The organism is Escherichia sp. KS167_9B (genome assembly GCF_030295215.1).
Lineage (GTDB): Bacteria > Pseudomonadota > Gammaproteobacteria > Enterobacterales > Enterobacteriaceae > Escherichia > Escherichia coli_F.
Window position 1 is genome coordinate 1 of sequence record NZ_AP025754.1, and the last position, 57,671, is coordinate 57,671.

Sequence of the window (57,671 nt, forward strand, 5' to 3'; positions counted from 1 at the left end):
AGCTTTTCATTCTGACTGCAACGGGCAATATGTCTCTGTGTGGATTAAAAAAAGTGTCTCTGACAGCAGCTTCTGAACTGGTTACCTGCCGTGAGTAAATTAAAATTTTATTGACTTAGGTCACTAAATACTTTAACCAATATAGGCATAGCGCACAGACAGATAAAAATTACAGAGTACACAACATCCATGAAACGCATTAGCACCACCATTACCACCACCATCACCATTACCACAGGTAACGGTGCGGGCTGACGCGTACAGGAAACACAGAAAAAAGCCCGCACCTGACAGTGCGGGCTTTTTTTTCGACCAAAGGTAACGAGGTAACAACCATGCGAGTGTTGAAGTTCGGCGGTACATCAGTGGCAAATGCAGAACGTTTTCTGCGGGTTGCCGATATTCTGGAAAGCAATGCCAGGCAGGGGCAGGTGGCCACCGTCCTCTCTGCCCCCGCCAAAATCACCAACCACCTGGTGGCGATGATTGAAAAAACCATTAGCGGCCAGGATGCTTTACCCAATATCAGCGATGCCGAACGTATTTTTGCCGAACTTCTGACGGGACTCGCCGCCGCTCAGCCGGGATTCCCGCTGGCGCAGCTGAAAACTTTCGTCGACCAGGAATTTGCCCAAATTAAACATGTCCTGCATGGTATTAGTTTGTTAGGGCAGTGCCCGGATAGCATCAACGCGGCACTGATTTGCCGTGGCGAGAAAATGTCGATCGCCATTATGGCCGGCGTGTTAGAAGCGCGTGGTCACAACGTTACCGTAATCGATCCGGTCGAAAAACTGCTGGCAGTCGGTCATTACCTCGAATCTACCGTCGATATTGCTGAGTCCACCCGCCGTATTGCGGCAAGCCGCATTCCGGCTGACCACATGGTGCTGATGGCAGGTTTCACCGCCGGTAATGAAAAAGGCGAACTGGTGGTGCTTGGACGTAACGGTTCCGACTACTCCGCCGCGGTACTGGCTGCCTGTTTACGCGCCGATTGTTGCGAGATCTGGACGGACGTTGACGGGGTCTATACCTGCGACCCGCGTCAGGTGCCCGATGCGAGGTTGTTGAAGTCGATGTCCTACCAGGAAGCGATGGAGCTTTCCTACTTCGGCGCTAAAGTTCTTCACCCCCGCACCATTACCCCCATCGCCCAGTTCCAAATCCCTTGCCTGATTAAAAACACCGGAAATCCTCAAGCACCAGGTACGCTCATTGGCGCCAGCCGTGATGAAGACGAATTACCAGTCAAGGGCATTTCCAATCTGAATAACATGGCAATGTTTAGCGTTTCCGGTCCGGGAATGAAAGGGATGGTCGGCATGGCGGCGCGCGTCTTTGCAGCGATGTCACGCGCTCGCATTTCAGTGGTGCTGATTACGCAATCGTCTTCTGAATACAGTATCAGTTTCTGCGTTCCACAAAGCGACTGTGTGCGAGCTGAACGGGCGATGCAGGAAGAGTTCTATCTTGAACTGAAGGAAGGCTTGCTGGAGCCGCTGGCGGTGACGGAACGGCTAGCCATTATCTCGGTGGTAGGTGATGGTATGCGCACCTTGCGTGGGATCTCGGCGAAATTCTTTGCCGCGCTGGCCCGCGCCAATATCAACATTGTCGCCATTGCTCAGGGATCTTCTGAACGCTCAATCTCTGTCGTGGTAAATAACGATGATGCGACCACTGGCGTGCGCGTTACCCACCAGATGCTGTTCAATACCGATCAGGTTATCGAAGTGTTTGTGATTGGCGTCGGTGGTGTTGGCGGTGCGCTGCTGGAGCAACTGAAGCGCCAGCAAAGCTGGCTGAAGAATAAACATATCGACTTACGTGTCTGCGGCGTTGCCAACTCAAAGGCTCTGCTCACCAATGTGCATGGCCTTAATCTGGAGAACTGGCAGGAAGAACTGGCGCAAGCCAAAGAGCCGTTTAACCTCGGGCGCTTAATTCGCCTGGTGAAAGAATATCATTTGCTGAATCCGGTGATTGTCGACTGTACCTCCAGCCAGGCGGTGGCGGATCAGTATGCTGACTTCCTGCGCGAAGGTTTCCACGTGGTTACGCCAAACAAAAAGGCCAACACCTCGTCGATGGATTACTACCATCAGTTGCGTTATGCGGCGGAAAAATCGCGGCGTAAATTCCTCTATGACACTAACGTTGGGGCTGGATTACCGGTTATTGAGAACCTGCAAAATCTGCTCAACGCAGGTGATGAATTAATGAAGTTCTCCGGCATTCTTTCCGGTTCGCTTTCTTATATCTTCGGCAAGTTAGACGAAGGCATGAGTTTCTCCGAGGCGACCACGCTGGCGCGGGAAATGGGTTATACCGAACCGGACCCGCGAGATGATCTTTCTGGTATGGATGTGGCGCGTAAGCTATTGATTCTCGCCCGTGAAACGGGACGTGAACTGGAACTGGCGGATATTGAAATTGAACCTGTGCTGCCCGCAGAGTTTAACGCAGAGGGTGATGTTGCAGCTTTTATGGCGAATCTGTCACAGCTCGACGATCTCTTTGCCGCACGCGTGGCGAAGGCTCGTGATGAGGGCAAAGTTTTGCGCTATGTTGGCAATATTGATGAAGATGGCATCTGCCGCGTGAAGATTGCCGAAGTGGATGGCAATGATCCGCTGTTCAAAGTGAAAAATGGCGAAAACGCCCTGGCCTTCTATAGCCACTATTATCAGCCGCTGCCGTTGGTTCTGCGCGGATATGGCGCGGGCAATGACGTTACAGCTGCTGGTGTCTTTGCCGATCTGCTACGTACCCTCTCATGGAAGTTAGGAGTCTGACATGGTTAAAGTTTATGCCCCGGCTTCCAGTGCCAATATGAGCGTCGGGTTTGATGTGCTCGGGGCGGCGGTGACACCCGTTGATGGTGCATTGCTCGGAGATGTAGTCACGGTTGAGGCGGCAGAGACATTCAGTCTCAACAACCTTGGACGCTTTGCCGATAAGCTGCCGTCAGAACCACGGGAAAATATCGTTTATCAGTGCTGGGAGCGTTTTTGCCAGGAGCTGGGCAAGCAAATTCCAGTGGCAATGACGCTGGAAAAGAATATGCCGATCGGCTCGGGCTTAGGCTCCAGTGCCTGTTCGGTGGTCGCGGCGCTGATGGCGATGAATGAACACTGCGGCAAGCCGCTTAATGACACTCGTTTGCTGGCTTTGATGGGCGAGCTGGAAGGGCGTATCTCCGGCAGCATTCATTACGACAACGTGGCACCGTGTTTTCTTGGTGGTATGCAGTTGATGATCGAAGAAAACGACATCATCAGCCAGCAAGTGCCGGGGTTTGATGAGTGGCTGTGGGTGCTGGCATATCCGGGGATTAAAGTCTCGACGGCAGAAGCCCGGGCGATTTTACCGGCACAGTATCGCCGCCAGGATTGCATTGCGCACGGGCGACATCTGGCAGGCTTCATTCACGCCTGCTATTCCCGTCAACCTGAGCTTGCCGCGAAGTTGATGAAAGATGTTATCGCTGAACCTTACCGTGAACGTTTACTGCCTGGCTTCAAGCAGGCGCGGCAGGCGGTCGCGGAAATCGGCGCGGTAGCGAGCGGTATCTCCGGATCCGGGCCGACCTTGTTCGCTCTGTGTGACAAGCCGGATACCGCCCAGCGCGTTGCCGACTGGTTGGGTAAGAACTACCTGCAAAATCAGGAAGGTTTTGTTCATATTTGCCGGCTGGATACGGCGGGCGCACGAGTACTGGAAAACTAAATGAAACTCTACAATCTGAAAGATCACAACGAACAGGTCAGCTTTGCGCAAGCCGTAACTCAGGGGTTGGGCAAAAATCAGGGGCTGTTTTTCCCGCACGACCTGCCGGAATTCAGCCTGACTGAAATTGATGAGATGCTGAAGCTGGATTTTGTCACCCGCAGTGCGAAGATCCTCTCGGCGTTTATTGGTGATGAAATCCCGCAGGAAATCCTGGAAGAGCGCGTATGCGCGGCGTTTGCCTTCCCGGCTCCGGTCGCCAATGTTGAAAGCGATGTCGGTTGTCTGGAGTTGTTTCACGGGCCAACGCTGGCATTTAAAGATTTCGGCGGTCGCTTTATGGCACAAATGCTGACCCATATTGCGGGCGATAAGCCAGTGACCATTCTGACTGCGACCTCCGGTGATACCGGAGCGGCAGTGGCTCATGCTTTCTACGGTTTGCCGAATGTGAAAGTGGTTATCCTCTATCCACGAGGCAAAATCAGTCCACTGCAAGAAAAACTGTTCTGTACATTGGGCGGCAATATTGAAACTGTTGCCATCGACGGCGATTTCGATGCCTGTCAGGCGCTGGTGAAGCAGGCGTTTGATGATGAAGAACTGAAAGTGGCGCTGGGGCTAAACTCTGCTAACTCCATTAACATCAGCCGTTTGCTGGCGCAGATTTGCTACTACTTTGAAGCTGTTGCGCAGCTGCCGCAGGAAGCGCGCAACCAGCTGGTTGTCTCGGTGCCGAGCGGTAACTTCGGCGATTTGACTGCGGGCCTGCTGGCGAAATCTCTTGGCCTGCCGGTGAAGCGTTTTATCGCTGCCACTAACGTGAACGATACCGTGCCGCGTTTCCTGCACGACGGGCAGTGGTCCCCTAAAGCGACTCAGGCGACATTATCCAATGCGATGGACGTGAGTCAGCCGAACAACTGGCCGCGTGTGGAGGAGTTATTCCGCCGCAAAATCTGGCAACTGAAAGAGCTGGGTTATGCAGCCGTAGATGATGAAACCACGCAACAGACAATGCGTGAGTTAAAAGAACTGGGCTATACCTCGGAGCCGCACGCTGCCGTAGCTTATCGTGCGCTGCGTGACCAGTTGCATCCAGGCGAATATGGCTTGTTCCTCGGCACCGCGCATCCGGCGAAATTTAAAGAGAGCGTGGAAGCGATTCTCGGTGAAACATTGGATCTGCCAAAAGAGCTGGCAGAACGTGCTGATTTACCCTTGCTTTCGCATAATCTGCCCGCCGATTTTGCTGCGTTGCGTAAATTGATGATGAATCATCAGTAACATCTATTCATTATCTCAATCAGGCCGGGTTTGCTTTTATACAGCCCGGCTTTTTTATGAAGAAAATATGGAGAAAAACGACAGGAAAAAAGGAGAAATTCTCAATAAATGCGGTAACTTAGAGATTAGGATTGCGGAGAATAACAACCGCCGTTCTCATCGCGTAATCTCCGGATATCGACCCATAACGGGCAATGATAAAAGGAGTAACCTGTGAAAAAGATGCAATCTATCGTACTCGCACTTTCCCTGGTTCTGGTCGCTCCCATGGCAGCACAGGCTGCGGAAATTACGTTAGTCCCGTCAGTAAAATTACAGATAGGCGATCGTGATAATCGTGGCTATTACTGGGATGGCGGTCACTGGCGCGACCACGGCTGGTGGAAACAACATTATGAATGGCGAGGCAATCGCTGGCACCCACACGGACCGCCGCCACCGCCGCGCCACCATAAGAAAGCTCCTCATGATCATCACGGCGGTCATGGTCCAGGCAAACATCACCGCTAAATGACAAATGCTGGGTAACAATCCGGCATTCAGCGCCTGATGCGACGCTGGCGCGTCTTATCAGGCCTACGTTAATTCTGCAATATATTGAATCTGCATGCTTTTGTAGGCCGGATAAGGCGTTCACGCCGCATCCGGCATTTACTGCAAACTTAACGCTGCTCGTAGCGTTTAAACACCAGTTCGCCGTTGCTGGAGGAAGCTTCATCAAAGAAGTAACCTTCGCTATTAAAACCAGTCAGTTGCTCTGGTTTGGTCAGCCGATTTTCAATAATGAAACGACTCATCAGACCGCGTGCTTTCTTAGCGTAGAAGCTGATGATCTTAAATTTGCCGTTCTTCTCATCGAGGAACACTGGCTTGATAATCTCGGCATTCAATTTCTTCGGCTTCACCGATTTAAAATACTCATCTGACGCCAGATTAATCACCACATTATCGCCTTGTGCTGCGAGCGCCTCGTTCAGCTTGTTGGTGATGATATCTCCCCAGAATTGATACAGATCTTTCCCTCGGGCATTCTCAAGACGGATCCCCATTTCCAGACGATAAGGCTGCATTAAATCGAGCGGGCGCAGTACGCCATACAAGCCGGAAAGCATTCGCAAATGCTGTTGGGCAAAATCGAAATCATCTTCGCTGAAGGTTTCGGCCTGCAAGCCAGTATAGACATCACCTTTAAATGCCAGAATCGCTTGTCGGGCATTCTCTGGCGTGAAATCTGGCTGCCAGTCATGAAAGCGAGCGGCGTTGATACCCGCCAGTTTGTCGCTGATGCGCATCAGCGTGCTAATCTGCGGAGGCGTCAGTTTCCGCGCTTCATGGATCAACTGCTGGGAATTGTCTAACAGCTCCGGCAGCGTATAGCGCGTGGTGGGCAACGGGCTTTGGTAATCGAGCGTTTTCGCAGGTGAAATAAGAATCAGCATATCCAGTCCTTGCAGGAAATTTATGCCGACTTTAGCAAAAAAAGAGAATGAGTTGATCGATAGTTGTGATTACTCCTGCGAAACATCATCCCACGCGTCCGGAGAAAGCTGGCGACCAATATCCGGATAACGCAACGGATCAAACACCGGGCGCACGCCGAGTTTACGCTGGCGTAGATAATCACTGGCAATGGTATGAACCACAGGCGAGAGCAGTAATATGGCGGTCAAATTGGTAATAGCCATGCAGGCCATTATGATATCTGCCAGTTGCCACATCAGCGGAAGACTTAGCAAGGTGCCGCCGATGACCGTTGCGAAGGTGCAGATTCGCAGACACCAGATCGCTTTAGGGTTGTTCAGGCGTAAGAAGAAGAGATTGTTTTCGGCATAAATGTAGTTGGCAACGATGGAGCTGAAGGCAAACAGAATAACCACGAGGGTAACAAACTCCGCACCCCAGGAACCCATTAGCACCCGCATCGCCTTCTGGATAAGCTGAATACCTTCCAGTGGCATGTAGGTTGTGCCGTTACCCGCCAGTAATATCAGCATGGCGCTTGCCGTACAGATGACCAGGGTGTCGATAAAAATGCCAATCATCTGGACAATCCCTTGCGCTGCGGGATGCGGAGGCCAGGACGCAGCTGCCGCTGCCGCGTTTGGCGTCGACCCCATTCCCGCCTCATTGGAAAACATACTGCGCTGAAAACCGTTAGTAATCGCCTGGCTTAAGGTATATCCCGCCGCGCCGCCTGCCGCTTCCTGCCAGCCAAAAGCACTCTCAAAAATAGACCAAATGACGTGGGGAAGTTGCCCGATATTCATTACGCAAATTACCAGGCTGGTCAGTACCCAGATTATCGCCATCAACGGGACAAACCCCTGCATGAGCCGGGCGACGCCATGAAGACCGCGAGTGATTGCCAGCAGAGCAAAGACAGCAAGAATAATGCCTGTCACCAGCGGGGGAAAATCAAAAGAAAAACTCAGGGCTCGGGCAACGGCGTTCGCCTGAACTCCGCTGAAAATTATGCCGTAGGCGATGAGCAAAAAGAGGGCGAACAGAACGCCCATCCAGCGCATCCCCAGCCCGCGCGCCATATACCATGCCGGTCCGCCACGAAACTGCCCATTAACGTCACGTTCTTTATAAAGTTGTGCAAGGGAACATTCGGCAAACGAGGTCGCCATGCCGATAAACGCGGCAACCCACATCCAGAAGACGGCACCTGGTCCACCGGCGGTAATAGCCAGCGCAACGCCAGCCAGGTTGCCGCTACCCACGCGCGCCGCAAGACTGGTACACAATGACTGAAATGAGGTTAAACCGCCTGGCTGTGGATGAATGCTATTTTTAAGACTTTTGCCAAACTGGCGGATGTAGCGAAACTGCACAAATCCGGTGCGAAAAGTGAACCAACAACCTGCGCCGAAGAGCAGGTAAATCATTACCGATCCCCAAAGGACGCTGTTAATAAAGGAGAAAAAATCTGGCATGCATATCCCTCTTATTGCCGGTCGCGATGACTTTCCTGTGTAAACGTTACCAATTGTTTAAGAAGTATATACGCTACGAGGTAGTTGATAACTTCTGCGTAGCATACATGAGGTTTTGTATAAAAATGGCGGGCGATATCAACGCAGTGTCAGAAATCCGAAACAGTCTCGCCAGGCGATAACCGTCTTGTCGGCGGTTGCGCTGACGTTGCGTCGTGATATCATCAGGGCAGACCGGTTACATCCCCCTAACAAGCTGTTTAAAGAGAAATACTATCATGACGGACAAATTGACCTCCCTTCGTCAGTACACCACCGTAGTGGCCGACACTGGGGACATCGCGGCAATGAAGCTGTATCAACCGCAGGATGCCACAACCAACCCTTCTCTCATTCTTAACGCAGCGCAGATTCCGGAATATCGTAAGTTGATTGATGATGCTGTCGCCTGGGCGAAACAGCAGAGCAACGATCGCGCGCAGCAAATCGTGGACGCGACCGACAAACTGGCAGTAAATATTGGTCTGGAAATCCTGAAACTGGTTCCGGGCCGTATCTCAACTGAAGTTGATGCGCGTCTTTCCTATGACACCGAAGCGTCAATTGCGAAAGCAAAACGCCTGATCAAACTCTACAACGATGCAGGTATTAGCAACGATCGTATTCTGATCAAACTGGCTTCTACCTGGCAGGGTATCCGTGCTGCAGAACAGCTGGAAAAAGAAGGTATCAACTGTAACCTGACCCTGCTGTTCTCCTTCGCTCAGGCTCGTGCTTGTGCGGAAGCAGGCGTGTTCCTGATCTCGCCATTTGTTGGCCGTATTCTTGACTGGTACAAAGCGAATACTGATAAGAAAGAGTACGCTCCGGCAGAAGATCCGGGCGTGGTTTCTGTATCTGAAATCTACCAGTACTACAAAGAGCACGGTTATGAAACCGTGGTGATGGGCGCAAGCTTCCGTAACATCGGCGAAATTCTGGAACTGGCAGGCTGCGACCGTCTGACCATCGCACCGGCACTGCTGAAAGAGCTGGCTGAGAGCGAAGGGGCTGTCGAGCGTAAACTGTCTTACACCGGCGAAGTGAAAGCGCGTCCGGCGCGTATCACTGAGTCCGAGTTCCTGTGGCAGCACAACCAGGATCCAATGGCAGTAGATAAACTGGCAGAAGGTATCCGTAAGTTTGCTGTTGACCAGGAAAAACTGGAAAAAATGATCGGCGATCTGCTGTAATCATTCTTAGCGTGACCGGGAAGTCGGTCACGCTACCTCTTCTGAAGCCTGTCTGTCACTCCCTTCGCAGTGTATCATTCTGTTTAACGAGACTGTTTAAACGGAAAAATCTTAATGAATACTTTACGTATTGGCTTAGTTTCCATCTCTGATCGCGCATCCAGCGGCGTTTATCAGGATAAAGGCATCCCAGCGCTGGAAGAATGGCTGACATCGGCGCTAACCACGCCGTTTGAACTGGAAACCCGCTTAATCCCCGACGAGCAGGCGATCATCGAGCAAACGTTGTGTGAGCTGGTGGATGAAATGAGTTGCCATCTGGTGCTCACCACGGGCGGAACTGGCCCGGCGCGTCGTGACGTCACACCCGATGCGACGCTGGCAGTAGCGGACCGCGAGATGCCAGGCTTTGGTGAACAGATGCGCCAAATTAGCCTGCATTTTGTTCCAACCGCGATCCTTTCGCGCCAGGTGGGCGTGATTCGCAAACAAGCACTAATCCTTAACTTACCCGGTCAGCCGAAGTCTATTAAAGAGACGCTGGAAGGGGTGAAGGATGCTGAGGGTAACGTTGTGGTACACGGTATTTTTGCCAGCGTACCGTACTGCATTCAATTGCTGGAAGGGCCATACGTTGAAACGGCACCGGAAGTAGTTGCAGCATTCAGACCGAAGAGTGCAAGACGCGAAGTTAGCGAATAAAAAAATCCCCCCGAGCGGGGGGATCTCAAAACAATTAGTGGGATTCACCAATCGGCAGAACGGTGCGACCAAACTGCTCGTTCAGTACTTCACCCATCGCCAGATAGATTGCGCTGGCACCGCAGATCAGACCAATCCAGCCGGCAAAGTGGATGATCGCGGCATTACCGACAATGTTACCGATCGCCAGCAGGGCAAACAGCACGGTCAGGCTAAAGAAAACGAATTGCAGAACGCGTGCGCCTTTCAGCGTGCCGAAGAACATAAACAGCGTAAATACGCCCCACAGACCCAAGTATACACCAAGGAACTGTGCATTTGGCGCATCGGTCAGACCCAGTTTCGGCATCAGCAGAATCGCAACCAGCGTCAGCCAGAAAGAACCGTAAGAGGTGAATGCGGTTAAACCGAAAGTGTTGCCTTTTTTGTACTCCAGCAGACCAGCAAAAATTTGCGCGATGCCGCCGTAGAAAATGCCCATTGCAAGAATAATACCGTCAAGAGCGAAATAACCCACGTTGTGCAGGTTAAGCAGAATGGTGGTCATGCCGAAGCCCATCAGGCCCAGCGGTGCCGGATTAGCCAACTTAGTGTTGCCCATAATTCCTCAAAAATCATCATCGAATGAATGGTGAAATAATTTCCCTGAATAACTGTAGTGTTTTCAGGGCGCGGCATAATAATCAGCCAGTGGGGCAGTGTCTACGATCTTTTGAAGGGAAAATGAAAATTTTCCCCGGTTTCCGGTATCAGACCTGAGTGGCACTAACCATCCGACGCAGGCAGGCGATTTGCAGTACGGCTGGAATCGTCACGCGATAGGCGCTGCCGCTGACCGCTTTAACCCCATTTAGTGCCGCGCCTACAGGGCCTCCCAGCCCCGCGCCGCGCAGCAAACCATGCCCAAGTACGCTCATTGCTGCGTGGGTGCGTAAAATGCGGGTCAATTGGTTGGAAAGCAAATGCGACACGCCTTTTGCCAATAATTTGTCTTTCATCAGCAGCGGCAGCAGCTCTTCCAGCTCATTCACCCTGGCATCGACCGCGTGCAGAAACTCCTGCTTATGTTCCTCGTCCATTTTCTTCCAGGTATTACGCAGAAATTGTTCCAGTAACTGTTGCTCAATTTCAAACGTAGACATCTCTTTGTCGGCTTTCAGCTTCAATCGTTTTGAAACATCGAGCAAAATGGCCCGATACAATTTACCGTGTCCACGCAGTTTGTTGGCGATACTATCGCCACCAAAATGCTGTAATTCTCCGGCAATCAGCTGCCAGTTGCGGCGATGTTGCTCGGGATGTCCTTCCATCGATTTAAACAGTTCGTTGCGCATCAGTACGCTGGAGAGGCGAGTTTTGCCTTTTTCATTATGGGTGAGCAGCCGGGCGAAATTTGCCAATTGTTCCTCACTACAATGCTGGAGAAAATCCAGATCTGAATCATTCAGGTAATTAACATTCATTTTTTGTGGCTTCTATATTCTGGCGTTAGTCGTCGCCGATAATTTTCAGCGTGGCCATATCCGATGAGTTCACCGTATGGCCGGAAAAGGTGATTTTTGAGACGCAGCGTTTATTGTCGTTATCGCTGTTAATGTTGATCCAGTCAGTGGTTTGCCCTTCTTTTATTTCTGAAGGAATATTCAGGCTCTGACTGGCGCTACGGGCGGCTTTGAAATAAACCGATGCACCACTTAACTGTAAATCGCCATGGTCGGCAGTAAGTTGAATGCGTTTAACAATGCGACAAACAGGAAGTTTCAGCGCCAGATCGTTGGTTTCGTTACGCGGCATCGCAATGACGCCGAGGATTTTATGGTCGTTTGCCTGCGCTGTGCAGCAAAGCAACAGGCTAATTGCCAGGCTGGCGGAAATCGTAAAAACGGATTTCATAAGGATTCTCTTCGTAGGGAGGGGAAGGGGGAAGAATACCCACTAGTTTACTGCTGATGAAAAGAAGTTTCAGTCATGTAATCTTTTCTTTTTATTACAATTTTTTGGTGAATGCCTTGGTTGTGATTCATTCTTTATATGAATGAAATTACTGTCTGTTTCGTGTCTTGTTCTGGCATATCGCGAAATTTCTGCGCAAAAGCACAAAAAATTTTTGCATCTCCCCCTTGATGACGTGGGTTACGACCCCATTTAGTAGTCAACCGCAGTGAGTGAGTCTGCAAAAAAAATGAAATTGGGCTGTTGAAACCAAACGTTTCGCCCCTATTACAGACTCACAACCACATGATGACCGAATATATAGTGGAGACGTTTAGATGGGTAAAATAATTGGTATCGACCTGGGTACTACCAACTCTTGTGTAGCGATTATGGATGGCACCACTCCTCGTGTACTGGAGAACGCCGAAGGCGATCGCACCACGCCTTCTATCATTGCCTATACCCAGGATGGTGAAACTCTGGTTGGTCAGCCGGCTAAACGTCAGGCAGTGACAAACCCGCAAAACACCCTGTTTGCGATTAAACGCCTGATTGGCCGCCGCTTCCAGGACGAAGAAGTACAGCGTGATGTTTCCATCATGCCGTTCAAAATTATTGCTGCTGATAACGGCGACGCTTGGGTCGAAGTTAAAGGCCAGAAAATGGCACCGCCGCAGATTTCTGCTGAAGTGCTGAAAAAAATGAAGAAAACCGCGGAAGATTACCTGGGCGAACCGGTAACTGAAGCTGTTATTACCGTACCGGCATACTTTAACGATGCTCAGCGTCAGGCAACCAAAGACGCAGGCCGTATCGCTGGTCTGGAAGTAAAACGTATCATCAACGAACCGACCGCCGCTGCGCTGGCTTACGGTCTGGACAAAGGTACTGGCAACCGTACTATCGCGGTTTATGACCTGGGTGGTGGTACTTTCGATATTTCCATTATCGAAATCGACGAAGTTGACGGCGAAAAAACCTTCGAAGTTCTGGCAACCAACGGTGATACCCACCTGGGTGGTGAAGACTTCGACAGCCGTCTGATTAACTATCTGGTTGAAGAATTCAAGAAAGATCAGGGCATTGACCTGCGCAACGATCCGCTGGCAATGCAGCGCCTGAAAGAAGCGGCAGAAAAAGCGAAAATCGAACTTTCTTCCGCTCAGCAGACCGACGTTAACCTGCCGTATATCACTGCAGACGCGACCGGTCCGAAACACATGAACATCAAAGTGACTCGTGCGAAACTGGAAAGCCTTGTTGAAGACCTGGTAAACCGTTCCATTGAGCCGCTGAAAGTTGCACTGCAGGACGCTGGCCTGTCCGTATCTGATATCGACGACGTTATCCTCGTTGGTGGTCAGACTCGTATGCCAATGGTTCAGAAGAAAGTTGCTGAGTTCTTTGGTAAAGAGCCGCGTAAAGACGTTAACCCGGACGAAGCTGTAGCCATCGGTGCTGCTGTTCAGGGTGGTGTTCTGACTGGTGACGTAAAAGACGTACTGCTGCTGGACGTTACCCCGCTGTCTCTGGGTATCGAAACCATGGGCGGTGTGATGACGACGCTGATCGCGAAAAACACCACTATCCCGACCAAGCACAGCCAGGTGTTCTCTACCGCTGAAGACAACCAGTCTGCGGTAACCATCCACGTGCTGCAGGGTGAACGTAAACGTGCAGCTGATAACAAATCTCTGGGTCAGTTCAACCTGGATGGTATCAACCCGGCACCGCGCGGTATGCCGCAGATCGAAGTTACCTTCGATATCGATGCTGACGGTATCCTGCACGTTTCCGCGAAAGATAAAAACAGCGGTAAAGAGCAGAAGATCACCATCAAGGCTTCTTCTGGTCTGAACGAAGATGAAATCCAGAAAATGGTACGCGACGCAGAAGCTAACGCCGAAGCTGACCGTAAGTTTGAAGAGCTGGTACAGACTCGCAACCAGGGCGACCATCTGCTGCACAGCACCCGTAAGCAGGTTGAAGAAGCAGGCGACAAACTGCCGGCTGACGACAAAACTGCTATCGAGTCTGCGCTGACTGCACTGGAAACTGCTCTGAAAGGTGAAGACAAAGCCGCTATCGAAGCGAAAATGCAGGAACTGGCACAGGTTTCCCAGAAACTGATGGAAATCGCCCAGCAGCAACATGCCCAGCAGCAGACTGCCGGTGCTGATGCTTCTGCAAACAACGCGAAAGATGACGATGTTGTCGACGCTGAATTTGAAGAAGTCAAAGACAAAAAATAATCGCCCTATAAACGGGTAATTATACTGACACGGGCGAAGGGGAATTTCCTCTCCGCCCGTGCATTCATCTAGGGGCAAATCAAAAAAGATGGCTAAGCAAGATTATTACGAGATTTTAGGCGTTTCCAAAACAGCGGAAGAGCGTGAAATCAAAAAGGCCTACAAACGCCTGGCCATGAAATACCACCCGGACCGTAACCAGGGTGACAAAGAGGCCGAGGCGAAATTTAAAGAGATCAAGGAAGCTTATGAAGTTCTGACCGACTCGCAAAAACGTGCGGCATACGATCAGTATGGTCATGCTGCGTTTGAGCAAGGCGGCATGGGCGGCGGCGGTTTTGGCGGCGGCGCAGACTTCAGCGATATTTTTGGTGACGTTTTCGGCGATATTTTTGGCGGCGGACGTGGTCGTCAACGTGCGGCGCGCGGTGCTGATTTACGCTATAACATGGAGCTCACCCTCGAAGAAGCTGTACGTGGCGTGACCAAAGAGATCCGCATTCCGACTCTGGAAGAGTGTGACGTTTGCCACGGTAGCGGTGCAAAACCAGGTACACAGCCGCAGACCTGTCCGACCTGTCATGGCTCTGGTCAGGTGCAGATGCGCCAGGGCTTCTTCGCTGTACAGCAGACCTGTCCACACTGTCAGGGCCGCGGTACGCTGATCAAAGATCCGTGCAACAAATGTCATGGTCATGGTCGTGTTGAGCGCAGCAAAACGCTGTCCGTTAAAATCCCGGCAGGAGTGGACACTGGAGACCGCATCCGTCTTGCGGGCGAAGGTGAAGCGGGCGAGCATGGCGCACCGGCAGGCGATCTATACGTTCAGGTTCAGGTTAAACAGCACCCGATTTTCGAGCGTGAAGGCAACAACCTGTATTGCGAAGTCCCGATCAACTTCGCTATGGCAGCGCTGGGTGGCGAAATCGAAGTACCGACCCTTGATGGTCGCGTCAAACTGAAAGTGCCTGGCGAAACCCAGACCGGTAAGCTGTTCCGTATGCGCGGTAAAGGCGTCAAGTCTGTTCGCGGCGGTGCGCAAGGTGACTTGCTGTGCCGCGTTGTCGTCGAAACACCGGTAGGTCTGAACGAGAAGCAGAAACAGCTGCTGCAAGAGCTGCAGGAAAGCTTCGGTGGCCCAACCGGTGAGCACAACAGCCCGCGTTCAAAGAGCTTCTTTGATGGTGTGAAGAAGTTTTTTGACGACCTGACTCGCTAACCTCCCCAAAAGCCTGCCTGTGGGCAGGCTTGGGTAAAAATAGGGTGCGTTGAAGATATGCGAGCACCTGTAAAGTGGCGGGGATCACTCCCCGCCGTTGCTCTTACTCGGATTCGTAAGCCGTGAAAACAGCAACCTCCGTCTGGCCAGTTCGGATGTGAACCTCACAGAGGTCTTTTCTCGTTACCAGCGCCGCCACTACGGCGGTGATACAGATGACGATCAGGGCGACAATCATCGCCTTATGCTGCTTCATTGCTCTCTTCTCCTTGACCTTACGGTCAGTAAGAGGCACTCTACATGTGTTCTGCATATAGGGGGCCTCGGGTTGATGGTAAAATATCACTCGGGGCTTTTCTCTATCTGCCGTTCAGCTAATGCCTGAGACAGACAGCCTCAAGCACCCGCCGCTATTATATCGCTCTCTTTAACCCATTCTGTTTTATCGATTCTAATCCTGAAGACGCCTCGCATTTTTGCGTAATTAATCTTTAGTACATTGTTTATTTTAACTCTTATGTGCGTTTTCATTTACAAAAGTTGAGATTATGAACAAGAGGTTTAAGTTATGCCTGAATGGTGAGTTATTACTGGAGAAAGTAATAGAAGATACAAAATATTCTTGTACAGAATTGAATTTTCTTTTTGTGAGGAAAAATGTTTATAAATCAATGAGTGATATTTAAAATCGACACACTTTTTGAAACACGATACCTCCACACCCGGGGGTAAAAGTAATCTGCGATCTCCATCACGCTTTGCCATTCACCTTTAAATATACTTTCTGAGTCGTTCTTAATCAAAATGAATTATCTGGTGTATTAATTCCTATGGAATCATAAAAACAATGAATGGAGAACATAATATATGTCTGCCAAAAGATGACTTCTTATTGCGTGTACCCTGATAACAGCTATCTATCATTTTCCTGCATATTCTTCATTAGAATATAAAGGAACCTTTGGTTCAATAAATGCGGGTTATGCAGACTGGAATAGTGGATTTGTAAACACTCACCGTGGTGAAGTATGGAAAGTGACTGCGGATTTTGGGGTAAATTTTAAAGAAGCAGAATTTTACTCATTTTATGAAAGTAATGTACTCAATCATGCTGTAGCAGGGAGAAATCATACGGTTTCAGCAATGACGCATGTCAGACTCTTTGACTCTGATATGACATTCTTTGGCAAAATTTATGGCCAATGGGATAACTCATGGGGTGACGATCTGGACATGTTTTATGGATTCGGTTATCTCGGCTGGAACGGCGAGTGGGGCTTTTTTAAACCGTATATTGGATTACATAATCAATCTGGTGACTACGTATCAGCTAAATATGGTCAAACGAATGGTTGGAATGGTTATGTTGTTGGCTGGACAGCAGTATTGCCATTTATGTTATTTGACGAAAAATTTGTTTTATCTAACTGGAATGAAATAGAACTGGACAGGAACGATGCTTACACGGAGCAGCAATTTGGCCGGAACGGATTAAATGGCGGTTTAACTATTGTCTGGAAGTTCTATCCTCGCTGGAAAGCCAGTGTGACGTGGCGTTATTTCGATAATAAGCTGGGCTACGATGGCTTTGGCGATCAAATGATTTATATGCTTGGTTATGATTTCTAATTTTTTATCAGGGAATAATTATGCAGAAAACGTTAATGGCCAGTTTGATCGGCCTTGCAGTTTGCACAGGGAATGCTTTTAGTCCTGCCTTAGCCGCAGAGGCTAAACAACCTAATTTAGTCATTATTATGGCGGATGATTTAGGTTATGGCGATTTAGCAACATATGGTCATCAGATCGTTAAAACACCTAATATCGACAGGCTTGCCCAGGAAGGGGTCAAATTTACTGACTACTATGCCCCCGCCCCTTTAAGTTCACCTTCACGCGCTGGGCTATTAACCGGCCGGATGCCATTTCGTACTGGAATTCGCTCATGGATTCCTTCAGGCAAAGATGTTGCCTTAGGGCGTAACGAACTCACGATTGCTAATCTACTCAAAGCGCAAGGGTACGACACGGCAATGATGGGTAAGCTGCATCTGAATGCAGGCGGCGATCGCACCGATCAGCCACAAGCACAAGATATGGGCTTTGATTACTCACTGGTTAATACGGCGGGTTTTGTTACCGACGCTACTCTGGATAATGCGAAGGAGCGTCCCCGTTTTGGCATGGTGTATCCGACGGGTTGGTTGCGTAACGGGCAACCCACACCTCGTGCCGATAAAATGAGTGGTGAGTATGTCAGTTCGGAAGTCGTTAACTGGTTGGATAACAAAAAGGATAGTAAGCCTTTCTTCCTTTATGTCGCTTTTACCGAAGTGCACAGTCCCCTGGCTTCGCCCAAAAAATACCTCGACATGTACTCACAATATATGAGCGACTATCAGAAACAGCATCCTGATTTATTTTATGGCGACTGGGCGGATAAACCCTGGCGTGGTGTGGGGGAATATTATGCCAACATCAGCTATCTGGATGCACAGGTTGGAAAAGTGCTGGATAAAATCAAAGCGATGGGTGAAGAAGATAACACAATCGTTATTTTTACCAGTGATAACGGTCCGGTAACGCGTGAAGCGCGCAAAGTGTATGAGCTGAATTTGGCAGGGGAAACGGATGGATTACGTGGTCGCAAGGATAATCTTTGGGAAGGCGGCATCCGTGTTCCGGCGATTATTAAATACGGAAAGCATCTTCCAAAGGGAATGGTTTCAGATACTCCCGTTTATGGTCTGGACTGGATGCCTACGCTGGCGAAAATGATGAACTTCAAATTACCGACGGACCGCACTTTTGATGGCGAATCGTTGGTTCCTGTCCTTGAGAACAAGGCGCTAAAACGTGAAAAGCCATTAATCTTCGGAATTGACATGCCATTCCAGGATGATCCAACCGACGAATGGGCGATACGTGATGGTGACTGGAAAATGATCATCGATCGTAACAATAAGCCAAAGTACCTATACAACCTCAAAACCGATCGTTTTGAGACCATTAATCAGATAGGTAAAAATCCAGACATTGAAAAACAAATGTATGGTAATTTCTTAAAGTATAAAGCCGATATTGATAATGATTCATTAATGAAAGCCAGAGGTGATAAACCAGAAGCAGTGACCTGGGGCTAACCTGATAATCATAATAAATGTAATGTATGCCATTTAGGGCTATGCCCGCCTGATTCAATGTTACACATTGAATCAGGTTCTTTTCTTTGACATATGACGATAATATCCGGGTATTCGCAGGGAGTGAATATGTTTACCAACGTAAATGTTGATTGTTGCAAAACACCAGGATGCAAAAACCTGGGGTTGTTGAATAGCCAGGATTATATTGCACAAGGCAAAAATATTTTATGTCGAGAATGCGGTTACTTGTTTCCTGTGATATCTGAACGATCTCTTAATATTTATCGTAATCGTGTTAATCATTCATGGCGAGGGTTGGTTTCACAATGTCCAGCTTGCGGAAGCACATCTCTGAAAAAGTATGGCTATTCAGCTCAGGGGCAGAGGAGAATGTATTGTCATCATTGTTCCGGAACTTTTATCACTCTGGATCATGTAAATACAACGCCGCGAAGAACACATTTAGCATTGATGATTGAGCAAGGCGCTTCACTTGCTGATATCCGTAAATTATTACTTCTGGTACACTGGCGCATCACGTACAACGCAAGGAGTTACTTACTATGCGACGTGATACTTTATTTGATATTGATTATGGTCGGGCGATATTACATCAAAACGATCCGGGGATGCTGGTGAAACCTGTTCTTCCGGCGTATCGCCATTTTGAACTGGTTAGAGTACTGACTGAAGCATATTCTATAAATATTCAACACTACCTTGATCACGAGTGCTTTATATTAGGCGGTTGTCTAATGGCTAATTTACAGCATATTCATCAAGGCCGGTGCCATATTTCATTTGTGAAAGAACGCGGCGAGAAAACGACTCATTATGATACGCCGCCGCGGTTGTTTTTGAGTGGTGGCGTGAGAAATAATGTCTGGCGTGCATTTTCCGCCCGTGATTATTCAATGGCTGTTTGTAACCTTACAGGAAACAAGAAAGCAAATGAAATGCGGTATTCGACGTTAGCAAGCGCGACTCGTTTTATCAACTTCCTGGAGTCTCATCCCTTTCTATCCTCATTAAACCGAATGTCGCCTGCCAATGTTGTCTCCACATTAGATATTTTCAAGCATCTCTGGAATAAACAGCTATAGCACAGTGCGATTTTATTATTACTTTTCCTAATTAATCCCTCAGAAATCCTCACCTTAAGCTATGATTATCAGGGCTTAGGGTCACTCGTGAGCGCTTACAGCCGTCAAAAACTCATCTCATCACTGATGACGCAAATCCTTCAATGGATCGTAAAAAACGAATTATTCCTACACTATAATCTGATTTTAACGAAGATTTGTGCGGGGTAAAATAGTAAAAACGATCTATTCACCTGAAAGAGAAATAAAAAGTGAAACATCTGCATCGATTCTTTAGCAGTGATGCCTCGGGAGGCATTATTCTTATCATTGCCGCTATCCTGGCGATGATTATGGCCAATAGCGGCGCAACCAGTGGATGGTATCACGACTTTCTGGAGACGCCGGTTCAGCTCCGGGTTGGTTCACTCGAAATCAACAAAAACATGCTGTTATGGATAAATGACGCGCTGATGGCGGTATTTTTCCTGTTAGTTGGTTTGGAAGTTAAACGTGAACTGATGCAAGGATCGCTAGCCAGCTTACGCCAGGCCGCATTTCCAGTTATCGCCGCTATTGGTGGGATGATTGTGCCGGCATTGCTCTATCTGGCCTTTAACTATGCCGATCCGATTACCCGCGAAGGGTGGGCGATCCCGGCGGCTACTGACATTGCCTTTGCACTTGGTGTGCTGGCGCTGTTGGGAAGTCGTGTTCCGTTAGCGCTGAAGATCTTTTTGATGGCTCTGGCTATTATCGACGATCTTGGGGCCATCATTATCATCGCATTGTTCTACACTAATGACTTATCGATGGCCTCTCTTGGCGTCGCGGCTGTAGCAATTGCGGTACTCGCGGTATTGAATCTGTGTGGTGTGCGCCGCACGGGTGTCTATATTCTGGTTGGCGTGGTGTTGTGGACTGCGGTGTTGAAATCGGGGGTTCACGCAACCCTGGCGGGGGTAATTGTCGGCTTCTTTATTCCTTTGAAAGAGAAGCATGGGCGTTCTCCAGCGAAGCGATTGGAGCATGTGTTGCACCCGTGGGTGGCGTATCTGATTTTACCGCTGTTTGCATTTGCTAATGCTGGCGTTTCACTGCAAGGCGTCACGCTGGATGGCTTGACCTCCATTCTGCCATTGGGGATCATCGCTGGCTTGCTGATTGGCAAACCGCTGGGGATTAGTCTGTTCTGCTGGTTGGCGCTGCGTTTGAAACTGGCGCATCTGCCTGAGGGAACGACTTATCAGCAAATTATGGCGGTGGGGATCCTGTGCGGTATCGGTTTTACTATGTCTATCTTTATTGCCAGCCTGGCCTTTGGTAGCGTAGATCCAGAACTGATTAACTGGGCGAAACTCGGTATCCTGGTCGGTTCTATCTCTTCGGCGGTAATTGGATACAGCTGGTTACGCGTTCGTTTGCGTCCATCAGTTTGACAGGACGGTTTACCGGGGAGCCATAAACGGCTCCCTTTTCATTGTTATCAGGGAGAGAAATGAGCATGTCTCATATCAATTACAACCACTTGTATTACTTCTGGCATGTCTATAAAGAAGGTTCCGTGGTTGGCGCAGCGGAGGCGCTTTATTTAACACCACAAACCATTACCGGACAGATTCGGGCGCTGGAAGAGCGCCTGCAAGGCAAATTATTTAAGCGCAAGGGACGTGGTCTCGAACCCAGCGAGCTGGGAGAGCTGGTCTATCGCTATGCCGATAAAATGTTTACCTTAAGCCAGGAAATGCTGGATATCGTGAACTATCGCAAAGAGTCCAATTTATTGTTTGACGTTGGCGTGGCTGATGCACTTTCCAAACGCCTGGTCAGTAGCGTACTTAACGCCGCAGTGGTAGAAGGCGAGCCGATTCATCTTCGCTGCTTCGAATCCACCCACGAAATGCTGCTGGAGCAATTAAGCCAGCATAAACTGGATATGATCATTTCCGACTGTCCGATAGATTCTACGCAGCAGGAAGGCCTGTTCTCCGTGAGAATTGGCGAATGTGGCGTGAGTTTCTGGTGTACAAATCCACCACCGGAAAAACCGTTCCCGGCTTGTCTGGAAGAACGGCGGCTTTTGATTCCTGGGCGACGTTCAATGTTAGGGCGCAAATTGCTTAACTGGTTTAACTCCCAGGGATTAAACGTAGAAATCCTTGGCGAGTTTGATGATGCCGCATTAATGAAAGCTTTTGGTGCGATGCACAATGCAATCTTCGTTGCTCCAACGCTTTATGCATATGACTTTTATGCCGATAAAACTGTCGTGGAAATTGGTCGCGTAGAAAATGTGATGGAAGAGTACCATGCCATTTTTGCTGAGCGGATGATTCAGCATCCAGCGGTACAGCGAATCTGCAATACGGATTATTCTGCGCTTTTTAGTCCAGCGGCGCGTTAATCGGCAACTCCCCCAAAGTTAAGGTGGGGGAGATAGATTAGTTGTATATAACCACAATTTTGACTCGGCTCATTATTTGCCCGCTTGAGACATTATTTCCATATGTACGCGGGCGAATAAAAAGAGGAATCTGATTACTTCCTTCATGGGGATGCTGAAAAGCATAGCTATTGCTTTTGCCATACAGGATTTCATTCGTATCATCATTCGAGAGTTGAAAGCCTACTTGACCAGCACCTTCCTCACTATTTTCTAACTCATTTTTTAATATGCTGCTCCCTGACTCCTGTATCGTCACTGGTTCAAAGTAATATTCAACTTCGCTGGGTTCAAAAACTAATTCACCTTGCTCGCCCTGGATGCAGTCAAATCTTATATGATGAAACTGATAATTTTCACTATTGATACGAGACAGTACAAATCGTCCAGTGTCGATGGATTTGTCTTCAAAACCACAAGTCATTAAGTTAACCTGTAAAATGGTATTTAAATTAAAGTTAAAGCGGACGCTGTTACAATTAGTATTACTCCCTATGCATGAGCTCACTTCAATTTCGAACAACAAAGGAAAAGGTGCCCCTGGAAAAATATCTGAGATATAAGAATTATCTGGTAACGAAGTAATAGAATATGGAATCGTGAAATTTATTGCAGATAAGATTTCTTCTAAATTATAAGATGATTTGCCGGGTAGTTCTATTTTTTTTACCGTTAGATTCAAAAGGAAAATTAATAATATAATGACGCCCCCCACTTTAAACCTTAAGGCGTTCAGTGTTAAAAAATGAACTTTAATGGCGTTGGTCGTATCTTGCAAATCCGCACACTCAATGATATTTCCAGTGTTTTCAATTTTTTCAACAGCGAGATTACCTTTCATATTAAGTGGTTTTAGAGTGTAAGTTCCACGTTGTTCACCGACATTAGTCAGTGTACAGGGAGCACTTTGTACAATAAAAGAATATAGACTCAAGGAGAGCAATAAAAGCCACTTCATAGTAAACTCCTTTTACTGACATATATATGTTTTATTTTCATCGATAACGTTTTTAAAAGTAATGGTACAAAATAAGTTCTGTTCATCGTTGAGAGCAATTTTTATGCCGGTGGATAAAGGTTGCATAATATTGGCAGAAAGGCTATTTTTTCTGCCAATATCATAAAAATCATCATATTCACTATGATGATTGTGTTTATCATTTTCGTAAAGATGGTCGCTGAATGTCCTGTAATCCTGCGAAGCATAACGCCAGGCGGCCACGCTAAAGCGAGTAGCCGTTTGCACTAGATATTTATTATAGGCGACCTGATAGCTTGTACCTTCGTGTATTTTATCATTATATAACTTACTACTCGATCGGGTAGCGTCAAAAGAAATAGCACCCAGCGGTGTATTCCAACCATTTCCTAACGTTATTGCATTATAGTTATCAGTTAAAATCGAACCGCCATACAGTGTCACAAGATTGTTGAGGCCATATAAATAATTTGCCTCAAGAAAGTCCTCCTGATTATTTACACCATATATCTTACTGCGTCCGGCGATAAAATCGAGATTTGAAACACCTGGTTGCAGCATGTTGGGCACGGAAGAGTAGGGCACCAAAAGGAACGAACACTACCATCCGCTTCTTTTATGCTGACATCGAGATCAGCGCCGCTGCCCGAAAGTTGCAAATCTGCGATAGTAAATGGTCCCGGGGGAACCTCTTTTTGGTAAATGATGTAGCCATTTTGCGTAACCGTTATCAAGGCATTACTTTGCGCAACACTTTGTACTAAAGGTGTAAAGTTCTGCATAGAATCAGGTAGCATTTGCATATCGCGAAATAAGCGTATTCCGCTAAATCGCAGAGAGTCGAATATGAGTGAGGATGTGTAATTTTCTCCTATCTGAACTGTGCTTAATATTTGCGACCAGCCACGTTCCAGGTAAAGAGTATTACTTTGCCATGTGCCTTTCATATCATCAGGCTTGCTATAGCTGGCATCAGAGTGTAATTGCCAACTAAATAAATTTAATCCGCTGTTAAAACGACCATAACTGGCTGTATTACTGTTATTATTACTGTCATAAGAGCGATACTGACTATAAATTATAGGAGGTATAAAAAGCATCAATGCCGCGATCCCAACTTTCCGGAGGAACGTCACCTCTTTCAAGTTCATTGATATACGCCTGTGGGATCGTTAAATTTAGTCGGTGTTCACTGATATTGACCACCATGAACCGCTTCATCCAGTGAAATACAATGATCTTCTGTATTGATCTTATCGGTCTTCACCCCCAGTTTGGTGAACAGCTCCTCAGGCAGACATGGTTTGGTTGGTGACTCTGGGACCATGATATCTTGTTTTCCACGCCACTGGTGGTTTACATAAATATCAAGTTCGTAGTTTCCTGGAAGCGGTTGTTTATTATCTAAATGATATTCAGAAACTTTTTCTCCTCTCATGCCGCCGATCATAAAGTGTGTATCAAAAGTTTCTTCAGCATAACCTGGAAAAGAATACAAAATAATAATTGCAGCGACCCATCGTGTCGTCCTTAACATGACTTTTACCTGTTATTTTGCAGCGATTTTACTATTGATATTATTCCCGTAATCATCAACTACCGTTAGTTCATACTCTGAGGCGTTGTTATTTTTTAATGTAATGTCGTTATTAGAAAATGGAGGTAGTAATATACTTTCATTATTAACTTTCACATTTTGGGCTTTGATAGTTGTAATCGTTATCCAGTTCGCTGTTTCATTGTTTATTGAGATGGCATTATCTTTCTTTTTGATATTTAATTGAGACAGGCTTTTTTTATCTACCGGCGCTACGCCTTCGGGATGCCAAAATAACTTTATACGGTTTTGTAATGCAAGTTTAATTTTGTTTTTTCCAGCATTTTGTGGGTTGTTTGGAGGGATGTCCATAACATTTAGATAAAATAAACTTTCTTTATTGTGAGGTAAGTTGTTTGGCATTTTTTTATTTTTAGTTGTTGGCCAGAACCTCCTGCTACACGACTTACTGGCGGAGTGAGAATAAATGGGACCTGAATTTTTTCTGGCGCGATAGTTGTGTTTCCATCATCGATCCATGCCTGAATCAAAGAGGCATTTTTGCTTTGATTCATTAACTGTACGAGAACTTCTCTGTTTTTTTCTGGATAGATAATACGCGTACCATAGATGACCACACCCGCATGAACAGGTAAAATAAAAAATGACATCAGCAATGCTGTTATAATTCTCATGTAATCACTCCGTAAATAATACCGGTAGCAGAGCTACCGGCATAAAAATTTTAATCTGCACTGATTTTAATCGTCACGGTTGACTCCACGGAACCTTTTGTTACAGGATCGGTACTTGTACGCTCATATTGTGCATTTATATTAAGAAAATATTGTCCAGAACCATTATCTTTCAGCGGTGTTTTTACACCTGGCAATATTCTTGTCATATTTCCATCACCGAGGAAAAAGGCAAAGCCAACGTTTTCAGCAGTTCCTTTATTCAACGTAAAGTTATTAGCATCAAACTCTGAGGCTAATACTTCGATATTTGGTGCTGTATTGCCATCACACTGAATTTCTAAGTCATGAGCGGTTGAACCGGTTTTTAAAGTATAGATTTCATTATTAATAAGTTGATTCATTGCACTGGTTACAACATCTTCGACAACAATATCGGTTGTTGAATCACCATTAACAAAGTAACACGTTGTATCAACAACTTCTCCTCTAATGGTTAGCGTTCCTTGATCGACATCCTTGGCGAAGGTTGTTACGCTGAATATCAACGTTGTCGCCACGAACGGAATAATATACTTTTTCATAAATCATTCTTAATTGACTAGTATGGAAGGTTACTCATTTTCAAACCTGATTATGTGATCAGGTTGTTAGTATTTATATTAATGTTTAAGTTTTTAAATTTTTGATGTGAAGTTGATGAAATGTTGAAAGTTTAATATTCTTCGTTGCTCGCTTCTTTATAAAAGTTCTGGGGTTCACTCATTAGAGTGAAGAGTAGGATATTTGAGTGCATGTTTCAGGTTTTTTTATTTCTCTGCAGTGAATTAATATACATCAGATGTAATTTTATTCTGAATAACATCTTTCTTTGGGGGGGGATCCTGATGAGGGATGTTTGTCATAAGGAACATACTTTCATTGATGCTCTGAAGGTATTTACTCATTTCCGGAGATGTTTTGTCGTAATCGTGCATATACTTACTCAATTCTTGATACACATCATTATTTAGCGTTACATTGTCGCGAACTAATGTTTGAACCAATGGAATCAAAATTTCGAAACGAGACGCTTTGTCATCAATACTTCCCAGTGTTTTGAATACTCCTGTATATATGTTACCTAAGTACTTATTGACAAGTTGAGTGGTCCATCGAACAGGCATAATATCTTCACAGAGAAGGTTTTTTATTTTTGTTTTAATGAAGAATACTCCAAATATATTACATTTTTTTAAGAAAAGATTATTTATTTCTCCATTGAAAAAGGTTGTGTTTGATAAGTCACTTTCAAAGCATGATATATTTGATAATATACAAGTGGAATAATAACCATATGTCAGGTTGCTCTTTTCTATCGTTAAGTTTGATAGCAATATTTTATGTATGTTAATATTTGGAGCAGTCAAGTACTGGATTTTTTGCTTGTTAAGTTCATAAATCTCCATGGATTTATTATAGGGTAATAAAAGTATAAATTCCTTTATATAATATCCGTCGTAAGAAAAGACAACATTAAATTTATTGGTGGTCGTTTTTTCAGTTGTGCAGCAAGCTGTTTTTTGTATTAATTGATTAGTCGTAATTTTAAAAGATGATAATTTTTCACAAAGCTGTGAATATGCTGTGTTGCTAGTTTTAAAATTCTGCCATGTTATATCTTGGTTAACATCGATGGATAAGTAAGGGATTTTTTGATATTGCCCATTGTATAACTCAGGGTATGTATTCATTTTAATTAGCTTTTTGAGTTCCTTGCTAAGATAACCTTTTTTCTTGTCTATTTCTCTGTATTTTCTGTTTAGCAAGGTATCCTGATGATCATAAAATGACTGAACTTTTTTGCAGGCTTCATAAAATATTTCAGGAGTATATAACTGATCGTATATTTCCTGATCGAAGTTTGTCTTTAAAAATTTAAGGAATTTGACATGGCAATCTTCTGATATCTTAATATCTTCAGTAATATATTCACTTGTGACGTCATCAAAAACATCCAATCTAAGTAATGTGATGTTTTTGTCTTTTAAAAAAGAAAGTTGGATTGTGTGTTCTTGGACTTTACATCTATAAAAATGCGCATCTATCAAATTAGTCTGTTGAAATAAAAAATGAAGTGCTGGAGATATTTTAGGTAACTGTTGGCTTCTAAGAAAATCATCAAATAAAATAATTAACTCTGTTTTATACTCGCATAATATTTTTAATGAATTGTCTTTTCTTGTTTCCTTTATTGTTTCATTATCTGCTATATTTGATTTATAAAGATAATGTGGCAAAGTATATATACCATCTTTCATTATCAGTCCTTGAATTTGATGAGTTTTTTTATTAATTTATTTTAAAGTATATGTGATTACTATCAAAAATCGCTCATTAGTTTTTAATAAGTACATTATAAATAAGTATTTAACCTGTATTGATTGTGGTTAATAATTTATTAGATTTAATAAAGTGATATTTATGGATGGTTAAAGTGTATAGGAATTTAATTCAAAGATAGAGTGGTCTTAAGTTTAATACCTCAATGTGTATCACAATCTCCACATTCTGTGTAGGGGGAGTCTGAAGATTGAGTAGATATTCTTATTCAGAATATATCAGCCGATGACTCTACGATTCTTAAGTCACGAAGAGTTCAGAGAGTGTAACGGCATGTCTGCAAGAACCTGTAACTTTTGACTCTCTGGCAACCGGCAGTGTGTTTTCTCACGCATCACAAAAGCTGCAGGCATAAAAAAACCCGCTTGCGCGGGCTTTTTCACAAAGCTTCAGCAAATTGGCGATTAAGCCAGTTTGTTGATCTGTGCAGTCAGGTTAGCCTTATGACGTGCAGCTTTGTTTTTGTGGATCAGACCTTTAGCAGCCTGACGGTCCACGATCGGTTGCATTTCGTTAAATGCTTTCTGTGCAGCAGCTTTGTCGCCAGCTTCGATAGCTGCGTATACTTTCTTGATGAAAGTACGCATCATAGAGCGACGGCTTGCGTTGTGCTTACGAGCCTTTTCAGACTGAATGGCGCGCTTCTTAGCTGATTTGATATTAGCCAAGGTCCAACTCCCAAATGTGTTCTATATGGACAATTCAAAGGCCGAGGAATATGCCCTTTTAGCCTTCTTTTGTCAATGGATTTGTGCAAATAAGCGCCGTTAATGTGCCGGCACTCGTTACGTAGTGATGGCGCAGGATTCTACCAGCTTGCGTGGTGCGAATACAGCTTTTCCGCGATAAAAATTGCAGCAGGCGGTCTGTTTCTTCCCGTAATTTGCGGCATGGCAATGAAAAGCCACTTCTTTCTGATTTCGGTACTCAATCGCCGGTTAACCTTGACCGCTGTACAAGGTATACTCGGACGATTTTCACTGTTTTGAGCCAGACATGAAGCTGATACGCGGCATACATAATCTCAGCCAGGCCCCGCAAGAAGGGTGTGTGCTGACTATTGGTAATTTCGACGGCGTGCATCGCGGTCATCGCGCGCTGTTACAGGGCTTGCAGGAAGAAGGGCGCAAGCGCAACTTACCGGTGATGGTGATGCTTTTTGAACCTCAACCACTGGAACTGTTTGCTACCGATAAAGCCCCGGCACGGCTGACCCGACTGCGGGAAAAACTGCGTTACCTTGCAGAGTGTGGCGTTGATTACGTGCTGTGCGTGCGTTTCGACAGGCGTTTCGCGGCGTTAACCGCGCAAAATTTCATCAGCGATCTTCTGGTGAAGCATTTGCGGGTAAAATTTCTTGCTGTAGGGGATGATTTCCGCTTTGGCGCTGGTCGTGAAGGCGATTTCTTGTTATTACAGAAAGCTGGCGCGGAATACGGCTTCGATATCACCAGTACGCAAACTTTTTGCGAAGGTGGCGTGCGCATCAGCAGTACCGCTGTACGTCAGGCGCTGGCGGATGACAATCTGGCTCTGGCAGAAAGTTTACTGGGGCACCCGTTTGCCATCTCCGGGCGTGTGGTCCACGGTGATGAATTAGGGCGCACTATAGGTTTCCCGACGGCGAATGTACCGCTGCGCCGTCAGGTTTCCCCGGTGAAAGGGGTTTATGCGGTAGAAGTGCTGGGCCTCGGTGAAAAGCCGTTACCCGGCGTTGCAAACATCGGAACACGCCCAACGGTTGCCGGTATTCGCCAGCAGCTGGAAGTGCATTTGTTAGATGTTGCAATGGACCTTTACGGTCGCCATATACAAGTAGTGCTGCGTAAAAAAATACGCAATGAGCAGCGATTTGCGTCGCTGGACGAACTGAAAGCGCAGATTGCGCGTGATGAATTAACCGCCCGCGAATTTTTTGGGCTAACAAAACCGGCTTAAGCCTGTTATGTAATCAAACCGAAATACGGAACCGAGAATCTGATGAGTGACTATAAATCAACCCTGAATTTGCCGGAAACAGGGTTCCCGATGCGTGGCGATCTCGCCAAGCGCGAACCGGGAATGCTGGCGCGTTGGACTGATGATGATCTGTACGGCATCATTCGTGCGGCTAAAAAAGGCAAAAAAACCTTCATTCTGCATGATGGCCCTCCTTATGCGAATGGCAGCATTCATATTGGTCACTCGGTTAACAAGATTCTGAAAGACATTATCGTGAAGTCCAAAGGGCTTTCCGGTTATGACTCGCCGTATGTGCCTGGCTGGGACTGCCACGGTCTGCCGATCGAGCTGAAAGTAGAGCAAGAATACGGCAAGCCGGGTGAGAAATTCACCGCCGCCGAGTTCCGCGCTAAGTGCCGCGAATACGCTGCGACCCAGGTTGACGGTCAGCGCAAAGACTTTATCCGTCTGGGCGTGCTGGGCGACTGGTCGCACCCGTACCTGACTATGGACTTCAAAACTGAAGCCAACATCATCCGCGCGCTGGGCAAAATCATTGGCAACGGTCACCTGCACAAAGGCGCGAAGCCGGTACACTGGTGCGTTGACTGCCGTTCTGCGCTGGCGGAAGCGGAAGTTGAGTATTACGACAAAACTTCTCCGTCCATTGACGTCGCTTTCCAGGCGGTCGATCAGGATGCGCTGAAAGCAAAATTTGGCGTAAGCAACGTTAACGGCCCAATCTCGCTGGTGATCTGGACCACCACGCCGTGGACTCTGCCTGCCAACCGCGCAATCTCTATTGCACCTGATTTCGACTATGCGCTGGTGCAGATCGACGGTCAGGCTGTGATTCTGGCAAAAGATCTGGTTGAAAGCGTAATGCAGCGTATCGGCGTGACCGATTACACCATTCTCGGCACGGTAAAAGGTGCGGAGCTGGAGCTGCTTCGCTTTACCCATCCGTTTATGGGCTTCGACGTTCCGGCAATTCTTGGCGATCACGTTACGCTGGATGCCGGTACCGGTGCCGTTCATACCGCGCCTGGCCACGGCCCGGACGACTATGTGATCGGTCAGAAATACGGTCTGGAAACCGCTAACCCGGTTGGCCCGGACGGTACTTATCTGCCGGGTACTTACCCGACGCTGGATGGCGTTAACGTCTTCAAAGCGAACGACATCGTCGTTGCGCTGCTACAGGAAAAAGGCGCGCTGCTGCACGTTGAGAAAATGCAGCACAGCTATCCGTGCTGCTGGCGTCACAAAACGCCGATCATCTTCCGCGCTACGCCGCAGTGGTTCGTCAGCATGGATCAGAAAGGTCTGCGTGCGCAGTCACTGAAAGAGATCAAAGGCGTGCAGTGGATCCCTGACTGGGGCCAGGCGCGTATCGAGTCGATGGTCGCTAACCGTCCTGACTGGTGTATCTCCCGTCAGCGCACCTGGGGCGTACCGATGTCACTGTTCGTGCACAAAGACACGGAAGAGCTGCATCCGCGTACCCTCGAACTGATGGAAGAAGTGGCAAAACGCGTTGAAGTTGATGGCATTCAGGCATGGTGGGATCTTGATGCGAAAGAGATCCTCGGCGACGAAGCTGACCAGTACGTGAAAGTGCCGGATACGCTGGACGTATGGTTTGACTCCGGATCTACCCACTCTTCTGTTGTTGACGTGCGTCCGGAATTTGCTGGTCACGCAGCGGACATGTATCTGGAAGGTTCTGACCAGCACCGTGGCTGGTTCATGTCTTCCCTGATGATCTCCACCGCGATGAAAGGCAAAGCGCCGTATCGTCAGGTACTGACCCACGGCTTTACCGTGGATGGTCAGGGTCGCAAGATGTCTAAATCCATCGGCAACACCGTTTCGCCGCAGGATGTGATGAACAAACTGGGCGCGGATATTCTGCGTCTGTGGGTGGCATCAACTGACTACACCGGTGAAATGGCCGTTTCTGACGAGATCCTGAAACGTGCTGCCGACAGCTATCGTCGTATCCGTAACACTGCACGTTTCCTGCTGGCAAACCTGAACGGTTTCGATCCGGCAAAAGATATGGTGAAACCGGAAGAGATGGTGGTACTGGATCGCTGGGCCGTAGGTTGTGCGAAAGCGGCGCAGGAAGACATCCTCAAGGCGTACGAAGCATACGATTTCCACGAAGTGGTACAGCGTCTGATGCGCTTCTGCTCCGTTGAGATGGGCTCTTTCTACCTCGACATCATTAAGGACCGCCAGTACACCGCGAAAGCGGACAGCGTGGCGCGTCGTAGCTGCCAGACTGCGCTGTATCACATCGCAGAAGCGCTGGTTCGCTGGATGGCACCAATCCTCTCCTTCACCGCTGATGAAGTGTGGGGCTATCTGCCGGGCGAACGTGAAAAATACGTCTTCACCGGCGAGTGGTACGAAGGCCTGTTTGGTCTGGCAGACAGCGAAGCGATGAACGATGCGTTCTGGGACGAGCTGCTGAAAGTGCGTGGCGAAGTGAACAAAGTCATTGAGCAAGCACGTGCCGACAAGAAAGTGGGTGGCTCGCTGGAAGCGGCAGTAACCTTGTATGCAGAACCGGAACTGGCGGCGAAACTGACCGCGCTGGGCGATGAATTACGATTTGTCCTGTTGACCTCCGGCGCTACCGTTGCAGACTATAACGACGCCCCTGCTGATGCTCAGCAGAGCGAAGTACTCAAAGGGCTGAAAGTCGCGTTGAGTAAAGCCGAAGGTGAGAAGTGCCCACGCTGCTGGCACTACACCCAGGATGTCGGCAAGGTGGCGGAACACGCAGAAATCTGCGGCCGCTGTGTCAGCAACGTCGCCGGTGACGGTGAAAAACGTAAGTTTGCCTGATGAGTCAATCGATTTGTTCAACAGGGCTACGCTGGCTGTGGCTGGTGGTAGTCGTGCTGATTATCGATCTGGGCAGCAAATACCTGATCCTCCAGAACTTTGCTCTGGGGGATACGGTCCCGCTGTTCCCGTCGCTTAATCTGCATTATGCGCGTAACTATGGCGCGGCGTTTAGTTTCCTTGCCGATAGTGGCGGCTGGCAGCGTTGGTTCTTTGCCGGTATTGCGATTGGTATTAGCGTGATCCTGATGGTGATGATGTATCGCTCGAAGGCCACGCAGAAGCTAAACAATATCGCTTACGCGCTGATTATTGGCGGTGCGCTGGGCAACCTGTTCGACCGCCTGTGGCACGGCTTCGTTGTCGATATGATCGACTTCTACGTCGGCGACTGGCACTTCGCTACCTTCAACCTTGCCGATACTGCCATCTGTGTCGGTGCGGCACTGATTGTGCTGGAAGGTTTTTTGCCTTCTAAAGCGAAAAAACAATAATAAACCCTGCCGGATGCGATGCTGACGCATCTTATCCGGCCTACAGATTGCTGCGAAATCGTAGGCTGCATCCGGCAAAAATCCTCAAAATATAAGAGCAAACCTGCATGTCTGAATCTGTACAGAGCAATAGCGCCGTCCTGGTGCACTTCACGCTAAAACTCGACGATGGCACCACCGCCGAGTCTACCCGCAACAACGGTAAACCGGCGCTGTTCCGCCTGGGCGATGCTTCTCTCTCCGAAGGTCTGGAGCAACACCTGCTGGGGCTGAAAGTGGGCGATAAAACCACCTTCTCGCTGGAGCCAGATGCGGCGTTTGGCGTGCCGTCACCGGACCTGATTCAGTACTTCTCCCGCCGTGAGTTTATGGATGCAGGCGAGCCAGAAATTGGTGCAATCATGCTTTTTACTGCAATGGATGGCAGTGAGATGCCTGGCGTGATCCGCGAAATCAACGGCGACTCCATTACCGTTGATTTCAATCATCCGCTGGCCGGGCAGACCGTTCATTTTGATATTGAAGTGCTGGAAATCGATCCGGCACTGGAGGCGTAACATGCAGATCCTGTTGGCCAACCCACGTGGTTTTTGTGCCGGGGTAGACCGCGCTATCAGCATTGTTGAAAACGCGCTGGCCATTTACGGCGCACCGATATATGTCCGTCACGAAGTGGTGCATAACCGCTACGTGGTCGATAGCCTGCGCGAACGTGGTGCTATCTTTATTGAGCAGATCAGCGAAGTGCCGGACGGCGCGATCCTGATCTTCTCCGCACACGGTGTTTCTCAGGCGGTACGTAACGAAGCGAAAAGCCGTGATTTGACGGTATTTGACGCTACCTGTCCACTGGTGACCAAAGTGCATATGGAAGTCGCCCGTGCCAGCCGCCGTGGTGAAGAGTCTATTCTTATCGGTCACGCCGGTCACCCGGAAGTGGAAGGGACGATGGGTCAGTACAGCAACCCGGAAGGGGGAATGTATCTGGTCGAATCGCCGGACGATGTGTGGAAACTGACGGTTAAAAACGAAGAGAAACTCTCCTTTATGACCCAAACTACGCTGTCGGTGGATGACACGTCTGATGTGATCGATGCGTTGCGTAAACGCTTCCCGAAAATTGTCGGGCCGCGCAAAGATGACATTTGCTACGCCACCACTAACCGTCAGGAAGCGGTACGCGCTCTGGCAGAACAGGCGGAAGTAGTACTGGTGGTTGGTTCAAAAAACTCTTCCAACTCCAACCGTCTGGCGGAACTGGCCCAGCGTATGGGCAAACGCGCGTTTTTGATTGACGATGCGAAAGATATCCAGGAAGAGTGGGTAAAAGACGTGAACTGCGTCGGCGTGACTGCGGGCGCATCGGCTCCCGATATTCTGGTGCAGAATGTGGTAGCACGTTTGCAGCAGCTGGGCGGTGGTGAAGCCATCCCGCTGGAAGGCCGTGAAGAAAACATTGTTTTCGAAGTGCCGAAAGAGCTGCGTGTCGATATTCGTGAAGTCGAGTAAAGATTAATCATTCAAAACCAGCACATTCGTTGCTGGTTTTTTTTAGCTGTACTCTTCTGCGGAGGCAAGGATGATGAGCAAGATAGCTTATGGATTGGCGGGATTTTTGGCTTTTGTATTTTGTTTGGGAGCGGCCAATGGCGCTTCGCAGCTTGAATTTCCGTTCTGGGATCGAAATTATTCCGGGACGATTGCGGGTAAGCAGGTAAGTGTCGATATCACGCGGATTAACAACGACCTTCATGGTAGCTATTGCTATGAACCCTGCAATCAGAGAAAAATGCGATTAATTCTGCGTGGATCTCTCCAAGTTAAGCGGTTGCTTCTTGAGGAGCGCACACAGACACTTTCTGGTCAATGGGATGCTGAAGTTTCACCGATTGAGATAAAAGGTGTATGGACTTCAGCCGATAAAAAACACCATTTCCCCATTGCGCTTCACTATAACAAACCCAAAAACGATCCGGGCATTGATCTGGTGCTGGTGGCGGAAGTGAATGACGATTACGACCCTTCCAAAGCGATCGACTGTAATAATGTTCCGGTCATTTCAGCAATAAAATTATATCGTGATGGGAAACCGATACAGACCTTATATACTGCTTCTATCGGCACTTGTAGCATTTTTACGCCTCAATGGAAGGATGTTAATTTTGATGGTTATCCGGATCTTTCCATTCCGCAAGAGTTACCCGCTGGACCCAATATCCCCGAACAAACCTGGCTTTACGATCCCTCAACACAACGTTTTGTTGATGCGCCTGCGTCTTATCAGGAAATCACCTCGCCGGAGCCAGATGCAGAATATAAGCAGATCGTCAGCCATTGGCGAGGAAGCTGCTGTAGTCACGGGGTTGACGTTTATCGCTGGAAGGGGAAAGAGGTTGAATTGATCGAGAGAGGTTCAAGTTATCTTCAGCCCGTGCTAAGTAAAGGTAAAATGTATACCTGCTACGTAATTCCTTCCTATCACGATGGCCGCATTTTTTATCTGCAGGAACGTAAGAATGGTCATCTGACGCCGACTTTTACTGATGTGAAGGGGTGTGAGCCATTTCAGTTAACCACGGATATCCGCACAGTCATTCAGTCAGAGAAACCAGGTATGAAGCCGGAATCCATTGAAATTCAGTGGCAGGAAGATAAAGCGTCTCCAGGGGAATTTTGCCCGCTAGTACCGTTTGTTGAAGGCGATAAACTTAGCCCGCGTCTGGTGACGAATAAAGATATTTCGGATATCTGTATCAGCCGCGATGAGTTCAAAGCCATGAGCAAGTAACAAGCCAGGAGAGACAGTAATGACAAAACTTATACCCATCTTCCTTGATACTGACCCAGGCATTGACGATGCCGTCGCCATTGCCGCCGCGATTTTTGCCCCGGAACTTGACCTGCAACTGATGACCACCGTCGCGGGTAATGTCTCGGTAGAGAAAACTACCCGCAACGCCCTGCAACTGCTGCATTTCTGGAATGCGGAGATTCCGCTTGCCCAGGGAGCCTCCGTGCCGCTGGTACGCGCACCGCGTAATGCGGCATCTGTACACGGTGAATCGGGAATGGCTGGCTACGACTTTGTCGAGCACAACAGAAGCCCACTGGACAAACCCGCATTTCTGGCGATTCGTGATGCCCTGCTGCGTGCGCCTGAGCCTGTTACGCTGGTAGCCATCGGCCCGTTAACCAATATTGCGCTGTTACTTTCACAATGCCCGGAATGCAAACCGCATATTCGCCGTCTGGTGATCATGGGCGGTTCTGCCGGACGCGGCAACTGTACGCCAAACGCCGAGTTTAATATCGCTGCCGATCCAGAAGCGGCAGCCTGTGTCTTCCGTAGCGGCATCGAAATCGTCATGTGTGGTCTGGATGTCACCAATCAGGCAATGTTAACCCCTGACTATCTCGCTACTTTGCCGGAGTTGAATCGCACCGGAAAAATGCTACACGCCCTGTTTAGCCACTACCGTAGCGGCAGTATGCAAAGTGGACTGCGTATGCACGATCTTTGCGCTATCGCCTGGCTGGTACACCCGGAATTGTTTACTCTCAAGCCGTGTTTTGTGGCGGTGGAAACGCAGGGCGAATTTACCTCAGGTACTACGGTTGTTGATATTGATGGTTGCCTGAGTAAACCTGCAAACGTGCAGGTGGCGCTGGATCTGGATGTGAAAGGTTTCCAGCAGTGGGTGGCTGAGGTGCTGGCTCTGGCGTCGTAACCTGTCACATGTTATCGGCATGCAGTCATTCATCGACTCATGCCTTTCACTGATATCCCTCCCTGTTTATCATTAATTTCTAATTATCAGCGTTTTTGGCTGGCGGCGTAGCGATGCGCTGGTTACTCTGAAAACGGTCTATGCAAATTAACAAAAGAGAATAGCTATGCATGATGCAAACATCCGCGTTGCCATCGCGGGAGCCGGGGGGCGTATGGGCCGCCAGTTGATTCAGGCGGCGCTGGCATTAGAAGGCGTGCAGCTGGGCGCGGCGCTGGAGCGCGAAGGATCTTCTTTACTGGGCAGCGACGCCGGTGAGCTGGCTGGTGCAGGAAAAACAGGCGTTACTGTGCAAAGCAGCCTTGATGCGATAAAAGATGATTTTGATGTGTTTATCGATTTTACCCGTCCGGAAGGTACGCTGAACCATCTCGCTTTTTGTCGCCAGCATGGCAAAGGGATGGTGATTGGCACTACGGGGTTTGACGAAGCCGGTAAACAGGCGATTCGTGACGCGGCCGCCGATATTGCGATTGTCTTTGCCGCCAACTTTAGCGTCGGCGTCAACGTCATGCTTAAGCTGCTGGAGAAAGCAGCGAAAGTGATGGGTGATTACACCGATATCGAAATTATCGAAGCGCATCATAGGCATAAAGTTGATGCTCCGTCAGGTACCGCACTGGCGATGGGGGAGGCGATAGCTCACGCGCTGGATAAAAACCTGAAAGAATGCGCGGTCTACAGTCGTGAAGGGCATACCGGTGAACGCGTACCTGGAACGATTGGTTTTGCTACCGTGCGTGCGGGTGACATCGTTGGTGAACATACCGCCATGTTTGCCGATATCGGCGAGCGTCTGGAGATCACCCATAAGGCTTCCAGCCGCATGACATTTGCTAACGGTGCGGTAAGATCGGCATTGTGGTTGAGTGGTAAGGAAAGTGGTCTTTTTGATATGCGAGATGTGCTTGATCTCAATAATTTGTAACCACAAAACATTTGTGATGGTGCAAAAATAACATATTTAATTTATTGATTATAAAGGGCTTTAATTTTTAGCCCTTTTATTTTGAGTTTTTTATTTATAAAAGCGTATATCGTGCTAAAAATAACATGTTTTCTCTTCTGTTTTTGTTGTTTTAATGTAAATTTTGACCATTTGGTCCACTTTTTTCTACGCGTTTTGATTTTATACAATCTTCTTGCTGCGCAAGCGTTTTCCAGAACGGGTTATATGATCTTTTTGTCGCTTAATGCCTGCAAAACATGCATGAGCCACAAAATAATATAAAAAATACCACCATTAAGTTGACTTTTAGCTCTCATCTCTCCAGAATGCCGCCGTTTGCCAGAAATTCGTCGGTAAGCAGATTTGCATTGATTTACGTCATCATTGTGAATTAATATGCAAATAAAGTGAGTGAATATTCTCTGGAGGGTGTTTTGATTAAGTCAGCGCTATTGGTTCTGGAAGACGGAACCCAGTTTCACGGTCGGGCCATAGGGGCAACAGGTTCGGCGGTTGGGGAAGTCGTTTTCAATACTTCAATGACCGGTTATCAAGAAATCCTCACTGATCCTTCCTATTCTCGTCAAATCGTTACTCTTACTTATCCCCATATTGGCAATGTCGGCACTAATGACGCCGATGAAGAATCTTCTCAGGTACATGCCCAAGGTCTGGTGATTCGCGACCTGCCGCTGATTGCCAGCAACTTCCGTAATACCGAAGACCTCTCTTCTTACCTGAAACGCCATAACATTGTGGCGATTGCTGATATCGATACCCGTAAGCTGACGCGTTTGCTGCGTGAGAAAGGCGCACAGAATGGCTGCATTATCGCGGGCGACAACCCGGATGCGGCGCTGGCGTTAGAAAAAGCCCGCGCGTTCCCAGGTCTGAACGGCATGGATCTGGCAAAAGAAGTGACCACCGCAGAAGCCTATAGCTGGACACAAGGGAGCTGGACGTTGACCGGCGGCCTGCCAGAAGCGAAGAAAGAAGACGAGTTGCCGTTCCACGTCGTGGCTTATGATTTCGGCGCCAAACGCAACATCCTGCGCATGCTGGTTGACCGCGGCTGCCGCCTGACCATCGTTCCGGCGCAAACATCTGCCGAAGATGTACTGAAAATGAATCCAGACGGTATCTTCCTCTCCAACGGTCCTGGCGACCCGGCACCGTGTGATTACGCTATTACTGCCATCCAGAAATTCCTCGAAACCGACATCCCGGTATTCGGCATCTGCCTCGGCCATCAGTTGCTGGCGCTGGCGAGCGGTGCGAAGACTGTCAAAATGAAATTTGGACACCACGGCGGCAACCATCCGGTTAAAGATGTTGAAAAAAACGTGGTGATGATCACCGCCCAGAACCACGGTTTTGCGGTGGATGAAGCAACATTACCTGCAAGCCTGCGTGTTACGCATAAATCCCTGTTCGACGGTACGTTACAGGGCATTCATCGCACCGATAAACCGGCATTCAGCTTCCAGGGCCACCCTGAAGCCAGTCCGGGTCCACACGACGCCGCGCCGTTGTTCGACCACTTTATCGCGTTAATTGAGCAGTACCGTAAAACCGCTAAGTAATCAGGAGTAAAAGAGCCATGCCAAAACGTACAGATATAAAAAGTATCCTGATTCTGGGTGCGGGCCCGATTGTTATCGGTCAGGCGTGTGAGTTTGACTACTCTGGCGCGCAAGCATGTAAAGCCCTGCGCGAAGAGGGTTACCGCGTCATTCTGGTGAACTCCAACCCAGCGACCATCATGACCGACCCGGAAATGGCTGATGCGACCTACATCGAGCCGATTCACTGGGAAGTGGTACGCAAGATTATTGAAAAAGAGCGTCCGGACGCGGTGTTGCCAACGATGGGCGGTCAGACAGCGCTGAACTGTGCGCTGGAGCTGGAGCGTCAGGGCGTGCTGGAGGAGTTCGGCGTCACCATGATTGGTGCTACCGCCGATGCGATTGATAAAGCAGAAGACCGCCGCCGTTTCGACGTAGCGATGAAGAAAATTGGTCTGGAAACCGCGCGTTCCGGTATCGCACACACCATGGAAGAAGCGCTGGCAGTTGCCGCTGAAGTGGGCTTCCCGTGCATTATTCGTCCATCCTTTACTATGGGTGGTAGCGGTGGCGGTATCGCTTATAACCGCGAAGAGTTTGAAGAAATTTGCGCCCGCGGTCTGGATCTCTCTCCGACCAAAGAGCTGCTGATTGATGAGTCGCTGATCGGCTGGAAAGAGTACGAGATGGAAGTGGTGCGTGATAAAAACGACAACTGCATCATCGTCTGCTCTATCGAAAACTTCGATGCGATGGGCATCCACACCGGTGACTCCATCACTGTCGCGCCAGCCCAAACGCTGACCGACAAAGAATATCAAATCATGCGTAACGCCTCGATGGCGGTACTGCGTGAAATCGGCGTTGAAACCGGTGGTTCCAACGTCCAGTTTGCGGTGAACCCGAAAAATGGTCGCCTGATTGTTATCGAAATGAACCCGCGAGTGTCCCGTTCTTCGGCGCTGGCGTCGAAAGCCACCGGTTTCCCGATTGCCAAAGTGGCGGCGAAACTGGCGGTTGGTTACACCCTCGACGAACTGATGAACGACATCACTGGCGGGCGTACTCCGGCCTCCTTCGAGCCGTCCATCGACTACGTGGTCACCAAAATTCCTCGCTTCAACTTCGAGAAATTCGCCGGTGCTAACGACCGTCTGACCACTCAGATGAAATCGGTTGGCGAAGTGATGGCGATTGGTCGCACGCAGCAGGAATCCCTGCAAAAAGCGCTGCGCGGCCTGGAAGTGGGCGCAACTGGCTTCGACCCGAAAGTCAGCCTGGACGACCCGGAAGCGCTGACCAAAATCCGCCGCGAACTGAAAGACGCAGGCGCAGAGCGTATCTGGTACATCGCCGATGCTTTCCGTGCGGGCCTGTCTGTAGACGGCGTCTTCAATCTGACCAACATTGACCGCTGGTTCCTGGTGCAGATAGAAGAACTGGTGCGTCTGGAAGAGAAAGTCGCAGAAGTGGGCATCACCGGCCTGAACGCTGACTTCCTGCGCCAGCTGAAACGCAAAGGTTTTGCCGACGCGCGTCTGGCTAAACTGGCGGGCGTGCGCGAAGCGGAAATCCGCAAGCTACGCGACCAGTATGACCTGCACCCGGTCTACAAACGTGTGGATACCTGTGCGGCAGAATTTGCCACCGACACCGCGTATATGTACTCCACCTATGAAGAAGAGTGCGAATCCAACCCATCTGACCGTGACAAAATCATGGTGCTCGGCGGCGGCCCGAACCGTATCGGTCAGGGTATTGAATTCGACTACTGCTGTGTACACGCCTCGCTGGCGCTACGTGAAGACGGTTACGAAACCATCATGGTTAACTGTAACCCGGAAACCGTCTCCACTGACTACGACACTTCCGATCGCCTCTACTTTGAGCCGGTAACCCTGGAAGATGTGCTGGAAATCGTGCGTATTGAGAAGCCGAAAGGCGTTATCGTCCAGTACGGCGGCCAGACCCCGCTGAAACTGGCGCGCGCACTGGAAGCCGCTGGCGTACCGGTTATCGGCACCAGCCCGGATGCTATCGACCGTGCGGAAGACCGTGAACGCTTCCAGCATGCGGTTGACCGTCTGAAACTGAAACAACCGGCGAACGCCACCGTTACCGCTATTGAAATGGCGGTTGAGAAGGCAAAAGAGATTGGTTACCCGCTGGTGGTGCGTCCGTCTTACGTTCTCGGCGGTCGGGCGATGGAAATCGTCTATGACGAAGCTGACCTGCGTCGCTACTTCCAGACGGCGGTGAGCGTGTCTAACGATGCACCAGTATTGCTGGACCACTTCCTCGATGACGCGGTAGAAGTGGATGTGGACGCCATCTGCGACGGTGAAATGGTGCTGATTGGCGGCATCATGGAGCATATCGAGCAGGCGGGCGTGCACTCCGGTGACTCTGCATGTTCTCTGCCAGCCTACACTTTAAGTCAGGAAATTCAGGATGTGATGCGCCAACAGGTGCAGAAACTGGCCTTCGAATTGCAGGTGCGCGGTCTGATGAACGTGCAGTTTGCGGTGAAAAACAACGAAGTCTACCTGATTGAAGTTAACCCGCGTGCGGCGCGTACCGTTCCGTTCGTCTCTAAAGCCACCGGCGTACCGCTGGCGAAAGTGGCAGCGCGTGTGATGGCTGGCAAATCGCTGGCTGAGCAGGGCGTAACTAAAGAAGTTATCCCGCCATATTACTCGGTGAAAGAAGTGGTGCTGCCGTTCAACAAATTCCCCGGCGTTGACCCGCTGTTAGGGCCAGAAATGCGCTCTACCGGGGAAGTGATGGGCGTGGGCCGCACCTTCGCTGAAGCGTTTGCCAAAGCGCAGCTGGGCAGTAACTCCACGATGAAGAAACACGGTCGTGCGTTGCTCTCCGTGCGTGAAGGCGATAAAGAACGCGTGGTTGACCTGGCGGCAAAACTGCTGAAACAGGGCTTCGAGCTGGATGCGACCCACGGCACAGCGATTGTGCTGGGCGAAGCAGGTATTAACCCGCGTCTGGTGAACAAGGTGCATGAAGGTCGTCCGCACATTCAGGACCGTATCAAGAATGGCGAATATACCTACATCATCAACACCACCTCAGGCCGTCGTGCGATTGAGGACTCCCGCGTGATTCGTCGCAGTGCGCTGCAATATAAAGTGCACTATGACACCACCCTGAACGGTGGTTTCGCTACCGCGATGGCGCTGAATGCCGATGCGACTGAAAAAGTAATTTCGGTGCAGGAAATGCACGCGCAGATCAAATAATAGCGTGTCATGGCGGATATTTTTCATCCGCTAATTTGATCGAATAACTAATACGGTTCTCTGATGAGGACCGTTTTTTTTGCCCATTAAGTAAATCTTTTGGGGAATCGATATTTTTTGATGACATAAGCAGGATTTAGCTCACACTTATCGACGGTGAAGTTGCATACTATCGATATATCCACAATTTTAATATGGCCTTGTTTAATTGCTTCAAAACGAGTCATAGCCAGACTTTTAATTTGTGAAACTGGAGTTCGTATGTGTGAAGGATATGTTGAAAAACCACTCTACTTGTTAATCGCCGAATGGATGATGGCTGAAAATCGGTGGGTGATAGCAAGAGAGATCTCTATTCATTTCGATATTGAACACAGCAAGGCGGTTAATACCCTGACTTATATTCTGTCGGAAGTCACAGAAATAAGCTGCGAAGTTAAGATGATCCCTAATAAGCTGGAAGGGCGGGGATGCCAGTGCCAGCGGCTGGTTAAAGTGGTCGATATCGATGAGCAAATTTACGCGCGCCTGCGCAATAACAGTCGGGAAAAAGTCGTCGGTGTCAGAAAGACGCCGCGTATTCCTGCCGTTCCACTCACGGAACTTAACCGCGAGCAGAAGTGGCAAATGATGTTGTCGAAGAGTATGCGTCGTTAATTTAATTTCGTTGATACCGTGCGGTCTGGTTGCCGGATGCGATGCTGGCATCTTATCCGGCCTACGGTTGCTCTCCAGTCAGGTCGGATAAGGTGTTTACGACGCATCCGACGATGTCACTGCTTTGGCGCCACATCCGTCGTCCCCTGCAAACGGGGACGATTTTCCTCCATTTGTCTCAACGGCTGCGTTTCATGTAACGCTACATGGCAGCGGCCGACAAGATCCTGATACTCTTTGGTATTCAACTGCTTCCAGTGTAACTCGTCGTCACTAACACTGCGTACAGCGCGGGCAGGCGTACCCATCAACAACTGGCGTTTCTCGCCGCTAAAGCCTGCTTTGACAAAGCTCATGGCGGCAACAATGCTCTCTTCGCCAATGACCGCGCCATCCATAATCACGCTGTTCATCCCGACCAATGCATCGCGACCAATCACACAACCATGTAGGATTGCTCCGTGCCCGATATGGCCGTTTTCCCCAACGATGGTGTCAGTGTCGCAGTAGCCATGCATAATGCAACCATCCTGAATATTGGCTCCCGCTTGCACGATCAACCGCCCGTAGTCACCACGCAGTGAGGCGAGTGGGCCGATGTAGACACCGGCTCCCACAATCACATCGCCAATCAAGACCGCACTGGGATGGACAAACGCCGTCGGGTGAACCACTGGAATTAACCCCTCAAAGGCGTAATAACTCACGGTTGTTAACGTCCTTTCCACACCGGATCGCGCTTTTCGGCAAACGCCAGCGGCCCTTCAATGGCATCTTCCGAATGCAGAACCGATGGATAGTGTTTCAACACGCCGCTGCGAATATAGCGATACGCTTCTTCTACCGGCATTTCGCTGGTGGTGCGGTAGATCTCTTTCAGCGCCGCAATCGCCAGCGGGGCGCTGTCAACCAGTTGTTGCGCCAGTTCGCGGGCGTTATCCATCAGTTCCGCCTGGCTAACCACGCGGTTGACTACCCCCCAACGCAGCGCCTCTTCTGCGCTCATTCTTCTGCCGGTCATCACCATTTCATTGACGATAGCAGGCGGCAGGATCTTCGGCAGACGCAGCACACCGCCGCTGTCAGGAACGATGCCCAGTTTGGCTTCCGGCAGGGCGAAGCTGGCGTTATCGGCACAGACAATAAAATCTGCCGCCAGTGCCAGTGCAAAGCCGCCGCCAAAGGCGTAGCCGTTCACAGCTGCGATAACCGGTTTGTCGAGATTGAAAATTTCGGTTAATCCCGCAAAACCACCCGGGCCAAAGTCAGCATCAGGTGCTTCGCCTTCTGCTGCCGCCTTTAAATCCCAGCCTGCGGAAAAGAATTTCTCTCCGGCACCGGTAATAATGGCGACACGTAATTGCGGATCGTCACGGAAATTTAGAAATACTTCGCCCATTTCAAAGCTGGTTTTTGCATCAATAGCATTCGCTTTTGGGCGATCAAGGGTAATTTCCAGAATTGATCCATTGCGGGTCAGATGTAATGATTCACTCATTCCTTTTCTCCATTTTTGCTTTTTCAGGGACGACAACATCCCTGCAAAAAATGCATATTGTTTTAGAACGTGATTATTAGTGTGCAGGGTAGTTCCCTGCCGTTTCATTTATTTCAGATTCTTTCTAATTATTTTCCCCGAGCAATTACGTGGCAGATCTTTTCTGATCTCCAGATAAGAGGGCACTTTAAATTTCGCCATATTCTGTTCGCAGAAGTTGAAGAATTCCTCTTCGCTCAATGTTTCACCTTCATTCAGCACCACAAACGCTTTGATGGCTTCATCGCGAATCGAATCTTTAATACCAACAACCACGATGTCCTGAATTTTCGGGTGCGCGGCGATAATATTTTCCAACTCCACGCAGGAGACATTCTCGCCACCGCGTTTAATCATATTGCAGCGGCGATCGACGAAATAAAAAAAGCCCTCTTCGTCGCGGTATCCGGTATCGCCAGTGTGCAGCCAGCCATCGGCTTCCAGGACTCTGGCAGTGGCTTGCGGGTTAAGAAAATATTCTTTGAAGATGGTTTTCCCTGGTACGCCTTTAATGCAGATTTCACCGATTTCACCAGCCGGGAGCGGACGATTGTGATCGTCGCGGATCTCCGCTTCGTAGCAAAATCCTGCACGGCCAATTGACGGCCAGCGTCGTTTATCGCCGGGGCGATCGCCGATAATGCCAACAATGGTTTCCGTCATCCCATAAGACGTCAGCAAGCGGACGCCAAAGCGTTCACAAAATGCGTCTTTTTCCTGCTCAGACAGGTTGAGATAAAACATCACTTCTCGCAGATGGTGTTGCCGATCGTTCATAGAAGGCGGCTGCACCATCAAGGTACGGATCATCATCGGAATGCATTCGGTAACGGTGGCGCGGTACTTCTGCACCTGTCCCCAGAAGGCGCGGGCGCTGTATTTCTCGACAAGCACAAAGGTGGCCCCGGCAGAAAACGCCGCCATCGCCGCAGTACACTGGCAGTCAATATGAAACGCAGGCATTACCGTCAGGTAGACGTCATCGTCACGCAGTGCACATTGCCAGGCGGAGTAATATCCGGCGAAGCGCAGGTTGTAATGGGTAATCACCACCCCTTTCGGCCGGGAAGTGGTACCGGAGGTAAAGAGAATTTCCGCCGTATCGTCAGTCGATAGCGGCGGTGCATAGCACAAGGTGGCAGGTTGTTGATTTTTCAGTTGAGTAAACGAACTCACGCCATCATCAGCGGGAAGCTCCACATCTGTCAGGCAAATGTGCCGCAGTTGCGTGGCATCTTCCTGCTGAATCTGTTGATACATGGGATAGAACTGCGCACTGGTCACCAGCAGGCACGCCTGGCTATTTTGCAGGATCCACGCGCTTTCTTCGCGCAACAGGCGGGCGTTAATCGGCACCATAATTGCGCCAATTTTTACCAGCCCGAACCAGCAAAAGATAAATTCCGGGCAGTTGTCGAGATGTAGAGCAACCTTGTCGCCTTTGCGAATCCCCAGCGTATAAAACAGGTTTGCCGTGCGGTTAATTTCCTGATTTAACTCAAGATAACTGTACCGGTTAACGACTCCGCCGCTGGATTCACAAATCAACGCCGTTTTATGACCGTAAATGTCAGCCAGATCGTCCCACATTTGACGTAGATGTTGTCCGCCAATGATATCCATTGCACCTCTATCCATTTTTGTTCGTTTGTTATTGGGCGGGCGCTAGTCAGGCAAGCCGACTGACGCCACGCGTTTAGTCCTCAACTTTGGCCAGACCTTTGCTGACCAACTCCTGAATGTCGTTTTCGCTGTAGCCGATATTTTTCAAAATGGCGGCTGTGTCCATGCCATGTGATGGCATTCCGCGCCAGATTTGACCGGGGTTATTTTTGAATTTCGGCATCACATTCGGCCCTTTGCAGGTGCGACCATCCATTGTTTGCCACTGGGTGATCGATTCACGGGCCACATACTGTGGATTACTTTCCAGTTCCGGTACGGTCAGCACTTTGGCGCAGGCGATATTCAGTTCGGCAAAGCGTTCTTTTACTTCTGCGATGGTATGTGTCGCCAGCCAGGCATCGAGTTTCTCTTCTACCAGTGGGCCGTAAGGGCATTCGATACGGTGGATAAGCTGAGTGCCTTCCGGGATTTCCGGCGTACCGAGCAGATGTGCGAGGCCAATATCTTTAAAGCACTCTTCAATTTGGGTAATGCCCACCAGTTCCATCACGATGTAGCCGTCGGCGCATTTGTACAGACCGCAACCGGCATAGTAGGGATCTTTACCTTTGGTCATGCGCGGGCACATTTCGCCGCCGTTGAAGTAATCCATCATGAAGTACTGGCCCATACGCAGCATCACTTCGTACATGGCGATATCAATACTTTCACCTTTACCGGTTTCACGCACTTTATGCAGTGCTGCCAGCGCCGCCGTGGTTGCGGTCAGGCCAGAAAAATAATCAGCGGTATACGGGAAGGCAGGCATTGGCTGGTCAACATCACCGTTCTGAATCAGGTAACCACTGAAGGCCTGGGCGATGGTGTTATAGGCCGGAAGATTGGTGTACTCCTCGGTGCCATACTGACCAAAACCGGACAGGTGAGCGATAACCAGTTTCGGGTTGTGCTGCCACAGGACTTCATCGGTAATGCCACGACGGGCAAAGGCCGGACCTTTACTCGCTTCGATGAAGATATCGGTGGTTTCCATTAATTTCAGAAACGCTTCGCGGCCTTCATCTTTGAAAATATTTAACGACAGCGCGTGCAAATTACGGCGGGAGAGCTGCGGGTAGTTCGGTTGAACGCGAATGGTGTCGGCCCAGGCGACGTTTTCGATCCAGATAACTTCCGCCCCCCATTCTGCGAACATTTGCCCGGCGAACGGTCCGGCGATTTCGATACCGGAGAAGACAACGCGCAATCCGGCCAGCGGCCCGAATTTCGGCATGGGTAGATGATCCATTATTAGCTCCTGAAAAATTTATGTAGCGCATGACTGCCGGATGCGGCGTAAACGCTTTATCCGGCCGACATTCGTGCTCCCGTAGGCCTGATAAGACGCGTCAGCGTCGCATCAGGCAGCGCACGGACTTAGCGATATTGCTTCAGCACCGCGCGACCCAGCGTCAGGATCTGCATTTCGTCAGATCCTCCGGAAACGCGGTCTACACGCAGGTCACGCCAGAAGCGGCTGATGCGGTGGTTGCCCGCAATCCCAACACCGCCCAGCACCTGCATTGCGCTATCCACCACTTCAAATGCCGCATTGGCGCAGAAGTATTTGCACATCGCTGCATCGCCAGAGGTGATGGTGCCGTTGTCTGCTTTCCACGCTGCTTCATACAGCATGTTTTTCATGGAGTTTAATTTGATCGCCATGTGGGCGAATTTTTCCTGAATCAACTGGAAACGACCAATAGCCTCGCCAAACTGTACGCGCTGGTTGGCGTAGCGCGCCGCATCTTCAAAGGCGCACATCGCCGTACCGTAGTTGGTGAGAGCTACCAGGAAACGTTCATGATCGAACTCTTCTTTGACGCGGTTAAAGCCGTTACCTTCCCGACCGAACATGTCTTTCTCGTCCAGTTCCACATCGTCAAAGGTGATTTCACAGCAGCTATCCATACGCAGACCGAGCTTCTCAAGTTTGGTCACTTTGATGCCCGGTTTGCTCATATCAACAAACCATTCGGTGTAGACAGGTTTGTCCGGAGAAGCCCCGTCACGCGCCATCACCACGATGTACGGGGTGTAGGCGCTGCTGGTAATAAAACACTTACTACCATTAAGATAAATCTTACCATTTCTACGGGTATAAGTCGTTTTCAGGCTACCCACGTCAGAGCCAGCCCCTGGTTCGGTAATCGCTGAGTTCCACATCTGCTTACCAGTACCACGAAACGCCATAATCTTGTCGATCTGCTCTTGTGTGCCTTCGCGCAGGAAGGTGTTGAATCCACCCGGCAACTGATACAGCACGTAGGTTGGTGCCCCCAAACGACCCAATTCCATCCACACGGCGGCGAGGGTGACAAAACCTGCGTCCAGCCCGCCGTGCTCTTCCGGGATAAGCAGGCTGTCGATACCCATATCTGCCAGTGCTTTGACAAAACGTTCCGGGTAGACGCTGTCACGGTCGCACTCGGCAAAATAGGCCTCCCAGTTTTCGCTGGCCATCAGTTCGCGGATACCGGCGACAAACAGTTCCTGCTCATCATTTAAATTAAAATCCATCTTTCAACCTCTTGATATTTTGTGGGTTAATTAATCTTTCCAGTTCTGTTTCGCGTCTTTAATAAAGGAGAGCGTCACCATAATGTTGACGAAGAACAGCGGGCATCCTCCGGCAATAATGGCGGTTTGAATCGGTTTCAGGCCGCCGAGCGCCAGCAGAACGATACCGATAATGCCGACCAGAATTGACCAGCCGATACGCACCAGCAGCGGTGGTTCTTCACCATCGCGTACTTCGCGGCAAGTGGACATCGCCAGGGTATAAGAGCAGGCGTTAACCAGCGTAACGGTGGCAATAAAGCAGAGGATGAAGAAGCCCCACATGGTGGCGGTGCTGAGTGGCAGAGCGGCCCAGGTTTCGATGATGGCGCGCGCGACACCATACTGTTCGATCAGATTTGGAATGTTGATGATGTTTTTATCCATCAACAGCAGAGTGTTACTGCCGAGTACAGTCCACAGGATCCAGGTGGATGCTGTCAGCCCCATCACCATACCGAAGCACAGTTCACGCACGGTACGACCACGGGAGATGCGGGCGAGGAAGATACTCATCTGGATAGCGTAAATCACCCACCATGCCCAGTAGAACACGGTCCAGCCCTGCGGGAAGCCGCCTTTAGCGATGGGATCGGTATAGAACAACATGCGCGGCAGATACATCAGCAACATCCCCACCGAATCGGTGAAGTAGTTCATGATGAAGCTGGCACCGCTGACAATGAACACCCAACCCAGCATCAGGAAGCTCAGGTAACTACGCACGTCACTGGCGATACGTACCCCTTTTTGCAGACCGCAGGCGACGCAAATGGCGTTGAGGATAATCCAGCAGGTAATGATGATAGCGTCCAGTTGCAGGGTATGCGGAATGCCAAACAACCATTGCATACACTCGGTCACCAGCGGCGTGGCAAGGCCCAGACTGGTACCCATCGCGAAAATCAAGGCGACGAGATAGAAGTTGTCGACGATGGTACCGAACAACCCTTTGGCGTGTTTTTCACCCACCAGCGGCACCAGGGTGGAGCTGGGGCGAATCACTTCCATTTTGCGGACAAAGAAGAAGTAAGCGAAGGCGACAGAAAGGAAGCTATAAGTGGCCCACGGCAGAGGTCCCCAGTGGAACAAGCTGTAAGCCAGCCCCAACTCTTTCGCCCCTGTCGAGTTCGGTTCTAAGCCAAACGGCGGGGTGGAGATGTAGTAGTAGATCTCAATCGATCCCCAGAATAGTACGGCAGCAGACGTACAGGAGGCGAACATCATAAAGATCCAACTGGCGGTACTAAATTCAGGTGGTTCGTTACCTAAACGCTTTTTGGCATACGGGCCAAACACCAGCCAGAACCAACCGAAAAGCATCACCACCATATACCATTCAAATGCCCATCCCCATACATTGGTGACGTAACTGAATACAGCATTAATAACGACATTCGCCGCATCCAGATCTCTAACTGTAAGCCAACAAAGTATGCCGACGATTATTAACGGCGGAAAGAAAACCTTCGGTTCTATTCCCGTTTTTCTCTTTTCATTCTTCATGAGTTAATTCCACTGTGAAAACGAATATTTATTTTGCGTTCCCGTTTGTTTTATTTTTGTTAACATTTAATATAATTATTATTAACCTCGTGGACGCGTTAATGGCTAACTCATAATGGGTATTCAATTGGCTGCGTTCTGTGATGTTAGTCACAGTTTTTTATCAGGTAAAAACAGGGCGTCTTTGTGTAAATATTCATTGTTTATCAATGTGATAAGTTTGATTGTGAGTAAAAAAATAGCATCTGACTTTCAATATTGGTGATCCATAAAGCAATATTGAAAATTTCTTTTTGCTACGCCATGTTTTCAATATTGGTGAGGGACTTAACAATATTGAAAGTTGGATTTATCTGCGTGTGACATTTTCAATATTGGTGATTAAAGTTTTATTTCCAAATTAAAGGGCGTGATATCTGTAATTAACACCACCGATATGAACGACGTTTCCTTCATGATTTCTGGAGATGCAATGAAGATTATTACTTGCTATAAGTGCGTGCCTGATGAACAGGATATTGCGGTCAATAATGCTGATGGTTCGTTAGACTTCAGTAAAGCCGATGCCAAAATAAGCCAATACGATCTCAACGCTATTGAAGCGGCTTGCCAGCTAAAGCAACAGGCAGCAGAGGCGCAGGTGACGGCCCTAAGTGTGGGCGGTAAAGCCCTGACTAACGCCAAAGGGCGTAAAGATGTGCTATCGCGCGGCCCGGATGAACTGATTGTGGTGATTGATGACCAGTTCGAGCAGGCACTGCCGCAACAAACGGCGACCGCACTGGCTGCTGCCGCCCAGAAAGCAGGCTTTGATTTGATCCTTTGTGGCGATGGTTCTTCCGACCTTTATGCCCAGCAGGTTGGTCTGCTGGTGGGCGAAATCCTCAATATTCCGGCAGTTAACGGCGTCAGCAAAATTATCTCCCTGACGGCAGATACCCTCACCGTTGAGCGCGAACTGGAAGATGAAACAGAAACCTTAAGCATTCCGCTGCCTGCGGTTGTTGCTGTTTCCACTGATATCAATTCCCCACAAATTCCTTCGATGAAAGCCATTCTCGGCGCGGCGAAAAAGCCAGTCCAGGTATGGTCGGCGGCGGATATTGGCTTTAACGCCGTGGAAGCCTGGTCTGAACAACAGGTTGCCGCACCGAAACAGCGCGAGCGTCAGCGCATCGTGATTGAAGGTGACGGCGAAGAACAGATCGCCGCATTTGCTGAAAATCTTCGCAAAGTCATTTAATTACAGGGGATGCTATGAACACGTTTTCTCAAGTCTGGGTATTCAGCGATACCCCTTCTCGTCTGCCGGAACTGATGAACGGTGCGCAGGCTTTAGCTAATCAAATCAACACCTTTGTCCTCAATGATGCCGACGGCGCACTGGCAATCCAGCTTGGTGCTAATCATGTCTGGACATTAAGCGGCAAACCGGACGATCGGATGATCGAAGATTACGCCGGTGTCATGGCTGACACTATTCGCCAGCACGGCGCAGACGGTCTGGTGCTGTTGCCGAATAGCCGTCGCGGCAAATTACTGGCGGCAAAACTGGGTTATCGCCTTAAAGCGGCGGTTTCGAACGATGCCAGCGCAGTTAGCGTGCAGGACGGTAAAGCGACAGTGAAACACATGGTTTACGGCGGTCTGGCGATTGGCGAAGAACGCATTGCCACGCCGTATGCGGTACTGACCATCAGCAGCGGCACGTTTGATGCGGCTCAGCCAGACGCGTCACGTACTGGCGAAACACACACCGTGGCGTGGCAGGCTCCGGCGGTGGCGATTACCCGCACGGCAACGCAGGCGCGCCAGAGCAACAGCGTCGATCTGGATAAAGCCCGTCTGGTGGTCAGCGTCGGCCGCGGCATTGGCAGCAAAGAGAACATTGCGCTGGCAGAACAGCTTTGCAAGGCGATAGGTGCGGAGCTGGCCTGTTCTCGTCCGGTGGCAGAAAACGAAAAATGGATGGAGCACGAACGCTATGTCGGTATCTCCAACCTGATGCTGAAACCTGAATTGTACCTGGCGGTGGGGATCTCCGGGCAGATCCAGCACATGGTTGGCGCTAACGCGTCGCAAACTATTTTCGCCATCAACAAAGATAAAAATGCGCCGATCTTCCAGTTCGCGGATTACGGCATTGTTGGTGACGCCGTGAAGATCCTTCCGGCGCTGACCGCCGCTTTAGCGCGTTGATCCACTCTGGCAGGGCTGCATTTCGGCCCTGCCGCTGACAGGGAGCTCTTATGTCCGAAGATATCTTTGACGCCATCATCGTCGGTGCAGGGCTTGCCGGTTCGGTTGCCGCACTGGTGCTCGCCCGCGAAGGGGCGCAAGTGTTAGTTATCGAGCGTGGCAATTCCGCAGGTGCCAAGAACGTCACCGGCGGGCGTCTCTATGCCCACAGTCTGGAACACATTATTCCTGGTTTCGCCGAATCCGCCCCCGTAGAACGCCTGATCACCCATGAAAAACTCGCGTTTATGACGGAAAAGTCAGCGATGACTATGGACTACTGCAATGGCGACGAAACCTCGCCATCCCAGCGTTCTTACTCCGTTTTGCGCAGTAAATTTGATGCCTGGCTGATGGAGCAGGCCGAAGAGGCGGGCGCGCAGTTAATTACCGGGATTCGTGTCGATAACCTCGTACAGCGCGATGGCAAAGTTGTCGGCGTAGAAGCCGATGGCGATGTGATTGAAGCGAAAACGGTGATCCTTGCTGACGGGGTGAATTCCATCCTTGCCGAAAAGCTGGGGATGGCAAAACGCGTCAAACCGACGGATGTGGCGGTTGGCGTGAAGGAACTGATCGAGTTACCGAAGTCGGTTATCGAAGACCGTTTTCAGTTGCAGGGTAATCAGGGGGCGGCTTGCCTGTTTGCGGGATCACCTACTGATGGCCTGATGGGCGGCGGCTTCCTTTATACCAATGAAAATACCCTGTCGCTGGGGCTGGTTTGCGGTCTGCATCATCTGCATGACGCAAAAAAATCGGTACCGCAAATGCTGGAAGATTTCAAACAGCATCCGGCCGTTGCACCGCTGATCGCGGGTGGCAAGCTGGTGGAATATTCCGCTCACGTAGTGCCGGAAGCAGGCATCAACATGTTGCCGGAGCTGGTCGGTGACGGCGTGTTGATTGCCGGTGATGCTGCCGGAATGTGTATGAACCTCGGTTTTACTATTCGCGGTATGGATCTGGCGATTGCCGCCGGGGAAGCTGCTGCAAAAACCGTGCTTTCAGCGATGAAAAGCGACGATTTTAGTAAGCAAAAACTGGCGGAATATCGTCAGCATCTTGAGAGTGGCCCGCTGCGCGATATGCGTATGTACCAGAAACTACCGGCGTTCCTTGATAACCCACGCATGTTTAGCGGCTACCCGGAACTGGCGGTGGGTGTGGCGCGTGACCTGTTCACCATTGACGGCAGCGCGCCGGAACTGATGCGCAAGAAAATCCTCCGCCACGGCAAGAAAGTGGGCTTCATCAATCTGATCAAGGATGGCATGAAAGGAGTGACCGTTTTATGACTTCTCCCGTCAATGTGGACGTCAAACTGGGCGTCAATAAATTCAATGTCGATGAAGAGCATCCGCACATTGTTGTAAAGGCCGATGCGGATAAACAGGCGCTGGAGCTGCTGGTGAAAGCGTGCCCCGCAGGTCTGTATAAGAAGCAGGATGACGGCAGCGTGCGTTTCGATTACGCCGGATGTCTGGAGTGTGGCACCTGCCGAATTCTGGGGCTGGGGTCGGCGCTGGAACAGTGGGAATACCCGCGCGGCACCTTTGGTGTGGAGTTTCGTTACGGCTGATGTTGGTTTGATACGTAACGCCGTACTGACTCTCATTGCAAAAAAAACAGGAATAACCCATGCAACCGTCCAGAAACTTTGACGATCTTAAATTCTCTTCTATTCACCGCCGCATTTTGCTGTGGGGAAGCGGTGGTCCGTTTCTGGATGGTTATGTACTGGTAATGATTGGCGTGGCGCTGGAGCAACTGACTCCGGCGCTGAAACTGGACGCTGACTGGATTGGCTTGCTGGGCGCGGGAACGCTCGCCGGGCTGTTCGTTGGCACATCGCTGTTTGGCTATATCTCCGATAAAGTCGGACGGCGCAAAATGTTCCTCATTGATATCATCGCCATCGGCGTGATATCGGTGGCGACGATGTTTGTCTCATCCCCCGTCGAACTGTTAGTGATGCGGGTACTCATCGGCATTGTCATCGGTGCGGATTATCCCATCGCGACTTCGATGATCACTGAGTTCTCCAGTACCCGTCAGCGGGCGTTTTCCATCAGCTTTATCGCCGCGATGTGGTATGTCGGCGCGACCTGCGCCGATTTGGTCGGCTATTGGCTTTATGATGTGGAAGGCGGCTGGCGCTGGATGCTGGGTAGCGCAGCGATTCCCTGTTTGTTGATTTTGATTGGTCGATTCGAACTGCCTGAATCTCCCCGCTGGTTGTTACGCAAAGGGCGAGTAAAAGAGTGCGAAGAGATGATGATCAAACTGTTTGGCGAACCGGTGGCTTTCGACGAAGAGCCGCCGCAGCAAACCCGTTTTCGCGATCTGTTTAATCGCCGCCATTTTCCTTTTGTTCTGTTTGTTGCCGCCATCTGGACCTGCCAGGTGATCCCAATGTTCGCTATTTACACCTTTGGCCCGCAAATCGTTGGTCTGCTGGGATTGGGGGTTGGCAAAAACGCGGCACTGGGGAACGTGGTGATTAGCCTGTTCTTTATGCTCGGCTGTATTCCGCCGATGCTGTGGCTAAACACTGCCGGACGGCGTCCGTTGTTGATTGGCAGCTTTGCCATGATGACGCTGGCGTTGGCGGTTTTGGGGCTGATCCCGGATATGGGGATCTGGCTGGTAGTGATGGCCTTTGCGGTGTATGCCTTTTTCTCTGGCGGGCCGGGTAATTTGCAGTGGCTCTATCCTAATGAACTCTTCCCGACGGATATCCGCGCCTCTGCTGTGGGCGTTATTATGTCCTTAAGCCGTATTGGCACCATTGTTTCAACTTGGGCGCTGCCGATCTTTATCAATAATTACGGCATCAGTAACACGATGCTGATGGGAGCAGGTATCTCGCTGTTTGGTTTGTTGATTTCCATTGCGTTTGCGCCAGAGACACGGGGGATGTCGCTGGCCCAGACCAGCAATATGACGATTCGCAGGCAACGAATGGGGTAATTTATTCAGATTTCTGCCTTTTTTGAATCAATATTATTGACTATTAGCTGCGTGAATATGTGACTACACTTTGTGGGAAAACAAAGGCGTAAACACGCGAGTTAACTATGATCCTCATAATTTATGCGCATCCGTATCCGCATCATTCTCATGCGAATAAACGGATGCTTGAACACGCAAGGACGCTGGAAGGCGTCGAAGTTCGCTCTCTTTATCAACTCTATCCTGACTTCAATATCGATATTGCTGCCGAGCAGGAGGCGTTGTCTCGCGCCGACCTGATCGTCTGGCAGCACCCGATGCAGTGGTACAGCATTCCACCGCTCCTCAAACTTTGGATCGATAAAGTTTTCTCGCACGGCTGGGCTTACGGTCACGGCGGCACGGCACTGCATGGTAAACATTTGCTGTGGGCGGTGACGACCGGCGGCGGGGAAAGTCATTTTGAGATTGGCGCGCATCCGGGCTTTGATGTGCTGTCGCAGCCGCTACAGGCGACGGCAATCTACTGCGGGCTGAACTGGCTGCCACCGTTTGCCATGCACTGTACCTTTATTTGTGACGACGAAACCCTCGAAGGGCAGGCGCGTCATTATAAGCAACGTCTGCTGGAATGGCAGGAGGCACATCATGGATAGCCATACGCTGATTCAGGCGCTGATTTATCTCGGTTCGGCGGCGCTGATTGTACCCATTGCGGTACGTCTTGGTCTGGGATCGGTACTTGGCTACCTGATCGCCGGCTGCATTATTGGCCCGTGGGGGCTGCGACTGGTGACCGATGCCGAATCTATTCTGCACTTTGCCGAGATCGGCGTGGTGCTGATGCTGTTTATTATCGGCCTCGAACTCGATCCACAAAGGCTGTGGAAGCTGCGTGCGGCGGTGTTCGGCGGCGGCGCATTGCAGATGGTGATATGCGGCGGCCTGCTGGGGCTGTTTTGTATGTTACTTGGGCTGCGCTGGCAGGTAGCGGAACTGATCGGCATGACGCTGGCGCTCTCATCAACGGCGATTGCCATGCAGGCGATGAATGAACGCAACCTGATGGTGACACAAATGGGCCGTAGTGCCTTTGCGGTGCTGCTGTTCCAGGATATCGCCGCGATCCCGCTGGTGGCGATGATCCCGCTACTGGCGGCGAGCAGTGCCTCGACGACGATGGGCGCATTTGCTCTCTCGGCGTTAAAAGTGGCGGGTGCACTGGTGCTGGTGGTACTGCTGGGGCGCTATGTCACGCGTCCGGCGCTGCGTTTTGTTGCCCGCTCTGGCTTGCGGGAAGTGTTTAGTGCCGTAGCGTTATTCCTCGTGTTTGGCTTTGGTTTGCTGCTGGAAGAGGTCGGCTTGTCGATGGCGATGGGCGCGTTTCTGGCGGGCGTACTGCTGGCAAGCTCGGAATACCGCCATGCGTTGGAAAGCGATATCGAGCCATTTAAAGGTTTGCTGTTGGGGCTGTTTTTCATCGGTGTTGGCATGTCGATAGACTTTGGCACGCTGATTGAAAACCCATTGCGCATTGTCATTTTGCTGCTTGGTTTCCTCATCATCAAAATCGCCATGCTGTGGCTGATTACCCGACCGTTGCAGGTGCCAAATAAACAGCGTCGCTGGTTTGCGGTGTTATTAGGACAGGGCAGTGAGTTTGCCTTTGTAGTATTTGGTGCGGCGCAGATGGCGAATGTGCTGGAGCCGGAGTGGGCGAAGTCGCTGACCCTGGCGGTGGCGCTGTCGATGGCGGCAACGCCGATTCTGCTGGTGATCCTCAATCGCCTTGAGCAATCTTCTACCGAACAAGCGCGTGAAGCCGATGAGATTGATGAAGAACAGCCGCGGGTGATCATTGCTGGATTCGGTCGTTATGGACAGATTACCGGACGTTTACTGCTCTCCAGCGGGGTGAAAATGGTCATGATCCTGACCATATCGAAACCTTGCGCAAATTTGGCATGAAAGTGTTTTACGGCGATGCCACGCGGATGGATTTACTGGAATCTGCCGGAGCGGCGAAAGCAGAAGTGCTGATTAACGCCATTGACGATCCACAAACCAACCTGCAACTGACGGAGATGGTGAAAGAACATTTCCCGCATCTGCAGATTATTGCCCGCGCCCGTGATGTCGATCACT

Annotated in this window: 46 protein-coding genes, 6 pseudogenes and 1 other annotated feature (1 of these 53 running past the window's edge); of the genes and pseudogenes, 33 read left to right on the forward strand and 19 right to left on the reverse strand. The window is 49.5% G+C overall.

Features of this window, described 5'->3' with window-relative positions; genetic code table 11:
* Positions 1–189 precede the first annotated feature (189 nt).
* From thrL to QUE34_RS00025, 5 genes are all read left to right on the forward strand, one after another.
* A complete protein-coding gene (gene thrL, locus QUE34_RS00005) occupies positions 190–255 on the forward strand; it encodes a thr operon leader peptide (RefSeq protein ID WP_001386572.1) in 66 nt (21 codons plus the stop codon).
* Positions 191–310 (forward strand) — a sequence feature (Thr leader region). Its footprint overlaps the gene before it by 65 nt.
* A gap of 25 nt (positions 311–335) precedes the next feature.
* Positions 336–2,798 (forward strand): bifunctional aspartate kinase/homoserine dehydrogenase I, encoded by a 2,463-nt coding sequence (thrA, locus tag QUE34_RS00010; RefSeq protein WP_001264706.1) that lies wholly within the window; start codon positions 336–338, stop codon positions 2,796–2,798.
* 1 nt (position 2,799) lies between these two features.
* Positions 2,800–3,732, forward strand: coding sequence for a homoserine kinase (thrB, locus tag QUE34_RS00015; protein ID WP_000241655.1), 933 nt, complete (start codon positions 2,800–2,802; stop codon positions 3,730–3,732).
* Positions 3,733–5,019 carry a threonine synthase gene (thrC, locus tag QUE34_RS00020; RefSeq protein ID WP_103253533.1) on the forward strand — a complete coding sequence of 429 codons (1,287 nt, stop codon included), beginning with the start codon at positions 3,733–3,735 and terminating at the stop codon, positions 5,017–5,019.
* Positions 5,020–5,232: 213 nt separating this feature from the next.
* Entirely contained in the window at positions 5,233–5,529 is a 297-nt protein-coding gene (locus QUE34_RS00025; protein WP_000738723.1) for a DUF2502 domain-containing protein, read from the forward strand.
* Between the two features lie 152 nt (positions 5,530–5,681).
* Here QUE34_RS00025 and yaaA read toward each other — a convergent pair whose 3' ends face one another.
* Entirely contained in the window at positions 5,682–6,458 is a 777-nt protein-coding gene (gene yaaA / locus QUE34_RS00030; protein ID WP_000906178.1) for a peroxide stress protein YaaA, read from the reverse strand.
* A gap of 69 nt (positions 6,459–6,527) precedes the next feature.
* A complete protein-coding gene (locus QUE34_RS00035) occupies positions 6,528–7,958 on the reverse strand; it encodes an alanine/glycine:cation symporter family protein (protein WP_001112573.1) in 1,431 nt (476 codons plus the stop codon).
* A gap of 278 nt (positions 7,959–8,236) precedes the next feature.
* Here QUE34_RS00035 and tal point away from each other — a divergent pair, with 278 nt between their 5' ends.
* Positions 8,237–9,190, forward strand: coding sequence for a transaldolase (gene tal, locus QUE34_RS00040; protein ID WP_000130188.1), 954 nt, complete (start codon positions 8,237–8,239; stop codon positions 9,188–9,190).
* A 114-nt stretch (positions 9,191–9,304) separates the two neighbouring features.
* The gene (mog, locus tag QUE34_RS00045) at positions 9,305–9,892 is read left to right on the forward strand and encodes a molybdopterin adenylyltransferase (RefSeq protein WP_001094685.1); all 588 of its coding nucleotides are present in this window, start codon (positions 9,305–9,307) and stop codon (positions 9,890–9,892) included.
* A 34-nt stretch (positions 9,893–9,926) separates the two neighbouring features.
* On the opposite strand, the gene satP is transcribed toward mog, so the two are convergent.
* The 3 genes from satP to QUE34_RS00060 form a co-directional block, all read right to left on the reverse strand.
* Positions 9,927–10,493: an acetate uptake transporter gene (gene satP / locus QUE34_RS00050; protein ID WP_000528541.1), complete on the reverse strand. Its 567-nt coding sequence runs from the start codon at positions 10,491–10,493 to the stop codon at positions 9,927–9,929.
* 148 nt (positions 10,494–10,641) lie between these two features.
* Positions 10,642–11,355: an acidic protein MsyB gene (gene msyB / locus QUE34_RS00055; RefSeq protein ID WP_103253534.1), complete on the reverse strand. Its 714-nt coding sequence runs from the start codon at positions 11,353–11,355 to the stop codon at positions 10,642–10,644.
* 25 nt (positions 11,356–11,380) lie between these two features.
* Positions 11,381–11,785, reverse strand: coding sequence for a DUF2541 family protein (locus QUE34_RS00060; RefSeq protein ID WP_103253535.1), 405 nt, complete (start codon positions 11,783–11,785; stop codon positions 11,381–11,383).
* A 377-nt stretch (positions 11,786–12,162) separates the two neighbouring features.
* Between QUE34_RS00060 and dnaK the strand changes: the two genes are divergently transcribed.
* Complete coding sequence (gene dnaK / locus QUE34_RS00065) at positions 12,163–14,079, forward strand: molecular chaperone DnaK (protein WP_000516135.1); 1,917 nt, start codon at positions 12,163–12,165, stop codon at positions 14,077–14,079.
* Positions 14,080–14,167: 88 nt separating this feature from the next.
* Positions 14,168–15,298, forward strand: a complete 1,131-nt coding sequence (gene dnaJ, locus QUE34_RS00070) for a molecular chaperone DnaJ (RefSeq protein WP_001118464.1) — start codon at positions 14,168–14,170, stop codon at positions 15,296–15,298.
* A 103-nt stretch (positions 15,299–15,401) separates the two neighbouring features.
* Here the strand turns inward: dnaJ and mokC are convergent, their stop codons facing one another.
* Entirely contained in the window at positions 15,402–15,554 is a 153-nt protein-coding gene (gene mokC, locus QUE34_RS00075) for a type I toxin-antitoxin system toxin MokC (protein ID WP_000809168.1), read from the reverse strand.
* A gap of 635 nt (positions 15,555–16,189) precedes the next feature.
* On the opposite strand from mokC, the gene QUE34_RS00080 reads away from it, so the two are divergent.
* From QUE34_RS00080 to nhaR, 5 genes and pseudogenes are all read left to right on the forward strand, one after another.
* Positions 16,190–16,927, forward strand: a complete 738-nt coding sequence (locus tag QUE34_RS00080; RefSeq protein WP_241957487.1) for an outer membrane protein OmpK — start codon at positions 16,190–16,192, stop codon at positions 16,925–16,927.
* A gap of 20 nt (positions 16,928–16,947) precedes the next feature.
* On the forward strand, positions 16,948–18,441 hold the full coding sequence (locus QUE34_RS00085) for a sulfatase family protein (RefSeq protein ID WP_103253537.1): 1,494 nt from the start codon (positions 16,948–16,950) through the stop codon (positions 18,439–18,441).
* Between the two features lie 129 nt (positions 18,442–18,570).
* Positions 18,571–19,547: pseudogene (locus tag QUE34_RS00090) on the forward strand (transposase).
* A 251-nt stretch (positions 19,548–19,798) separates the two neighbouring features.
* Positions 19,799–20,965, forward strand: coding sequence for a Na+/H+ antiporter NhaA (gene nhaA, locus QUE34_RS00095; RefSeq protein ID WP_000681360.1), 1,167 nt, complete (start codon positions 19,799–19,801; stop codon positions 20,963–20,965).
* A 65-nt stretch (positions 20,966–21,030) separates the two neighbouring features.
* The gene (gene nhaR, locus QUE34_RS00100; RefSeq protein WP_001300855.1) at positions 21,031–21,930 is read left to right on the forward strand and encodes a transcriptional activator NhaR; all 900 of its coding nucleotides are present in this window, start codon (positions 21,031–21,033) and stop codon (positions 21,928–21,930) included.
* 37 nt (positions 21,931–21,967) lie between these two features.
* Here the strand turns inward: nhaR and QUE34_RS00105 are convergent.
* The 7 genes and pseudogenes from QUE34_RS00105 to rpsT form a co-directional block, all read right to left on the reverse strand.
* A pseudogene (locus QUE34_RS00105) lies at positions 21,968–22,927 on the reverse strand (fimbrial protein).
* 12 nt (positions 22,928–22,939) lie between these two features.
* Positions 22,940–24,099: pseudogene (locus tag QUE34_RS00110) on the reverse strand (fimbria/pilus outer membrane usher protein).
* Positions 24,020–24,485 (reverse strand): annotated as a pseudogene (locus tag QUE34_RS28380) (FimD/PapC N-terminal domain-containing protein). Before QUE34_RS28380 ends, QUE34_RS00110 begins: the two co-directional pseudogenes overlap by 80 nt.
* A gap of 12 nt (positions 24,486–24,497) precedes the next feature.
* Positions 24,498–25,180: pseudogene (locus tag QUE34_RS00115) on the reverse strand (fimbria/pilus periplasmic chaperone).
* Between the two features lie 50 nt (positions 25,181–25,230).
* Entirely contained in the window at positions 25,231–25,764 is a 534-nt protein-coding gene (locus QUE34_RS00120; protein WP_103253540.1) for a fimbrial protein, read from the reverse strand.
* A gap of 243 nt (positions 25,765–26,007) precedes the next feature.
* On the reverse strand, positions 26,008–27,480 hold the full coding sequence (locus tag QUE34_RS00125; protein WP_103253541.1) for a type III effector: 1,473 nt from the start codon (positions 27,478–27,480) through the stop codon (positions 26,008–26,010).
* A gap of 486 nt (positions 27,481–27,966) precedes the next feature.
* Complete coding sequence (rpsT, locus tag QUE34_RS00130; protein ID WP_001274021.1) at positions 27,967–28,230, reverse strand: 30S ribosomal protein S20; 264 nt, start codon at positions 28,228–28,230, stop codon at positions 27,967–27,969.
* Positions 28,231–28,332: 102 nt separating this feature from the next.
* Here rpsT and QUE34_RS00135 point away from each other — a divergent pair, with 102 nt between their 5' ends.
* From QUE34_RS00135 to caiF, 12 genes are all read left to right on the forward strand, one after another.
* Complete coding sequence (locus QUE34_RS00135; protein ID WP_001353471.1) at positions 28,333–28,551, forward strand: DUF2575 family protein; 219 nt, start codon at positions 28,333–28,335, stop codon at positions 28,549–28,551.
* 7 nt (positions 28,552–28,558) lie between these two features.
* Positions 28,559–29,500, forward strand: a complete 942-nt coding sequence (gene ribF, locus QUE34_RS00140) for a bifunctional riboflavin kinase/FAD synthetase (protein WP_000767324.1) — start codon at positions 28,559–28,561, stop codon at positions 29,498–29,500.
* Positions 29,501–29,542: 42 nt separating this feature from the next.
* A complete protein-coding gene (ileS, locus tag QUE34_RS00145) occupies positions 29,543–32,359 on the forward strand; it encodes an isoleucine--tRNA ligase (RefSeq protein WP_001286887.1) in 2,817 nt (938 codons plus the stop codon).
* Positions 32,359–32,853: a signal peptidase II gene (gene lspA, locus QUE34_RS00150; protein ID WP_000083377.1), complete on the forward strand. Its 495-nt coding sequence runs from the start codon at positions 32,359–32,361 to the stop codon at positions 32,851–32,853. Before ileS ends, lspA begins: the two co-directional genes overlap by 1 nt.
* A 107-nt stretch (positions 32,854–32,960) precedes the next feature.
* Positions 32,961–33,410, forward strand: coding sequence for an FKBP-type peptidyl-prolyl cis-trans isomerase (gene fkpB, locus QUE34_RS00155; protein ID WP_000004655.1), 450 nt, complete (start codon positions 32,961–32,963; stop codon positions 33,408–33,410).
* Between the two features lies 1 nt (position 33,411).
* Positions 33,412–34,362, forward strand: coding sequence for a 4-hydroxy-3-methylbut-2-enyl diphosphate reductase (gene ispH / locus QUE34_RS00160; protein WP_103253542.1), 951 nt, complete (start codon positions 33,412–33,414; stop codon positions 34,360–34,362).
* Between the two features lie 73 nt (positions 34,363–34,435).
* Positions 34,436–35,641 (forward strand): XAC2610-related protein, encoded by a 1,206-nt coding sequence (locus QUE34_RS00165; protein WP_103253568.1) that lies wholly within the window; start codon positions 34,436–34,438, stop codon positions 35,639–35,641.
* 19 nt (positions 35,642–35,660) lie between these two features.
* Positions 35,661–36,581, forward strand: a complete 921-nt coding sequence (gene rihC / locus QUE34_RS00170; protein ID WP_103253543.1) for a ribonucleoside hydrolase RihC — start codon at positions 35,661–35,663, stop codon at positions 36,579–36,581.
* A 166-nt stretch (positions 36,582–36,747) separates the two neighbouring features.
* Positions 36,748–37,569: a 4-hydroxy-tetrahydrodipicolinate reductase gene (dapB, locus tag QUE34_RS00175; protein WP_103253544.1), complete on the forward strand. Its 822-nt coding sequence runs from the start codon at positions 36,748–36,750 to the stop codon at positions 37,567–37,569.
* 455 nt (positions 37,570–38,024) lie between these two features.
* A complete protein-coding gene (gene carA, locus QUE34_RS00180; RefSeq protein WP_032183184.1) occupies positions 38,025–39,173 on the forward strand; it encodes a glutamine-hydrolyzing carbamoyl-phosphate synthase small subunit in 1,149 nt (382 codons plus the stop codon).
* 17 nt (positions 39,174–39,190) lie between these two features.
* A complete protein-coding gene (carB, locus tag QUE34_RS00185) occupies positions 39,191–42,409 on the forward strand; it encodes a carbamoyl-phosphate synthase large subunit (protein ID WP_001126398.1) in 3,219 nt (1,072 codons plus the stop codon).
* Positions 42,410–42,670: 261 nt separating this feature from the next.
* Complete coding sequence (gene caiF / locus QUE34_RS00190; protein WP_032302348.1) at positions 42,671–43,066, forward strand: carnitine metabolism transcriptional regulator CaiF; 396 nt, start codon at positions 42,671–42,673, stop codon at positions 43,064–43,066.
* 116 nt (positions 43,067–43,182) lie between these two features.
* Here the strand turns inward: caiF and caiE are convergent, their stop codons facing one another.
* The 6 genes from caiE to caiT all read right to left on the reverse strand — a co-directional run bounded on the left by caiE (position 43,183) and on the right by caiT (position 50,333).
* Complete coding sequence (gene caiE / locus QUE34_RS00195; RefSeq protein WP_032302350.1) at positions 43,183–43,773, reverse strand: carnitine operon protein CaiE; 591 nt, start codon at positions 43,771–43,773, stop codon at positions 43,183–43,185.
* A gap of 5 nt (positions 43,774–43,778) precedes the next feature.
* Positions 43,779–44,564 (reverse strand): crotonobetainyl-CoA hydratase, encoded by a 786-nt coding sequence (gene caiD, locus QUE34_RS00200; RefSeq protein WP_103253545.1) that lies wholly within the window; start codon positions 44,562–44,564, stop codon positions 43,779–43,781.
* Positions 44,565–44,672: 108 nt separating this feature from the next.
* Complete coding sequence (gene caiC / locus QUE34_RS00205; RefSeq protein WP_103253546.1) at positions 44,673–46,226, reverse strand: crotonobetaine/carnitine-CoA ligase; 1,554 nt, start codon at positions 46,224–46,226, stop codon at positions 44,673–44,675.
* A gap of 73 nt (positions 46,227–46,299) precedes the next feature.
* Positions 46,300–47,517: an L-carnitine CoA-transferase gene (gene caiB / locus QUE34_RS00210; protein WP_032302352.1), complete on the reverse strand. Its 1,218-nt coding sequence runs from the start codon at positions 47,515–47,517 to the stop codon at positions 46,300–46,302.
* 128 nt (positions 47,518–47,645) lie between these two features.
* Entirely contained in the window at positions 47,646–48,788 is a 1,143-nt protein-coding gene (gene caiA / locus QUE34_RS00215) for a crotonobetainyl-CoA dehydrogenase (RefSeq protein WP_000347117.1), read from the reverse strand.
* Between the two features lie 30 nt (positions 48,789–48,818).
* Positions 48,819–50,333: an L-carnitine/gamma-butyrobetaine antiporter gene (gene caiT, locus QUE34_RS00220; protein WP_000787111.1), complete on the reverse strand. Its 1,515-nt coding sequence runs from the start codon at positions 50,331–50,333 to the stop codon at positions 48,819–48,821.
* A gap of 472 nt (positions 50,334–50,805) precedes the next feature.
* Here caiT and QUE34_RS00225 point away from each other — a divergent pair, with 472 nt between their 5' ends.
* The 7 genes and pseudogenes from QUE34_RS00225 to kefC all read left to right on the forward strand — a co-directional run.
* A complete protein-coding gene (locus QUE34_RS00225) occupies positions 50,806–51,576 on the forward strand; it encodes an electron transfer flavoprotein FixA (RefSeq protein WP_000692221.1) in 771 nt (256 codons plus the stop codon).
* Between the two features lie 14 nt (positions 51,577–51,590).
* Positions 51,591–52,532 carry an electron transfer flavoprotein subunit alpha/FixB family protein gene (locus QUE34_RS00230; RefSeq protein ID WP_103253547.1) on the forward strand — a complete coding sequence of 314 codons (942 nt, stop codon included), beginning with the start codon at positions 51,591–51,593 and terminating at the stop codon, positions 52,530–52,532.
* A gap of 50 nt (positions 52,533–52,582) precedes the next feature.
* On the forward strand, positions 52,583–53,869 hold the full coding sequence (locus tag QUE34_RS00235) for an FAD-dependent oxidoreductase (RefSeq protein WP_001287739.1): 1,287 nt from the start codon (positions 52,583–52,585) through the stop codon (positions 53,867–53,869).
* Complete coding sequence (gene fixX, locus QUE34_RS00240; protein ID WP_000203741.1) at positions 53,866–54,153, forward strand: ferredoxin-like protein FixX; 288 nt, start codon at positions 53,866–53,868, stop codon at positions 54,151–54,153. Before QUE34_RS00235 ends, fixX begins: the two co-directional genes overlap by 4 nt.
* Positions 54,154–54,212: 59 nt before the next feature.
* Positions 54,213–55,544, forward strand: coding sequence for an MFS transporter (locus tag QUE34_RS00245; RefSeq protein ID WP_032302356.1), 1,332 nt, complete (start codon positions 54,213–54,215; stop codon positions 55,542–55,544).
* A 107-nt stretch (positions 55,545–55,651) separates the two neighbouring features.
* Positions 55,652–56,182, forward strand: a complete 531-nt coding sequence (gene kefF / locus QUE34_RS00250; RefSeq protein WP_032183187.1) for a glutathione-regulated potassium-efflux system oxidoreductase KefF — start codon at positions 55,652–55,654, stop codon at positions 56,180–56,182.
* Positions 56,175–57,671 (forward strand): annotated as a pseudogene (gene kefC / locus QUE34_RS00255) (glutathione-regulated potassium-efflux system protein KefC); it runs 356 nt beyond the window's last position. The gene kefF and the pseudogene kefC overlap by 8 nt, the downstream one beginning before the upstream one ends.

Coding starts and splice junctions, on each gene's coding strand:
- thrA (WP_001264706.1), top strand. CDS start 336: ATGCGAGTGTTGAAGTTCGGCGGTACATCAGTGGCAAATGCAGAACGT.
- thrB (WP_000241655.1), top strand. CDS start 2,800: ATGGTTAAAGTTTATGCCCCGGCTTCCAGTGCCAATATGAGCGTCGGG.
- thrC (WP_103253533.1), top strand. CDS start 3,733: ATGAAACTCTACAATCTGAAAGATCACAACGAACAGGTCAGCTTTGCG.
- yaaA (WP_000906178.1), bottom strand. CDS start 6,458: ATGCTGATTCTTATTTCACCTGCGAAAACGCTCGATTACCAAAGCCCG.
- QUE34_RS00035 (WP_001112573.1), bottom strand. CDS start 7,958: ATGCCAGATTTTTTCTCCTTTATTAACAGCGTCCTTTGGGGATCGGTA.
- tal (WP_000130188.1), top strand. CDS start 8,237: ATGACGGACAAATTGACCTCCCTTCGTCAGTACACCACCGTAGTGGCC.
- mog (WP_001094685.1), top strand. CDS start 9,305: ATGAATACTTTACGTATTGGCTTAGTTTCCATCTCTGATCGCGCATCC.
- satP (WP_000528541.1), bottom strand. CDS start 10,493: ATGGGCAACACTAAGTTGGCTAATCCGGCACCGCTGGGCCTGATGGGC.
- msyB (WP_103253534.1), bottom strand. CDS start 11,355: ATGAATGTTAATTACCTGAATGATTCAGATCTGGATTTTCTCCAGCAT.
- QUE34_RS00060 (WP_103253535.1), bottom strand. CDS start 11,785: ATGAAATCCGTTTTTACGATTTCCGCCAGCCTGGCAATTAGCCTGTTG.
- dnaK (WP_000516135.1), top strand. CDS start 12,163: ATGGGTAAAATAATTGGTATCGACCTGGGTACTACCAACTCTTGTGTA.
- dnaJ (WP_001118464.1), top strand. CDS start 14,168: ATGGCTAAGCAAGATTATTACGAGATTTTAGGCGTTTCCAAAACAGCG.
- mokC (WP_000809168.1), bottom strand. CDS start 15,554: ATGAAGCAGCATAAGGCGATGATTGTCGCCCTGATCGTCATCTGTATC.
- QUE34_RS00085 (WP_103253537.1), top strand. CDS start 16,948: ATGCAGAAAACGTTAATGGCCAGTTTGATCGGCCTTGCAGTTTGCACA.
- nhaR (WP_001300855.1), top strand. CDS start 21,031: ATGTCTCATATCAATTACAACCACTTGTATTACTTCTGGCATGTCTAT.
- QUE34_RS00120 (WP_103253540.1), bottom strand. CDS start 25,764: ATGAAAAAGTATATTATTCCGTTCGTGGCGACAACGTTGATATTCAGC.
- QUE34_RS00125 (WP_103253541.1), bottom strand. CDS start 27,480: ATGAAAGATGGTATATATACTTTGCCACATTATCTTTATAAATCAAAT.
- QUE34_RS00135 (WP_001353471.1), top strand. CDS start 28,333: ATGTGCCGGCACTCGTTACGTAGTGATGGCGCAGGATTCTACCAGCTT.
- ribF (WP_000767324.1), top strand. CDS start 28,559: ATGAAGCTGATACGCGGCATACATAATCTCAGCCAGGCCCCGCAAGAA.
- ileS (WP_001286887.1), top strand. CDS start 29,543: ATGAGTGACTATAAATCAACCCTGAATTTGCCGGAAACAGGGTTCCCG.
- lspA (WP_000083377.1), top strand. CDS start 32,359: ATGAGTCAATCGATTTGTTCAACAGGGCTACGCTGGCTGTGGCTGGTG.
- fkpB (WP_000004655.1), top strand. CDS start 32,961: ATGTCTGAATCTGTACAGAGCAATAGCGCCGTCCTGGTGCACTTCACG.
- ispH (WP_103253542.1), top strand. CDS start 33,412: ATGCAGATCCTGTTGGCCAACCCACGTGGTTTTTGTGCCGGGGTAGAC.
- QUE34_RS00165 (WP_103253568.1), top strand. CDS start 34,436: ATGAGCAAGATAGCTTATGGATTGGCGGGATTTTTGGCTTTTGTATTT.
- rihC (WP_103253543.1), top strand. CDS start 35,661: ATGACAAAACTTATACCCATCTTCCTTGATACTGACCCAGGCATTGAC.
- dapB (WP_103253544.1), top strand. CDS start 36,748: ATGCATGATGCAAACATCCGCGTTGCCATCGCGGGAGCCGGGGGGCGT.
- carB (WP_001126398.1), top strand. CDS start 39,191: ATGCCAAAACGTACAGATATAAAAAGTATCCTGATTCTGGGTGCGGGC.
- caiF (WP_032302348.1), top strand. CDS start 42,671: ATGTGTGAAGGATATGTTGAAAAACCACTCTACTTGTTAATCGCCGAA.
- caiD (WP_103253545.1), bottom strand. CDS start 44,564: ATGAGTGAATCATTACATCTGACCCGCAATGGATCAATTCTGGAAATT.
- caiC (WP_103253546.1), bottom strand. CDS start 46,226: ATGGATATCATTGGCGGACAACATCTACGTCAAATGTGGGACGATCTG.
- caiB (WP_032302352.1), bottom strand. CDS start 47,517: ATGGATCATCTACCCATGCCGAAATTCGGGCCGCTGGCCGGATTGCGC.
- caiA (WP_000347117.1), bottom strand. CDS start 48,788: ATGGATTTTAATTTAAATGATGAGCAGGAACTGTTTGTCGCCGGTATC.
- caiT (WP_000787111.1), bottom strand. CDS start 50,333: ATGAAGAATGAAAAGAGAAAAACGGGAATAGAACCGAAGGTTTTCTTT.
- QUE34_RS00225 (WP_000692221.1), top strand. CDS start 50,806: ATGAAGATTATTACTTGCTATAAGTGCGTGCCTGATGAACAGGATATT.
- QUE34_RS00230 (WP_103253547.1), top strand. CDS start 51,591: ATGAACACGTTTTCTCAAGTCTGGGTATTCAGCGATACCCCTTCTCGT.
- QUE34_RS00235 (WP_001287739.1), top strand. CDS start 52,583: ATGTCCGAAGATATCTTTGACGCCATCATCGTCGGTGCAGGGCTTGCC.
- fixX (WP_000203741.1), top strand. CDS start 53,866: ATGACTTCTCCCGTCAATGTGGACGTCAAACTGGGCGTCAATAAATTC.
- QUE34_RS00245 (WP_032302356.1), top strand. CDS start 54,213: ATGCAACCGTCCAGAAACTTTGACGATCTTAAATTCTCTTCTATTCAC.
- kefF (WP_032183187.1), top strand. CDS start 55,652: ATGATCCTCATAATTTATGCGCATCCGTATCCGCATCATTCTCATGCG.